Consider the following 51,437-nt stretch of genomic DNA (forward strand, 5'->3'; position numbering starts at 1 on the left):
ATTTTGATTTTTACAAGCAAGATCAAAAGATCGCAGCCTGCGGCAGCTCCTACAGGGGGAGCGTGTCAGGCGGTTTTGTTGAGCAGGGCCATGAAGCGGTCGATTTCGTTTTCGCTGTTGAGCAGGCCGGGAGCGATACGGATCACAGGGCCGGCGTCGCGGTCGACCGAGTCACAGACCACGCGGTTCTGCATCAACCCGCTGGCGATTTTTTCGCAGTCCATATCCTTGATCCGGAAGAAGGTGAAACCGGCGGACAGCTGCGGACTTTGCGGCGTGACCAGTTCGATCCGTGGCTGTTCCAGCAGACGATTTTTCGCATAGGTGTTGAGCGAGTGGATGCGTGCCTGGACCTCGGCCTTGCCCAGGTCGAGGTGCAACTTGAACGCTTCGTCCGCCGCCCAGCGATGCTCGAAACTGTGATAGCCGCCGGGGGTCATGATGGTCGCGAAGTCGGTGGATTCGCTGAAGGTCGGAATGATCGGCGTGACGTCCTTGACCTCGGCGGAGCGGGCGCAAATGATCCCGGTGCCGCGAGGACCGAACATCCATTTGTGGGTGCCGGCGATGAAAAAATCGCAGTGCATGTCGGGAAAATCCAGATCCTCGACACCAAAACCGTGCACGCCGTCGACCACGTACAGGATGCGATCCTTCTCGTCGCGCTGACGGTTCAGCTCTTCGACCAATTTCCCGATTTCACCGATCGGCAGTTTCACGCCGCTGCCCGATTGCACCCAGGTCATGCCCAGTACGCGGGTTTCGGCGCGGATGCCTTTGCTGATCGAGTCCAGCACTTCGTCCACGGAAATGTCGCGACTGTTCTCGAACAACTTGAGTTTGCGCACCTTGGTGCCCTGGCGTTGCTGACGGAATTCCAGGGTGTAGTTGGTGGAGTAATGCTCGTGTTCGCTGACCAGTATTTCCTGATCCGGGCGCACATGGATGCCGCCGTAAATCATCGCCAGGCCTTCGGTGGTGCTGCCGGTGAGGGCGATCTGCTCAGGCTTGGCGTTGAGGTAACGGCCGGCCCAGACCCGCACGTTGTGCTCGCGTTTCTCGGTTTCCTGCAGGTCCCAGTCCATGGCGCGGCCGGGGTTGCGGTCGATGTTGGCGCGGTGCATGTCGATCGCGTTGCGCACCGGTGTCGGGTGCGAGGTCACCAGAAAGTTGGCGAAGTGCAGGTAGTCCGGGTCCTGATTGAACAACTGGCGCAATTGCGCCCATTTGCCCTTGGGCAACGGTTGCGGCTGCTGTTGTAGATTGCCGGCCAGCGCCGGCAGACCCACACCGGCAGTCAACGGCAGGCCGGCGGCCAGAATACCGGCCTGCTTGAGGAATGAACGACGGTTGGTCATGGCTTTGGCTTCGCTTGGCAAAAATGGCATCAGTTTTTGGCGACGGGTTTGGAGGATTTCTCGACCTGATCCCAGACCCGCAGGAAATTCCCGCCCCAGAGCTTGCCGATGTCGGCCTCGCTGTAACCACGACTGATCAGTTCGGCGGTCACGTTGCGCGCCTCGCTGACGTCCTTCCAGCCATCGAGGCCGCCGCCGTCGTTGAAGTCGGAGCTGATGCCGACGTGATCGATGCCGATTTTCTTCACCGCGTAGTCAATCGCGTCGCCGTAATCCTTGAGGGTGGCCTTGGGTTCTTCGTCGACGATGGCGTAGAGCTGGCTGGCGTACTCGCCGAAACGTTGCTCGGACCACACGGTGATGATCGGGTCGCCCGGCATCAGCGCCATTTCGAGGCCTTGCAGCGGTTGCAGGTCGAAGCGCGCACGCAGGGCGTTGAGTTTGTCCTGGGTGGCCTGGCTCAGCGGGCGGATGTAGGTCGGGAAACCGACAATCTGTACCACGCCGCCGCTGTCCTTGATCAACTGCATTTCGTGGTCGCTCAAATTGCGCGGAATGTCCACCAGTCCTCGCGGCGCCGAGTGCGATGCAACCATCGGCGTGCGGCTCAAACGCGCGACTTGCTCCAGGGCCTTGGTCGACATCTGCGACACATCAATGATCACGCCCAGATCATTGAGGCGGTGCACGGCTTGTTTGCCGATGTCCGAAAGCCCGCCGAGGGCGTCGCGCGAATCATTGAAGAACGGCAGCGGCCGCGATGAGTCGGCCCAGGCGTTGTTGCCCACATAACTGAAGCCGAACATGCGCATGCCGCGTGCGGCCCACTTGTCCAGGGCGTTGAGGTCGTTGCCCAGCGGGTAGGCGTTGAGCATGCTCATGAAAATCGCAAACTTGCCTTCGCCGTGCAGGCGGCGGAAGTCGTCGGGGGTGTAGGCGATGGCGACCTGATTGGGATAGTCGCGCACCATCGTGCTGATGATTTTGTAGCGGGTTTCCTGCTCGAAGCGGGCTTCTTCGATGAAGCCGGCGGTAGGGCGGTGCGGCGCGTTGGGGCCGTTCCAGATTTCCGGCCAGCCGAAGATGGTCAGCGCCGCACCGGACAGGCGACCGCGCCCGGTTTTCACCAGGTCGAACTGGCCGCTGCCGTCCTTGTCGGCTTCGTTGCCGGCGGTGCCGAAATCCATCGGCACGGTGATGTGACTATCGAACGAAAGAAGGCGCTCATGCAGTTCATCGGCCTGTTTCATCACCTTGACCGGGTAGCCGGGATTGTCCTTGAACCAGTAATCCCAGGCCGCGAAGCCGGCACCGGCGCTGATCGCCAGGGCCAGCGGCAGGCCGATGAAAAGAGCCTTTTTCGAACGTGGTTTTGTCATTGCCGTCTCAGTCAGGTTCGCCGCAGGGGGCTTTGCTATCTGGGAGGAACGAGTAAGTGGGGGAGGAATTTAGTGTTGGTGCTGACGTCATCGCGAGCAAGCTTTGCTCCTACAGGGTTTTGTGGTTGTCGCGCGATTGGGGTACGACACAAGACCTGTAGGAGCAAGGCTTGCCCGCGATGCTTTTAAATTTATGGGGGCAACAAACGTTCTAGCTTGGATAAAGCCTGCTTCATGGCTGACACAGGTAGGGCAATGACGATTTCTCGACGATGGTTCATGGCGGGCCTGGCGCTGACCAGCGCTGCCGTGCCTGCGGCTTTTTATGGGCATCGCGAATGGACGAAACCGGATCCGACGATCACGCCGGGCGAAGCTTCATTCGATGTGGCGGATGTCGCCGGCCAACGCCTGGCGGATACGCTGCGCGGTGTCTGGCAGATTCGTTTCGAAGGCCGTGACGCGGGGCTTGAAGGCTTGCCGCGGGACGGTCTGGAAGTGTTTCTCGACATCGGGCACAAAGGTCGTGGCCTGATCGGTTTTCTCGACACCGCCGAACGTTTGCGTTCCGGCGAACAGCCTCGTTACCGGGTGCTCGGCGATCTGGCTGGCGTCAAACCGGCACAATTGAGTTGGCGACTGGTCAGTGCCAATGGTAGCTGTGACTACGAATTCAGCATGGCGCTGGACGAAGTCTGGGCTGGTTTCGGTAATGCCGGCAGCGGCTCTTTGAGCGGCCGTGTGCTGGATCTGGATCGGCCCTTGATGCTGACGGCGCAGGACAATCGTTTCGTCGCCGTGAAGAAAGTCTTCCCCGAAGCCCGCGAGCGCACCGGCCTGAATCCGCCGCTGTTGGCGTGGCTGACGTCCCAGGAACATCGCCTGTTCCATCAGCTCTGGCATGCGTCCCGGGACAAGTGGCACACCTTGCCCGAAGAAAAGCGCAATGCCTTGCGCGGTATCGGCTGGCAGCCGGGCCCACGGGACCAGGAGCGTGATGCTCGCGGCAAGCGCAAGGATCGCAACGGCTCGGGCGTGGACTTTTTCTTCATGCACCGGCACATGCTCGGCACGGCGCGCTCGCTACAGGATTTGCCATCGTGGACGCATTTTCCGCTGCCCCAGCCTGAACTGGCCCGGGACCGCATCGGCTTCGCCAACTATTTCGACAACCACGACGGCACCGCGCTGCCGCCGACCTGGCTGGCCGAGGACGATGACGAGTACTCGCAGTGGGTTAGCGACATCAAGACCAATGAGACGTATCACAGCAATTTCCAGGTCTGGGAATCGCAATACCGCGATCCGCGTTATCTGTCGAAGCTGACGTTGGGGCAGTTTGGTTCCGAGGTGGAGCTGGGGTTGCATGACTGGCTGCACATGCGCTGGGCTTCGGTGCCGCGTGATCCGTCCAATGGTCAGCCGGTGCCGTTCGCTCGCGATCCGGCGGATTTTTCCGCGCGTTGGTATGCGCCGGAGAACGACTTCCTTGGCGATCCGTTTTCTTCCCATGTGAACCCGGTGTTCTGGCATTTCCATGGCTGGATCGATGATCGCCTGGAAGACTGGTTCCGCGCCCATGAGCGCTTTCATCCGGGGGAGGTCAGTCGGTTGCAGGTCAATGGCGTGCCGTGGTTTGCACCGGGGCGCTGGGTCGAGATCGCCGACCCGTGGCTCGGCCCGAGCACTCATGGTTGCAGCACCACGCCGGGGTTACAGGCCGGCAAGTCGGTGGAGATGGACCCGGAAACCATGAAGCTGGCGCTGCGGATTACCTTTGGCGAGGACGAAAAGAAACTCGCGGATCTGTTCCGCAAGGTGCCGCAACGGCCGTGGTATGCGCGGCATTTGAAGGCCAAGCAGAGTCAGGCCTGAGCACCGCGTTATCGTTCAATCGCTGGCAAGCCAGCTCCCACAGGTATGGCGTCATGCCAAAATTTTGCGGTAGACATCATTCCCTGTGGGAGCTGGCTTGCCAGCGATGGCGGCCCGACAGACGCCGCCAATTATAAAACCTGCCACCCCCCACCCAAAGCCTTGTACAACGCAATGCTCGCCTGCATCCGCGACAACCGCAGCTGTACATTCAAATCCTGCGCCGCATACAGCGTGCGCTGGGTCTCCAGCACCGTGAGCAAATCCTCGGCGCCGGCTTCATAGCGGCTTTGCGCAATGTTGAACGCGGTTTGCGCCTGGTTCAGTTCTTCGCTTTGCCACTGCCGTTGCTCGTCCAGCCCGCGAATGCTGTTCAGCGCTTTTTCCACATCGGCGAAACCATTGATGATCGCCCCACGATAGGTTTCCAGCAGTTCTTCCTGACGGGCCGTGGCCTTGTCGCGTTCGGCGCCCAGGCGTCCGTTGTTGAACACGGGCGCAAGCAATCCTGCGCTGAGGTTGTAGAAGGGACTGCGCAGAATGTCGCCCGCGCGGTCGGCGCCGGAGCCGATTTCCGCGCTGAGGGTGACGGTCGGCAACATCGCGGCGCGGGCCACGGTGACGTCGGCCTGGGCCGCGGCCAGTTGCGCTTCGGCCCGGGCGATGTCCGGGCGACGGCTGAGCAATTGGCTGGGCACGCCGGCATCGATGGCTGGCCATGACAATTGATCAAAGCGTTCCTGGCCGAGGGACAACTCCTGCACCGGGCGACCGAGCAAGGCGGCGAGGCTGATCTGCGCGTCCGTGGCCTGTTGCTGCACCAGCGGCAATTGCCGTTGCTGCGCCGCCACCAGGCTTTTTTGCTGGGCCAGTTCCAGCGCCGTCGCCGAGCCTGAATCGAAGCGGGTCTGCACCAGTTTCAAAACGTTCTGCGCGTTGGCCAGATTCAATTCGGCAATGCGGCTCTGTTCCTGCAACGACAGGGTTTGTGCGTAGCCGTTAGCCACGCCGCTGAGCAACGTCAGCTCAACCGTCGCCTGATCGAACTCGCTGGCGCGCAGGGCGAATTGCGCGCTGTCGCGGGAGGCGCGCTGCCCGCCCCAGAAATCGATCTCGTAGCTGGCCGTCAGATTGGCGTTGAAGTAATCCACGGCGCTGTTGTCGCTGTCGGCATCCAGTTGGCTGTAGCCGTTGCCGCGCAGCAGTTTCTGGCGGTTGGCGTTGGCGCCGGCCTTGATCTCGGGCAACTGTGAACCGCCGGCGACCACCGTTTCGGCCTGCGCCTGACGCACGCGGGCGATGGCGGCGGCCAGGTCGTAACTGCCGACCCGGGCCTGTTCGATCAGGCGCCCCAGCTGCGGGCTGCCGAAGCGGTTCCACCATTGCTGGTTGTCGCGGGTGGCGCCGGCGGTGTGCGGTGATTGCCAGGCGGCGGGCGGCGCAATGCCGCTGTCCGGGCGCTGGGCAGGGCTGCCGCAGGCGCTGAGCAGCAGGCACATGGTCAACAGGCTGAGTGGCGGCTTCATCAATCGATTATTCACTGGTAAGGGCCGTGACCGGGTCGAGTCGGGCAGCTTTGCGGGCCGGCATGAAGCCGAAGACAACACCGGTGACCAGGGCGCAGCCGAAGGCGCCGAGTACCGCTATCAGGGAGAACGCGACGGCGACTTCGCTGAGAATCAGCACGCCGCCGACAATCAATGCCAGGGCAATCCCGGCGAGCCCGCCGACCACCGAGAGCATCACCGCTTCAGTGAGGAACTGGCGCAGGATGTCGCGCTGCCGGGCGCCGGTGGCCATGCGGATACCGATCTCGCGGGTACGCTCGCGCACGGTCATCAGCATGATGTTCATCACGCCGATGCCGCCCACCAACAGCGAAATCGCCGCGATTGAACCGAGCATCAGCGACAGGGTATTTTGCGTGCGCGCCTCGGCCTGGATCATCGCCGCGTTGTTGGTCAGCTCGAAATCCTTCTTGCCGTTGTGCAGGCGCAGCATCAGTTGTTCGATGGCGTGTTCCGTCTCCTTGACCTTGCGCGCATCGGCGGCGGCAATCGCGATGTACTCCGGATTGTGCGTGCCGAAAAGGCGCACGCTGGCGGCGGAGTAGGGGATGGCGATGCGGTCGTCGCTGTCGGAGTCGCCGGAGCTGGCGCCTTTTTCCGCCAGCACGCCGACGACTTGAAACGGTACGTTCTCGATCAGGATGTACTGGCCGATGGGGTTGGCCACGTCCTTGAGCAATTTGGTCCGGACCTTGTGGCCGATCACTGCCACCGCAGCCGCATTCTGTTCATCGGCCTCGGTGAAGTAGCTGCCTTCGACCACGGGCCAGTTGAAGATCGCCGGGAAATTGGTGTCGTTACCGCCGACGTAGCTCAAGTGGTCGAGGTTGCCGAAACGCACCCCGGCTTCCTGGCCGTTGACCGGCATGATCCGCATCACTTGCGGCAGGCTCGCCACGGCCCTGACCTCGTCGAGAGTGATGATGCCCAGCGGTGTGCGCGGGTTGGGCGCCGAGCCGCTGAGGTAAATGATGTTGGAGCCGAATGCGCCCATCTGCGCCATGACCTGGCGTTTGCTGCCTTCGCCAACGGCCAGCATCACCACCACCGAAGCCACGCCGATGATGATCCCGAGGAGGGTCAGCGCGGTGCGGAACTTGTTGATCCACATCACCCGCCACGCCGCTTGCACGGCATCCACCAGTTCGCCTTTCCAGGCACCGGTGGCTTCCGCGCCTTCGCTCAGGCGTTTGCGTAAATCGACGGCTTGCAAGGCCCCGGGGGTGGCCGAGTGTTGCGCGGCCGGATTGTCCCGGGCGCTGTCGCTGATGATCAGGCCGTCGCTGATTTCGATGATGCGTTTGGCCCGCGCCGCGACTTCGCGGTCGTGGGTGATCAGGATGACCACGTGGCCCTGGCTCGCCAGCTCGTCAAGCAGCGCCATGACCTCTTTGCCGCTATGGCTGTCGAGAGCGCCGGTGGGTTCGTCGGCGAGGATGATGTGGCCGCCGTTCATCAAGGCGCGAGCGATGGACACCCGTTGTTGCTGGCCGCCGGAAAGTTGGTGCGGACGGTTGCCGGTACGCGTGGCCAGGCCGAGGCGGTCGAGCAGGGCGGCGGCGCGGGCGTGGCGCTCGGCGGCCGGGGTGCCGGCATAGATCGCCGGCATCTCGACGTTTTCCTGGGCCGAGCCGGATGGAATCAGGTGGTAACCCTGGAACACGAAACCGAACGCTTCGCGGCGCAACCAGGCCAGTTCGTCACTGTCCAGCGCCGCGACGTTTTCCCCGGCGAAGCGGTACTCGCCAGAGGTTGGACGGTCGAGGCAGCCGAGGATGTTCATCAGCGTCGACTTGCCGGAACCGGAGGCGCCGACGATCGCCACGAACTCCCCGGCATGGATCGACAGGTCGATCCCGCGCAACACGTGAACTTCAGGCGCGTCGCCACCGCCGTAGGCTTTGCGGATGTCCTGCAGTTCGATCAGGGGCGTTTGCATTCAACCGCCGCTCCCGTCAGCCGGGCCGATCAGCAGGTGATCGCCTTCCTGCAAGCCGTCGAGGATCTGCACCCGCAGGCGATCGCTGATGCCGGTGCGCACGTTGCGCTGTTCGATGCTGCCATTCTTGGCAACCACTTGCGCGATCTGGGTATCGGCTTGTGTTCCGGCTTGCAAGGCGGCAATCGGCGCGGTCAACACGTTCTGCGCCTGATCGGCGACGAAAAATACCTGAGTGGTCATTTCCGCCATCAGCGCGTTGTCGGCGTTGTCGACGTCGAGCAACACGGTGTACAGCACCACGCGAGCGCTGCCGCTTTTACTCGAACTGGCGGGGCTGCCGCCGCCCTGGCTGGTCTGGTCCAGAGGTTTTGGCGGCACGGGCAAAATCTGCCGCACGGTGCTTTTCCAGCGTCGGGTGCCGCCGCTGAGGGTGGTGAACCAGGCGGTCATGCCGGGTTTGACGTGGCCGATGTCGGCTTCCGAGACTTCGGCCCAAACGGTCATCGGCGACAGTTTGGCGATGCGCAGAATCAGTGGTGTCTGCTGCTGGGCATTGAGGGTCTGGCCTTCACGGGCATCGAGTGCGACCACGGTGCCGGACATCGGCGCGTAAATTCGTGTGTAGCCGAGTTCGGCCTGATCGCTGCGCAGGCTGGCCTGAGCCTGGCGAATCTGCGCCTGGAACATGTCGATCCGCGCCTGGGTGGCGCGCAGTTCCGCCTGGGCGGTTTGCACGTCTTCTTCGCGGGTGGCGCCGCCGGCCTTGAGGTTCTGCTGACGCTGGAATTTCTGCCGGGCCAGTTCATGCAGTGCCTTTTGCTCTTGCAGCTGCGCCTGGAGGTTTTCGATGGAGAAACGCCCGGCGTCGAGTTTGGCCTGTTGCGTGGACGGATCGATTTCCACCAGCAACTGGCCTTCCTTGACCACATCGCCGACTTCCACATGAATCTTGTGGATTTGCCCGGACGCCTGGGCGCCGACGTCGACATAGCGACGCGGTTGCAGGGTGCCCAATGCCGTGACACTGCTTTCGATGTCGGCGCGGGTGACCTGCACGGTGGCGAACTGATCACGGCCGGGCGGGATGATTTTCCAGGCGGCGACGGCGATGACGGGGATCAGGCAGAGTGCGACAAGCAGGGCGCGTCGGGTGTGACGGGGACGTTTCATGCAGTGTTCCGGCCAAAGGATTTCGGCCCGTCGTTCAGCGGCGGGAAGACGGGGAGCTGTCCTTTATACGTTGAAAGACCCGGGGAATTTAGCCCCGGACATATGGGGTTACACGTGTAGACCATGACTATTTGTCGGGCAACACAAAGCAGTACTTTAAATCTATATGAGAATTACTATAAATTACGCAGCTCAAACTGCCACTATCGTGCCATTGCCTGTTTTTTGGTCGATTAGCTGGTTCAAGGACAGAAACCGCATCCGTGCCGGAGTCATGTTGGAAAACTACTATCGAGAGCTGGTGTGTTTCCTGAACGCCAAGCTCGGCAACCGTCAGGTCGCCGAAGATGTGGTGCATGACGCTTATCTGCGAGTGCTGGAGCGTTCCAGCGAGACGCCGATCGAGCAGCCCCGGGCATTCCTTTATCGCACGGCTCTGAACCTGGTGATCGACGATCACCGGCGCAATGCCTTGCGTCAGGTCGAGTCGCTGGACGTGCTCGATAATGAAGAGCGCTATTTCTGCCCATCGCCTTTCAGCACTCTCGATCATGGTCAGCGCCTGGAGATGCTCCAGCGAGCGTTAGCGGAATTGCCACGGCTGTGCCGCGAGAGTTTTCTGCTGCGCAAGATCGAAGGCCTGTCGCACCCGGAGATCGCTGAACGCCTGGGCATTTCCAAGGCGCTGGTCGAGAAACACATCGTCAACGCGATGAAGCATTGCCGGGTGCGCGTGCGGCAATGGGATGCGCATTGATCCTCCTTTGATCCCTTCTTGTTAAATTTTATTTCACTGTCCTCGTTCCTACTCAACAGACGACCTACTGTCCTGCTCAAGGCCGGTCAGGTCACTTAGGCTCTCCTTGCCCCATTGTTGAGGGGTTCATCCAGAGGACACTGGAAATGACACAGGCAATTGCATCGCCCATCGTTCACGACCTGATCGGCGTCGGTTTCGGCCCTTCGAATCTGGCGCTGGCCATCGCTCTGCAAGAGCGCGGGCCGATCCAGGGCGAACTGGATGTACTGTTTCTCGACAAGCAGGCCAACTACAGCTGGCACGGCAACACCCTGTCGACCCAGAGCGAGTTGCAGATTTCCTTCCTCAAGGACCTGGTGACCCTGCGCAACCCGACCAGCCCGTATTCGTTCGTCAATTACCTCAAGGCCCACGGCCGTCTGGTGGACTTCATCAACCTGGGCACTTTCTATCCGTGCCGCATGGAGTACAACGACTACCTGCGCTGGGTCGCCGCGCAGTTCGAACGGCAGAGCCGCTACGGCGAAGAAGTGCTGACCATTGAGCCGGTGCTGCATAACCACCAAGTCGAAGCGCTGCGCGTGATTTCCCGTGATGCGACCGGCCATCAACACGTGCGCACCGCGCGTTCCGTGGTGGTCAGCGCCGGCGGCACGCCGCGTATTCCCGAAGCGTTCAAGGCGCTGAAGGATGACGGTCGCGTGTTCCACCATTCGCAGTATCTGGCGCAGATGGCCAAGCAGCCGTGCGTGAACCACCAACCGATGAGCATCGCGATCATCGGCGGCGGGCAGAGCGCGGCGGAAGCCTTCATCGACCTCAACGACAGCTTCCCGTCGGTACAGGTCGACATGATCCTGCGCGGCTCGGCGCTGAAGCCTGCGGACGACAGCCCGTTCGTCAACGAAGTGTTCTCGCCGGAGTTCACCGACCTGGTGTTCCAGCAGGAGAGCAGCGAGCGTGAGCGTCTGGTCAACGAGTACCACAACACCAACTACTCGGTCGTGGACATCGACCTGATCGAACGCATCTACGGGATCTTCTACCGTCAGAAAGTCTCGGGCATCGCCCGTCACGCGTTCCGTACCCTGACCACTATCGAAAAAGCCACCGCCAGCGAGCGCGGCATTGAACTGGCGGTGCGCAACAACGCCACCGGCGAAGTCACGGTTCGTCACTACGACGCCGTGGTGTTGGCCACCGGTTACGAGCGGCAGATGCACCGCAAACTGCTGGCGCCACTGGAGCAGTACCTGGGTGATTTCGAGGTCGATCGCAATTACAAACTGATCACCGACGAGCGCTGCAAGGCCGGCATCTACATGCAGGGCTTCTGCCAGGCCAGCCACGGCTTGAGCGATACGCTGCTGTCGATCCTGCCGATCCGCGCCGATGAAATTGCCGGGTCGCTGTATGACCATGGCAAGAACCGCGGGCACAGTCATTCGGTGGTGGATTTGTTGTTGGCGACTGCCAGCTAAGCTTTTCGGCGTCTGCAAGGCCGCCATCGCTGGCAAGCCAGCTCCCACAGGGATCTTCAGTGGACACGGATTTTTGTGTCATACAAAGATCATTGTGGGAGCTGGCTTGCAAGCGATGGCGGCCTCACGGGCACCACAAAATCCTGAATTCTGAACCCTCCCTGAAGAACCCCGCATTTCCCCAGCCATTCCCAGCCACAGCGTTTACTCTGCAAAAACCGGGGCGTAAGCTTCGCGCGTTTTCAATCAATAGCGGAGACCCACAGTGGGTACTTGTTCGAGTGACAGTAGTCGGCCGGTTTCGATAACCGGCACATCCTCGGCCAGATAACGCGCAGACTTTTTGTGCCGTTGTCTCGCCGTAAAAGCGAGCAGCGGCATCCCGATCACGGCCGGTTCCGGTCCGTGTCCCGACGTCCTTCTCATCGACGCTGAACCGTGCGTGATGTTCGACCCTGTGTCGTCATCGCGGCGCACCGACACGCCTGCTCGACGGTTTCCCGGCTGATCCTGGGGGAACTGCCATGAACCTGACCCTGCTCAAAGAATTCTTCGCCGGATTCCTGCGCACCCGCCACATCGCCCGACACTTCCGTCGCCTGGCGCTGCTGGAAAACTTCACCGACACCACGGTCAGCCGTGAGGTGCCGCCGACCCTGGCGCAAACCCTGGTCAGTGCTGCCGGCAGTGACACCGGCCTGTTGCTGGACACGCTGGGCAGTCACACCGACGGCCTGAGCGAACTGGAAGCCCAAGCTCTGCGCGGGCAATTCGGCCTCAATGAAGTCGAGCACGAACAACCGCTGCCGTGGTGGACCCATCTATGGCATTGCTACAAGAACCCGTTCAACCTGCTGCTGACCTTGCTGGCGGTCATCTCCTGGCTGACCGAAGACATGAAAGCCGCCATCGTGATTTTTTCCATGGTGGTGCTCTCGACCCTGCTGCGCTTCTGGCAGGAAAGCAAATCCAACCAGGCCGCCGATGCGCTCAAGGCGATGGTCAGCAACACCGCGACGGTGCTGCGTCGCGACGAAGGCCGTCGTGAGTTGCCGATCAAGCAACTGGTGCCGGGCGACCTGATCGTGTTGTCGGCTGGCGACATGATTCCCGCCGATTGCCGGGTGCTCAGTGCCAAGGACCTGTTCGTCAGTCAGGCGGCCATGACCGGCGAATCGATGCCGGTGGAAAAATTCCCGCGTCAGCAGGACAGCAACACGCTCAATCCTCTGGACCTGGAAAACATCCTGTTCATGGGCACCAACGTGGTGTCCGGCACCGCGATGGCGGTGATCCTCACCACCGGCAACAGCACCTATTTCGGCGCCCTGGCCCAGCGCGTCGGCGCCACCGATCGTGCTCCGACTTCGTTCCAGACCGGGGTCAACAAAGTCAGTTGGCTGCTGATCCGCTTCATGTTCGTCATGGCGCCGCTGGTGCTGTTCATCAACGGCTTCACCAAGGGCGACTGGACCGAGGCACTGCTGTTCGCGCTGTCGATTGCCGTGGGCCTGACCCCGGAAATGCTGCCGATGATCGTCACCTCGACCCTGGCCAAGGGCGCGGTGTTCCTGTCGCGCAAGAAGGTCATCGTCAAGCGCCTCGACGCCATCCAGAACTTCGGCGCCATGGACGTGCTGTGCACCGACAAGACCGGCACGCTGACTCAGGACAGGATTTTCCTGGCGCGCAACGTCGACGTATGGGGCAACGATTCCGATGACGTGCTGGAAATGGCCTACCTCAACAGCTACTACCAGACCGGCCTGAAAAACCTGCTGGATGTGGCGGTGCTCGAACACGTGGAAATCCATCGTGAACTGAAAGTCGGCACGGCGTTTCGCAAGGTCGACGAAATCCCGTTCGACTTCACCCGCCGGCGCATGTCGGTGGTGGTCGCCGAGCGCGATCAGCCGCATCTGCTGATTTGCAAAGGTGCCGTGGAAGAAGTATTGGCGGTGTGCACGCGTGTACGACACGGCGTGGTGGATGAAGTGTTGAGCGAAGCACTGCTGGCGCGGATTCGTCAGGTCACTGCGGCGTTCAATGCCGAAGGCCTGCGGGTGGTCGCCGTGGCTGCGCGGCCGATGATCGAGGGACGCGACACCTACAGTCTCGCCGATGAACAGGCACTGACGCTGATCGGTTACGTGGCATTCCTTGATCCACCCAAAGAAAGCACCGCGCCGGCGCTCAAGGCGCTGGCTGCCCACGGCGTGGCAGTGAAAGTGCTGACCGGCGACAACGAACTGGTGACCGCGAAGATCTGCCGCGAAGTCGGGCTGGAGCAACAAGGCCTGCTGATGGGCAACGACATCGAACGCATGAGCGACGCCGAACTGGCGGTGGCGGTGGAGACCACAAACGTTTTCGCCAAACTCACCCCGTCGCACAAGGAACGCATCGTGCGCCTGCTCAAGGGCAACGGCCATGTGGTTGGCTTCATGGGCGACGGCATCAACGACGCGCCGGCCCTGCGCACCGCCGACATCGGGATTTCCGTGGACAGCGCCGTGGACATCGCCAAGGAAGCGGCCGACATCATCCTCCTGGAAAAGAGCCTGATGGTGCTGGAGGAGGGCGTGCTGGAAGGGCGGCGGACCTTCGCCAACATGCTCAAGTACATCAAGATGACCGCCAGTTCCAACTTCGGCAACGTGTTCTCGGTGCTGGTGGCCAGCGCGTTCATCCCGTTCCTGCCGATGCTGCCGATGCACCTGCTGGTGCAGAACCTGCTCTACGACATTTCCCAGATCGCCATCCCGTTCGATAACGTCGATGACGAAATGCTCAAGCAACCTCAGCGCTGGCAGCCGGGCGACGTCGGGCGGTTCATGCTGTTTTTCGGACCGATCAGCTCGATCTTTGACATCACCACGTTTGCCTTGATGTGGTACGTGTTCGACGCCAATACCCCGGATCACCAGACGCTGTTCCAGTCCGGCTGGTTCGTGGTCGGGCTGCTGACCCAGACGCTGATCGTGCACATGATCCGCACGCCGAAGGTGCCGTTCCTGCAAAGCCGCGCGGCGATGCCGTTGATGGTGATGACCGGGATCATCATGGCCGTGGGGATTTTCCTGCCGATGGGACCGCTGGCGCACTACTTCAAATTGCAGGCGCTGCCGTCGCTGTACTTCGTGTTCCTGCCGGTGATTCTGCTGGCGTACATGGGGCTGACTCAGGCGGTAAAGGGTTTCTACATCCGACGGTTTGGCTGGCAATGATTGTAGGCAGTTGTGTGAGGCATTTAGGAAAAGTCCTACAGAAAGCACTGCGGGTCTTCCGTAGCCTTGCACCCTCGTTAATCTGACCCGGGGGCCACGTTGTCCGACAAGTCCTTACGTATCCTGATTGCTGATGAACAGCATTTTAACCGGATGAAAATCGAGCGATTGTTCAACCAGCTCGATTACTTCCGGGTAGCGCCGGTGCAAAGCCTGGAAGAGCTGCTCACTCTGGTGGAGTACGCTTGCGAACCTTTCGATCTGTTGGTCGTCAATGCCGCGCTGGCAGGTGGAAAGCTGGATTTGCTGGATTTCTGCCTGGATAACCGGCAACTGGACCGCGTGTTGATCTATGACGGCCAGCAGACCGATCTGCCACCGATCCCGGCCTGCGGGCAGCAGAAGGTTCAGGTGAGCCATGCCCTGTTGCCGGACTTCGCGTCGATCCAGCGTTTGATGGCGCTGGTTGATCCTCGTCTACCGTTCGTCGGCACTGTCATTTCTGTCAGGTAGTGCGACGCGGTTTTCCGTGCAAGAGTCTATGCGCAGCTACTGCGTTTGGTTCGGGCCTTGCCCACGGGCAGTCGCTGCCCGGTCGTCGTGTGTTTGCCCAGGGAGTTGCCATGAAGTCAGTGCTGATTGTGGACGATCATCCGGTGATTCGCGGCGCGGTCAAAATCGTCCTCAAGCTTGAGGGCTACAAACGAATTTACGAAGCCTCCAGCGGTAATGAAGTCTTGCCGATGATCCGTGAGCACCAACCGGAACTGGTGGTGCTGGATTTGAACATACCGTCCCTTGACGGGCTGGACGTGCTGGCCCGGATCAAGGGAGGTGAAGTGCCGTGTCGCGTCGTGGTATTCACCTCCCAGGAGCCGATGTTTTATCAGGAACGCTGCATGCGCGCCGGTGCTTCGGCCTACGTCGCCAAGACCAACGATCTGCAGCATCTGCACAAGGCGGTACATGCCGTGATGGGTGGCTACACGTATTTCACCCGTCTCCCCTCGAGTTCGGTGTCGATGAGCTCGTTGCAGCGCAGCGAGAAGCAGATGATCGACAATCTGTCGGACCGCGAATTGACGATCTTCCAGCACCTGGCCCGAGGCATCAGCAACAAGGCCATTGCTGAAATCATGCATTTGAGCCACAAGACCGTCAGCACCTACAAAACCCGTTTGACCGAAAAACTCAACGTGGAGTCGTCGGTGCACCTGCGCGATCTTGCCCGACGCAATAATTTGATCTGAATGAAAACCCTGCGCTGTCTGCACTTCTTGTTGGTGCTGGGGCTTGGCCTGTGGGGGGCGAGTGCCAGCGCCGAGCCGCAAACCCTGACTTTGCTCGGACGCTCCTATGTGGAAGGGGTGACGGTCAAACTGTCGAAGGCGGACGCTCGCTGGCTGCGGCAAAAAGGTCGGTTGGTGCTGGCCGTCTCTGCCCCGGACTATCCTCCCTTCGATATCACCACCACAGGTTATGCGCTTGAAGGGATGACCGCGGACTACGCCGGGCTGCTCAAGCAACTGTTGCGGGTGGAGGTCGAGGTTCGGCGCTATGCGTCGCGAGACGAGGCGGTTCGGGCGCTCAAGCAAGGGGCGGCGGACCTGCTGGGAACGGCCAACAGTTATGAGGCGCAAGATCCGCAGCTACAGATGTCCGGCGCCTATGCGGTCGATCAACCGGTACTGGTGACCCGCACCGACTCCTCGCAAACGCTGGACCCGACGCTGGCCGGCAAGCGCCTGGCAATGTTGTATCACTACTTGCCTGAGCAAAACGTGCAGCAATTCTACCCACGGGCGCAGGTCGAACTGTTTCCGTCGACGCTGGGGGCCGTGGGCGCCGTGGCTTTCGGGCAGGCGGATGTCTATCTGGGCGATGCAATCAGCGCTCATTACCTGATCAGCAAAAACTACCTGAACAACGTACAACTGGCGGACTTCTCGCCTCTGGAGTCCGGTCGCTTCGCCTTTGCCATGGCCCGTGACAACCCGGCGTTGCTGCGCATCGTCAACAAGGCCCTGTCGGCGATAACGGCCAATGAGCAGATGAACATTCTGCGGCGATGGGGGGCGAGCGGGGTGTCGATGCCGGGCACGCAGTCATTGCAATTGAGTGTCGCCGAACAGCGTTGGCTCGACCGGCACCCGCGCGTCAGTGTGGCGATCAACGAGAATATCCCGCCGATAACCTTCATCGACAGTGAAGGCAAGTTTCGCGGCATCGGTGTCGATGTGCTGGCGAAAATCAGTCTGCGCACCGGCCTGCAATTCGACATCCGGTCGATGCAGTCAGTGGCCGAGATGATGAAGGCGATCAAGAGCGGTGAGGTGGACGTGTTGGCCGGTATCGGCCTCAGTTCCAGGCGCGAAGAGGACTTGCTGTTTACCCGGTCGATGCTGACCAGTCCGACTGTGCTGGTGACGCGCGTGGGACCGGACAGCCCCAAGACCCTGGATGACCTGGCCGGTAAAATCCTGGCGCTGACCCAAGGCAATGTCGGCGGCGAGTTCATTCGCCAACACTACCCGTTGATCCGCTGCGTGGATGCGCCATTGTCGGCGGATGCCATGGAAATGGTCGCCCAAGGCAAGGCACAAGGCAGCATCAATTCATTGATCAGCGCCCGTTACCTGATTTCCCGGCAATACCGTGATCGCCTCCAGGTCACCAGCACCGTGGGCACCGATCCCGCGCGCAGTACTCTGGCGACCAGCCTCGATGCCACCGAGCTGCATTCGATTCTGGACAAGGCATTGCTGAGTATTCCTCCGGAAGAAATCGACGCGTTGATATTGCCTTGGCGCAATGACCTGATGGTGGAACAGAGTTATTGGCTGCGCCATCGACAGAGCATTTTCCAGGCGTTCGCGGTTGCTGGCGCCTTGCTCTTGCTCGCCGTGGCGTGGATCGCCTGGCAACGTCGGCAGATCCGTCAACGTCAGCAATTGCTTGCTCAATTGCAGGAAGCCAAGGACATCGCCGACGACGCCAACCGGGCGAAGACTACGTTTTTGGCGACCATGAGCCATGAGATCCGCACGCCGATGAATGCCCTGATCGGCATGCTTGAGCTGGCGCTGAAACGGGCAGATGAAGGCGTTACCGACCGTGCGGCGATCGAGGTGGCATCAAATGCCGGGCAACAGTTGCTGGCCTTGATCGGCGACATTCTGGACATCGCGCGTATCGAGTCCGGGCATTTGTCGCTGTCGCCGGAGCGGGCCAACCTACACGGGGTAGTGGAGTCGGTGTGCCGGGTTTTTGAAGGCCTGGCCCGGCAGAAAAACTTGCAGTGGCGGGTTGAAATGGATGCGCACAGTGACCGCGACGTACTGATCGACCCCACTCGCTTCAAGCAGGTGCTGTCCAATCTGTTGAGCAATGCCATCAAGTTCACCGACAAGGGAGAGGTCAGTCTGAGGCTGCGGGTCGAGCCGGTGTCGCCCGAACGCCTCGCGGTCAGCGTGCGTATCGAGGACAGCGGCATCGGCATCAGCGCCTTTGACCAGCGGCGACTGTTCAGCCCGTTCGAGCAGGCCGGGAACAACCCGCAATCGGGCCGTCAGGGTTCCGGGCTGGGACTGGTGATCAGCCGCACGCTGTGCGAAATGATGGGCGGGCAGTTGCAGCTCGACAGCGATCTGGGGCGTGGTACCCGGTTGGACATCACCCTTGAACTGGTGGCGTTGCACCCATTGCCCGCCACTGAAGTATTGCCGAGCAATTCACAGGAAAAAACCCGGCCGCTGACGATTCTGGTGGTGGACGATTATCCGGCCAACCGGTTGTTGCTTTCCCGGCAGCTGAGTTATCTGGGGCACCGCGTACTGCTCGCCGAGGATGGACGGCAGGGGCTGGAACAATGGCGTGAACAGGCCTTCGACCTGGTCATCACCGACTGCAACATGCCGGTGGTCAGCGGTTATGAACTGGCGGGTGCGATACGCGATGAGGAACGGTTTGGCGTGGAGCAACCGACGGTGATTCTGGGTTTCACCGCCAACGCACAACCCGAAGAAAAAATCCGCTGCATTGAAGCGGGCATGGACGATTGCCTGTTCAAACCGATTCGCCTGATTGACCTGAGCGGATGGTTGGCCGCGAGATTTTCCAGCGAAGCGCCTTCCAGCGCCGAAATCGATTTAAGCGGGCTGCAGCAGCTCGCGGGTGCCGACAGCGAGCTGATCCTGCAACTGTTGCGTGATGTAGCGGCGACCAATCGCGACGATCGCGAACGCCTGCTGCACGAGCATGCCAGCGGCAATAGCCACGGCTTGCAGGATCTGGCGCACCGGATCAAGGGCGGGGCGCAGATGATCCGGGCGCGTGCGCTGGTGGATTGTTGCGAACAACTGGAACGTGCCTGCGGCGAGGGCGATGCGGCACTGATCGACGCCGCCGTCGATCAGTTGCATCAGGCCATGACGCGCCTGGACCAACGTCTTGAGCAGGGCTGAAGATCAGTCCCAGGCCGGTGCGATGCCTTTCGGGCTGGTCAGGCGATGGCCGCGATCCAGGCTGGCGATCAGCGCCATGTCGGCGTCGCTCAACTTCATGGCGCAGGCCTTGAGGTTGCTGGCGAGGTTGGCGCGTTTGGTCGACGACGGAATCACCGCGTAACCCAGTTGCATGGCCCAGGCCAGGGTGACTTGCGCCGGGGTTGATTGCAGGCGGTCGGCGATCTTCGCGATGACCGGGTCCTTGAGCACTTCGCCGTAGGCCAGGGTCATGTAGGACGTGATCCGGATGCCTTGGCTTTGTGCGAACTCGACCACCTTGCGGTTTTGCAGGTACGGGTGCAGTTCGATCTGGTTGGTGGCGATGTTCTCGGCACCGACGGCGGCGATCGCTTGTTTCATCAGGTCGACGGTGAAGTTCGACACGCCGATCTGCCGGGTCAGGCCCAGGCGCTTGGCTTCGAGCAGGGCACCCATGAATTCCTCGACCGGCACCTGGTCTTCCGGCGACGGCCAGTGAATCAGGGTCAGGTCCAGGTAGTCGGTCTGCAGTTTTTGCAGACTCTCCCTGAGGCTTTCGATCAGGCGATCTTTTGCGAAGTTGGCGACCCAGATCTTGCTGGTGATGAACAGGTTTTCACGGGCAACGCCACTGGCGGCGATGGCTTCACCGACTTCGGCTTCGTTTTCGTAGATTTGCGCGGTGTCGATGGCGCTGTAGCCCAGTTCCAGGCCGGTGCTGACCGAATCAATGACTACTTGGCCTTGCAAGCGAAACGTACCCAGGCCGAATGCGGGAATAGACATGAATGACTCCAGAGGTTGCAGTGGGAATGGGCGTGAGTATCCGCGCCTGCATTCGTGGGAAAAACCGCTGGATTGGCAAAGCAATGTTTACCGCAAGTCAAGAATCGGGGATGGCCGCGACTCGGTTTAAAGCCTACCCCCGCGCCTCAAGAATCATGCAAGTCGTCGACCCGGTCGCATACAACCGCCCATCCACATCATAAATCCGCCCCTCGGCCAACGCCGTCGAGCGCCCCAGATGCACAATCTTGCCCTCGGCCCGCACCGGTCCGCTGGCGCTGTTCAAGGCGCGGACATAACTGATGCGCAGATCCAGCGTGGTGTAGCCCTGGCCTTTTTTCAGCTGCGTATGAATCGCGCAGCCCATGCACGAATCCAGCAACGTCGCGGCGTAGCCACCGTGCACCGTGCCCAGCGGGTTGTAATGACGTGAATCCGGTGTGCCCTGGAAAATGAACACGCCGGCCGACCATTCGATTGGAATGAAGTCCATCAGTGTGCCAATTGGCGGGGAGGGCAGCGTGCCGTCGCCGATACCTTCGAAAAACTCTGCGGGCGTCAGGGCGCTGACTTCGGCCATGGACAAACTCCCGGGCCCGGCGAGACGGGCGCGCATGGCCTGCTCCTGAGCGATCCATTGGGCGAGCGTGGCGTCGCGGGTTGGGCTTTGCATGAGATCAAGTCCTCGGCGGGAGCGGATATTATGGTTGTAATCCTCGTCGATATTATGTCCGAAATAAAAACTCCGCCAGTCCCATGTGTCGCCCGTCTCAGGCGATATCGCTGTGACTGAATTCCTCTCCGAGAAAGTCGATCAAGCTGCGCACCGACGGCAGCAACCCTCGGCGCGACGGGAAAATCGCGTGGATGATGCCGCTTTTCGGTGCCCAGCCCGGCACCAGTTCAACCAATTGCCCGGTAGCGATTTCATCGCGTACCACCACGCTGGGCAGGTGCACGATGCCGACCCCGGCGACCGCTGCATGGCGCAAGGCCAACAGGTCATCGGTAACCATCCTCGGCGCGTGCCGGATCAACGCGGTGCTGCCCTCGGCGCCGAACAGTTCCCACTGATACTCACGTTGCGCCGCGCCCCAATGCAGGCTCGGCATGCCGCTCAGGTCTGCCGGCGACGGCGGTGTCGACAGGCGTTGGGCGAACGCCGGACTGCCGACGACACTCTGGGTGCTGTTGCCCAATACCTTCATCACCATGTCGGTGTTTTCCAGTGGCGGAAAACGTACCCGCAGGGCGATATCAAAACCTTCGTGAATCAGGTCGACCCGGCGGTTGGTGCTCTCGATGAACAACTCCACCAACGGGTACTTGAGCATGTAGCGGGTCAGCATCGGCCCGACCCAGGTGTGGAGCAGCGCCGTCGGGCAACTGATGCGCACCAGGCCTTGGGGTTCGGAGCGGTTGCGTTCGATCAGTTCAGCGGCACTTTCCGCTTCCACGCGCATGGCCAGGCAACGCTGGTAATACGCCTGGCCTATTTCGGTCAGCGAGCAATGGCGGCTGGTGCGATTGAGCAGGCGTACGCCCAGGCGCTCTTCGAGCTCGGCGATGCGTCGGCTGAGCTTGGACTTGGGCATGTCCAGCGCGCGCCCGGCCGCTGCGAAACCGTGATGTTCCACCACTTGAGTGAAGTAATAGAGGGTGTTGAGGTCTTCCACCATCGTTCTCCAGATAGAACGCTAAGGCTGATTTTTGCAGTCTAGCGCAGCAAAGGCCACGGTTTTAAGCTTTGTCCATGGCTTCACTCACTTCATCAGGAGACACCATGAAAAACATCATCGGTATCTACACCAGTCCTCGTGGTCATTGGGTTGGCGACGGTTTTCCGGTTCGCACGCTGTTTTCCTACGACAACCTGGGTAAACACATCAGCCCGTTCCTGCTGCTCGATCACGCCGGGCCTGCTGAATTCACCCCGACCACCGAACGGCGTGGCGTTGGTCAGCATCCGCACCGCGGCTTCGAAACCGTGACTATCGTTTACAAGGGCGAACTGGAACACCGCGACTCCACCGGCAGTGGCGGCAAGATCGGTCCCGGCGACGTGCAATGGATGACCGCCGCCTCGGGAATTCTCCACGAAGAGTTCCACTCCGAAGGTTTCGCCAAGATCGGCGGCACTCTGGAAATGGTCCAGTTGTGGGTCAACTTGCCGGCCAAAGACAAAATGGCCGACGCCGGTTACCAGACGATTCTTGATGGCGACATTCCGGACATTGCCCTGCAAGACAACGCCGGCAGCCTGCGCCTGATCGCCGGTGAGTTCGACGGCCGCAAAGGACCGGCGCGGACCTTCACGCCGATTGACGTCTGGGACCTGCGCCTGAATGCCGGCAAGTTGCTCACCCTGGATCTGCATGAAGGACGCAATACCGCACTGGTGGTCTTGCGCGGTGCGGTTCAGGTCAATGGTCTGGAATCGGTGCGTGAAGGGCAGTTGGCCCTGCTCGATCGCAAGGGCGATCAGTTGACCCTTGAAGCCAGCAAGGACGCGGTGGTGCTTTTGCTCAGCGGCGAACCGATCGACGAACCGATCGTCGGCCACGGCCCGTTCGTGATGAACACCGAGCAAGAAATCCACCAGGCGTTCGCCGACTTCCAGTCCGGCCGCTTCGGCCAGATGCACGGTTAAACCGTTTCGCTTCAACAACCCGCTCTACACAGGACGCGTAGGCCGGTTTTCGGGCCAGGGATGGCTGTTGCCTGTCAAAAAGAGGAAACGCTCATGAACACCGTCAATGCTGCCAACTTCAATGGTCAGAAACCGACCATCGACCCCAACGACGCCGCGATGCTGTTGATCGACCATCAGAGCGGACTGTTCCAGATCGTCAAGGATATGGACGTGCCGCAACTGCGCGCCAATGCCATCGCGCTGGCCAAGGCCGCGGCCCTGCTGAAGATGCCGGTGATCACCACCGCTTCCGTACCGCAAGGGCCGAACGGGCCGCTGATTCCAGAGATTCATGAGGCCGCACCGCATGCGCAGTACGTGGCGCGCAAAGGTGAAATCAACGCCTGGGACAACCCGGAGTTTCACGCGGCGGTCAAAGCGACCGGCAAGAAAACCCTGGTGATCGCCGGCACCCTGACCAGCGTTTGCCTGGCGTTCCCGTCCATCGCGGCGGTGCATGAAGGCTACAAAGTGTTTGCCGTGGTCGACGCTTCCGGCAACCACTCGAAACTGGCCACCGATCTGACAGTTGCCCGTTTGGCCCAGGCCGGCGTGGTGCCGATCGACATCATGGCTACGCTCTCTGAGCTGCAAGGCTCGTGGAACCGTCCGGACGCCGAGCAGTGGGCCGCTGTCTACGCCCAGGCCATGCCGCATTATCAATTGCTGATCGAGAGCTATCTCAAGGCTCAGCAAGTGGCCAACGAGCACGAAAAGCTGGATTCCGAACGTTAAGCGGGTACTTCACGCCGATTTTCAATCGGCACCGATAACTAATCAGGACTACTGCAATGACTACTTCTTACAAACGACTCGACAAGGATAACGCCGCCGTTCTGTTGGTGGATCATCAGACCGGCCTGTTGTCGCTGGTGCGCGACATCGACCCCGACCGTTTCAAGAATAACGTGCTGGCCCTGGCCGACCTGGCCAAGTACTTCAAGCTGCCGACCATCCTCACCACCAGTTTCGAAACCGGCCCCAACGGCCCGCTGGTGCCCGAGCTCAAGACGCAATTCCCAGACGCGCCGTACATCGCCCGTCCAGGCCAGATCAATGCCTGGGACAACGAAGATTTCGTCAAGGCGATCAAGGCCACCGGCAAGAAGCAATTGATCATCGCCGGTGTGGTGACTGAAGTATGCGTGGCGTTCCCGGCACTCTCGGCGCTGGCCGAAGGTTTTGATGTATTCGTGGTGACCGACGCTTCCGGCACGTTCAACGAGCTGACCCGCGAATCGGCCTGGAGCCGCATGACCGCGCAAGGTGCGCAATTGATGACCTGGTTCGGCCTGGCCTGCGAACTGCACCGCGACTGGCGCAACGACGTGGAAGGCTTGGGCACGCTGTTCTCCAACCACATCCCGGATTACCGCAACCTGATGACCAGCTATAGCACGCTGACCGACAGCAAATAACTCCGGCAATACGCATACCCTGTGGGAGCGAGCTTGCTCGCGATGGCGGAAGAACAGACACCTTTGTGTTGACTGTAAGACCGCTATCGCGAGCAAGCTCGCTCCCACAGTGTTTTGTGTTGTTGTGACGACATCAATTGCTCCTACACTGTGCTCAATCTGTGAGATCTTTTGCTCATCGTCCTGTGCTGGAGCTGCTTGATGCTGTCGTTGCTCGCTGAACACCCGCTGATCTGCGCCTTGATCCTGATCCTGATCGATCTGGTGTTGTGGCGCTTGATCGATGCCAGCCACCACAACTGGAAACTGCTTGCACGGCTGGTGATTTTTTCGCTGTACAGCGTTCTGTTGTTCAACGAAGGCATGAACCCGATGGTGCCGGCACCCTGGGTGGACAACGTGCCGCTGCACCTGGCAGCCACCGGTTTGCAGATCACCTGGTGGCTGTTCGCCGCGCGCACCCTGACGGTGACGATCGGTGCCGTGATGATGCAACGGGTCGGGCACACCGGGCGATTGCTGCAAGACTTGCTCGGGGCGGTGATATTCCTGATCGCCGTTATTGCGGCGCTGGCCTATGTGCTCGATCTGCCGGTCAAAGGCGTGCTGGCCACGTCCGGCGCCTTGGCGATCATCGTCGGCCTCGCGTTGCAAAGCACTCTCAGCGACGTGTTTTCCGGGATCGTCCTCAATACCACCAAGCCCTATCAACTGGATGACTGGATCGCCATCGACGGCACCGAAGGCCGAGTCATCGACATCGATTGGCGTGCCACGCGGCTGCAGACTTCCCAGGGCAGCATGATCGTGATCCCCAACTCGCTGGCGGCCAAGGCCAAGATCACCAACTTCAGCCGCCCCAGCGACATGTTCGGCCTTTCCATCAGTTTGCAGGTCAGCCCCCATGTCCGTCCGCAAACCGTGATCGATGCACTTGAGCGGGCGATGCAGGGCTGCCGCATTCTGTTGAGTGTGCCCGGCCCGAAAGTGGCACTGAAAAGCTCCAGCGCCGCTGGCGCGGAGTATGAAATCAGCGGGTTTGTCGCTTCGATGAGCGAGAAGCGCACGGTGCGCAATCAACTGTTCGACCTGGCGTATCGGCACTTGCATGCATCGGGGATCAATTTGCTGTCGAGCGTGGAACCCAATCCGGAGAGCGATTCTTCAAAACCACGGGCGTTGCTCGACAGTTCGCCGATTTTCTCGACCTTGCGCCAGGAAGAGAAAGAAACCTTCAGCCAGAACATGAACCTGCAAACCTTCCGCGCCGGGGAGACGATCCTGGCGGCGGGGGAGGTCAGCCATCACTTGTTCATCATCGAGTCCGGGGTGGTTTCGGTGACGCTGAACATCCACGGTGCACTCATCGAAACCGGGCGCATGGGACCAGGAGAAGTGATCGGCGAGGCCGGTATCCTGACCGACACCTCATCGGCCGCCGAATTTGCCGCGAAGACCTTTTGTACGCTTTACCGCATCGAAAAGGACTACCTGAAACCGTGCCTGGATGCCCGTCACGACATCAACGACGCGATGAAAACCTTGCTGGATTTCCGCTTGCACAAGGTGCAGGCGCTGATCCAGGAAGAGCCGGTGGTGGTGCGCAAGAAAGGGTTTTTGCAGTGGTTGCTCAAGCGGGCTTAGCGGTGAATGGCCGCTGCGCGGATCGCTAGCAAGCTAGCTCCTACAAGGGATTTGTGAACGACACAGATTCAATGTGGGAGCGAGCCTGCTCGCGATGACGGCATTAGCCGCGCCGCAAATTTCGGGCTGAATCAAAAATCCACCGACACCGAAACCTTCAACGTCCGCGGCGTCCCCTGGGTCAGATACCCGCCATTGGCCGACGCCCAATAGGCCTCATTGGCGACATTCTCAAGATTGGCGCGCAGCGTGACGTCCCGGTCATCGAACCCGAAGGCATACCGCGCCCCCAGATCGAAGCGACTCCACGCCGGAATGCTTTGGGTGTTGGCGGCATTGAGATATTGCCCGCCCGTGCGCAGCATTCTTGCACTGAGTGCCGCACCTTCAAGCCCCGGCACGTCCCAGTCCGCCCCCAGGTTGAACTGGAAACGCGGCACGCCGACGGCGCGGTTGCCGTCGTTGATGCCGTTGGCACTGCCTTCGATTTCAGTCTTCATCACGGTTGCGCCGCTGAGCAGGCGCAGGCCGTCGAGCGGTTCGCCGTAGAGGTTGAGCTCGATGCCTTTGTTCAGTTGCTGGCCGTCGAACCGGAAGATCCCGTCCTGGGTGAAGCTCGACGGTTGCTCGATGCGGTACACCCCAAGGCTCGCGCCGTAGCTGCCCATGTCCAGGCGTACGCCGGCTTCGATTTGCTTGCTGCGCACCGGGGCGAAGGTGTCGTCGCGGTTGAGTGAAGTGGTCGGTGGCGTTGGACCTTTGGCCAGGCCTTCGATGCGGTTGGCGTAGAACGACACATGCTCCCAGGGCTTGATCACCAGACCGAAAACCGGGGTGGTGATCGACGCGTCATAACTGGACGTTCGGGCGCCGGAAGTGCTGCTCCAGCCATCGACCTTCAACGACTGACGGCGCGCACCGAGGGTCAGCAAGACGCGGTCGTCGAAGAATCCGAGGGTGTCGGCGATGGCGCCGCTGCGCAGGGTATTCTTGCCAACGATGCGCGGGTCGTGAATATCGCTGCCGAACGAAGTGGCCGCAGGTCGCGGTTGTTCAGTGACGTTGTAGAGGTTGGTGTTGTAGCGCCCGGCACTGCCGATGGACTCGAAGGCCGAACGCTGCTCGCCCCAGATGCCGGCCAGCCCGAGGCTCAGTTGATGACTGATCGGGCCGGTTTGAAGGCGACCGTTCAGGCCGGTCATCAGGCTTTGATTGTCCTCATCGTGGGGCGGGTAGAGCATGCCGCCACGGGCGTTGCCATCGAGATCGGTGACGGTCAGCGATGAGTACACACCGTTTTCGCGGGTGTGTTTGGCACCGCCCGCGACATAGGCTGTCCAGGTTTCGCTCAGGTCATATTCGGCGCGGGCCATGCCGAACGTGTCCTCCAGTTGCGAGTAGCTCCAGCTCTGCGAATAGGCGGCATTGGCGTCCGGCACCTTGGGTACCTTGTTCAAGGTGGAATCGACATAAACCACCGCGCGCCCCTGATTGATCACCTGCTTCTGGTAGCCCAGATCGGTGGAGAGGCGCAGACGCTCGCCGCGATAATCCAGGCCCAGGCTGATCAGCGAAGAACGCTGGTCTTCATCATCGACGGCGGTATCGCCCTCGCGCTGCAGCAGGTTGAGCCGCGCACCCAACCGGTTGTTTTCGCCGAAACGCTGGCCGAGGTCGAGGTGGCCGCCGATGCGGGCGTCGCTGCTGTAATCGAGGGTGATGCTGCGGGTCGGCGTGTCGCCGGCGCGTTTGGGTTGCACGTTGACGCCGCCACCGATGCCGCTGCCGCTCGGCGTCACCCCGTTGATAAAGGCGTTCGGCCCTTTGAACAACTCGACCCGTTCCAAGGCTTCGGTGGCGATGATCTGGCGTGGCAGGACGCCATACAGGCCGTTGAAGGAAATATCATCGGAGGCCAGCGACAGGCCGCGAATGATGAACACCTGGGAAAAATTGCCGAAACCGGCGGACTGCCGCACTGAGGCGTCATTGAGCAGCACGTCGCCGACGGTCCGGGCCTGTTGGTCGGCGATGGTTTTGGCGGTGTAGCTGGTGACGCTGAAGGGCAGGTCGTTCAGCGCCTGATGACCGAGCATGCCGATCTGCGCGTCGCGGGCGACTTGCCCGCCGCCGTAGGTGTCCGGGCTGTCGTCGCCCAAGGCACTGACGTTGGTCGTGTCCAGTTCCAGCGCAGGGCTGGCGGCCTCTTCAGGCTTCAAGGTGTAGCCGTTGTCGCGGGTACTGATCAGGACGAAGCCGCTACCATCGAGCAAGTGCTGAAAACCTGATTGCACACTGAAATTGCCGTGCAGCCCCGGGCTCTGGCGGTTGCCCAGTAATGCCGGGTCGAACGACAGCGGCACGCCTGCCTGAACGGCAAATTGCGCCAGTACCTGACTGAGCAAGCCCGGATCAATTGAAATGTTGCGACTGGCGCTAACAATGTCTGCCGCATGGCTGTGGATCGGCAGCAGCGCCGCGCAGCTCAGGGCAATGCGCAAAAAAGAATGCTTGAACATCAACGACTGACCGCGTCAGACCCTCGGTTCGACCGACAACCAGTAGCGCGTCATGCGGCTGATGTTCAGCGGAAGGGTATCGCTGAGCAGGCGCAGACTGGCGTCGGTGTCACGCAAGGAAAACGCACCCGACACCCGCAACGCCGCGACGTCCGGGTGGCAACGCAATACGCCCGACCGGTAGCGGCTCAGTTCGCCCAGCAGTTCATCCAGGCGCATGTTGTTGGCCAGCAGCATGCCCTTGTCCCAGGACACGGCCTCGATGTCGAAGCGTTCCGGTGCATCGAGCCTGTTCAACTTGAAGCTCTGGCGCTCGCCGGCATTGAGGGTCGTGCTTTCATGCAGCAGTTGCGGCGTGACCACCACTTGCCCTTCGAGAACTGAAACATGGCTGCGCGAGCCCTTGGTCCGTACGCAAAACCGCGTGCCCAGCGCACGTGCAGTGCCGTGGGGCGTTTCGACGATAAAAGGCCGGGCAGCGAGGTCTTTCGCGGTGCTGATCAGCACCTCACCATCGAGCAACATGACGCGCCGCTCACGGGGGTTGAAAGCAATATTCACCGCACTGTCGGTGTTAAGCAGCAACTGACTGCCATCGGGCAATTGCAGATTTTTCTGTTCGCCCACGGCGGTGCGTTGATCGGCGGACCATTGCTCCCAGGGCAGGTGTTGCGAAGCGATGCCCAACGGACCGGCCATCAACAGCAAGCCCAGACGGGTGAGGGTCTGACGACGGCTCAGGCCTTCTTTGCGCGAAGCCCGTTGCAGAGTCTGGATCGCGAGGTTGGCCGGCACACCACGAAAATCCCCAAGCAGCACTTCGGCCCGTTGCCAGGCTTGGGCATGCTCGGCGCTGCGGCTGCGCCACTGGGCGATAGCGTGGTGATCGGCCGGTGTTGCGGTGCCGGAATGCAATTGCACCAGCCAATCGGCGGCTTCGCCGAGAATTTGCGGGTTGATCATCGACGAGTTCATCAGGCGACACTCAGGCAGGCAATGAACGCCGCGCGCATGTGGCGCTTGACGGTGATCAGCGAGACATTCAGCCGCGTGGCGATCTGCGCATAAGTCAGGCCTTCGATCTGCGACAGGAGGAACGTGTCGCGGGTCGCGGCCGGCAGTTCCCGTAGCAGCGCTTCGATGCGCCACAGGGTTTCGAGGATCAGCAGACGGGTTTCCGGCGACGGCACTTCAGCCACCGGCAGGTACGCGATGGTTTCCAGATACGCGCGCTCGATGTCCTGGCGCCGCCAGCGGTCAATCACCAGACCCTTGGCAATGTGCGTCAGCAACGCCCGCGGTTCGCTGCCCAGCGGTTTGACCACCTGGCGCGTCAACAGGCGCAGGAACGTATCGTGGGCCAGGTCGGCCGCATCACAGCGGTTACCCAGTTTGCGGTGCAGCCAACCTTGCAGCCAACCGTAATGTTCGCTGTAAAGGGTGTGGACTTGCTGGTTCAGAGGCTGATCGGCGGACGACATGGCGGGCAGATACTCGACTCGGGCATCCTGCGTGAGTGCAATTAAGAATTGATCGCATTCTAGTGGCCCGGACCGAGTGATGGCAATTCTCATTTGGAACTTTTTTCAGGGAAGATGTCGGTGGCCTCCTCGACTTCTGAGGAATTGGCTATTTGTGCAATCCGCCTGGGGGACTAACGTAGTGACACACCCACTTGCCCTGGAGCACGTAATGCAACCGCGCATCGATTTCTACACCGCTAGCCCTGACGCCCTGAAAGCCATGATTGCCCTGGAAACCGCTGTTTCCAAGCTGCCACTGGAAAAGAACCTGATCGAACTGGTCAAGCTGCGTGCTTCGCAAATCAACGGCTGCGCGTTCTGCATCGACATGCACACCGCCGACGCGATCAAGGGTGGCGAAACTCCGCGTCGCCTGTTCGCCGTGACGGCCTGGCGCGAGGCGCCGTTCTTCACCGAACGTGAACGTGCTGCGCTGCTGTGGACCGAATCCCTGACCCAACTGAGCCTGACTCACGCCCCGGACGAAGACTACGAAGTGGTCGCCGCCCAGTTCTCGCCCAAGGAAATGGTCGACCTGTCCGTGGCCATCAGCACCATCAACAGCTGGAACCGACTGGCCGTCGGCTTCCGCAAAACGCCTCAAGCCTGAGTATTCAGCAAGCGTGCCGAGCCTCAATGCGCATCGGCACTTGGCGCGGCCGGTGGTTGCACCTTGCGCATCAAGGGCACCATCGCCGTGGCGATGACGAAGCACATCCCGATCATCAGGAACGCGTCGCCGTAGGTTTGCGTCTGCGCTTCGCGGTAGGTCAACAGCCAGAGCTGATGCAGGCTGGCCGTCACGCCGACATCGCCGCTCTGGCCCAGGGCGGCGAAGTTGTTGCCGACCTGGGACAGCCATTGGTTGAGCGCCTCGTTGGTGCTGTTGAGATTTTCCGCCAACCGGGTGAAGTGCAGGTTGGTGCGATCGTTGAGAATGGTCGCGCACGCGGCGATGCCGATGGCGCCGCCCAGGTTTCGCATCAGATTGAATAAGCCTGAAGCATGTTTGAGCCGCGACGGTGCGAGGCCGCCGAGGGTCAATGTCACGGCCGGCGGCACCGCCAGTTGCTGGGCAATCCCGCGCAGGGCTTGCGGCAGCATCAATTCCTTGGCCCCCCAGTCATGGGTGATCGGGCTGAAATCCCACATCGATAAAGCGAACAGGCCAAGGCCGGTCATCATGATCCAGCGCAGGTCGACGCGGTTGGCCAAAAAGGCGTACAGCGGAATCGCCATGATCTGGAACACACCGGTGGAGAAAACCGCCAGACCAATGTCCAGCGCGCCGTAACCGCGAACCCGGCCGAGAAACAGTGGCGTCAGGTAAATGGTGGCGAACAGGCCGATGCCGGTGACGAACGAGAAGAAGCAGCCGAGGGCGAAGTTGCGGTCCTTCAGGGCGCGCAAATCGACGATCGGGTTGGCCACGTGCAGCGTCCGACCAATAAACGCCAGACCCGACAGGCCACTGATCCACGCGGTGGTCAGAATCGTGCTGTCGCTGAACCAGTTCCAGCGTGGGCCTTCTTCGAGGGTGTATTCCAGGCAGCCGAGGAACAGCGCCAGGAACACCATGCTTATATAGTCGGCGCCTTTGAGCAGCGACAGTTCCGGTTGATCGATCTTCACCAGCATCGGCACGGCCACCGCGACGAAAATGCCGGGGACGAGGTTGATATAGAACAGCCAGTGCCAGGACGAAATATCGGTGATCCAGCCACCGATCACCGGCCCGAGAGTCGGCGCCAATGAGGCTACAGCGCCGATGGTCGCGGCGGCGATCACCCGTTGTTTGCCGGTGAAGAAGACGAACGCGGTGGTGAACACCATCGGGATCATCGAGCCGCCAAGAAACCCTTGCAGCGCGCGGAAAGCGATCATGCTCTGGATGTTCCAGGCCGCGCCGCAGAGCAGGCTGGTCAGGGTGAAACCCACGGCTGAGGCGCAAAACAGCCAGCGCGTCGAAAATACTCGCGAGAGCCAGCCGGACAGCGGAATCACGATGATCTCGGCGATCAGGTAACTGGTTTGCACCCATGCGGTCTCGTCGGTGCCGGCGGACAGCCCGCCGCCAATGTCACGCAGCGACGCCGAGACGATCTGGATATCCAGCAGCGCGATGAACATGCCGATGCACATGCTGGCGAAGGCGAAGACTTTGGTCGCCGTCGCCATGTTCGCGGCATTGAACGGTTGCGCCGGGGCGGCGAGGGCGCGGCTCATGGCGCGCTGGCCACGGCTGTGGTTTCAGGCTCCTTGCGCGTGTCGACTTCAGCGGTCACCGACAGACCGGGGCGCAGGTGACCGAGCACGCTGTCGGCCGGGTCGAGGTGAATTCGTACCGGCACCCGCTGCACGATCTTGGTGAAGTTACCGGTGGCGTTTTCCGGTGGCAGCACGCTGAATTGCGAACCGCTGGCCGGCGCGAGGCTGTCGAGGTGACCGTGGAATTCCTGGCCAGAGAGCACGTCGGCGTGAATCACCACCCGTTGCCCCGGCACCATGCGCGCCAGTTGGTCTTCCTTGAAATTGGCATCGACCCACAAACCGCTGGATGGCACCACCGACAGCAGTTGCGATCCGGCCTGAGCGTAGGCGCCGACCCGCGCCCGGCGATTGCCGATCACGCCGTCCACCGGGGCTTTCAATTCGGTATAGCCGACGTTCAATTGCGCCAGATCACGCTCGGCCTTGGCTTGGATCAACGCGGCGCGGGCCTGCTGTTTCTGCGTGGCGATCACGTTCAACTGCCGTTGTGCGGCAAGCAGTTCGGCCTGGGCACGGTTGCTTTGGGCCTGGGCGGTCTTGAACGTGGCGTTCGCTCGCTGGGCGCTTTCCACCGACACGGCGCTGGTGGTAACCAGGCGTTTGTAGCGCGCATCGTCATCCCGCGAACGGGCGGTTTCGGCCCCGGCGGCATCGATACCGGCGCGGGCCTGGCCGATCACCGCCTGTTGCAGTTGCTCGGTGGCGTCGAGATTGGCGAGCAAGGCTTCTTCAGCCGCCACCGCGCCTTCGGCCTTGGCCAGGTTGGCGCGGTAATCGCGCGAATCCAGACGAATCAACACGTCGCCAGCCTTGACCTTCTGGTTGTCGGTCACCAGCACTTCGTCGATGTAACCGGCGACTTTCGACCCGATCACCGTCACGTCGCCGCCGATGTAGGCGTCGTCGGTTTCCTCGATGAAACGGCCAGTCGTCCACCAGTGCGTGGCGTATACGCCAACCAGCACCAGAGCCGCGATGCCTAATGTCGACAGGAGCAGGCGTTTGAGCAGGGGAGGTTTGGTGGTGGTCAGCGGGGCAGCCAGGGCAGGTTCAACGGAAGACATGCTGGTCATGGAGGAATACCTGTCGGAGCGGCGTTATTTATGATGAATGTAATATGACGCAGGTAATATATTGTTGCAATTGGTTTGTGCTGCCGGTCGTCAGGTCCTATTTCAGCCAGTCACCGGGGGTGATGCCAGTCATGTCCTTGAAGAACGCGATGAAGGCACTGTCGCTGGAAAATCCCAGCTCGAAAGCGCTGAAACCGATGTTTCGCCCGGTCGTGAGCAGTTCAATGGCGCGCATCAGGCGCCATTGTTGGCGCCATTGCTGATAACTCATGCCGGTTTCACGTTGGAAGATTCGGCCGATGGTGCGGCCGCTGGCACCTATCTGCTCTTGCAGTGACTGAAGTTTCGGCGGCAGCTTTTCGATGGTCGCGAGAAGTGGTGCCAGGCGTTTGTCCGACGGCAGCGGGAGCAGCATGGGTTGTCGGGCTGCGTCACGAATTTCGCTCAGGCACAGCGCCAACAAATGCACGTACTTTCCCTGCTGCCAAGCCGTGTCGAAATCTGCGTGGGCGATCGACTCCAGCACCGCCCTCAGCAACGGGTTGACTTCAATCACGCAGACCTGCTGCGGCAGGTCTGCGCACAACGCGGGGCTCAGGTAAATGGAACGGTAATCGACGCTCTGTTGCATCACGGCGCGATGGGCCACACCGCAAGGAATCCAGGCCGCGCGCGAGGGTGGCAGCAGGCACAATTGCTGGGCAAGGGTGATACGCGTACAGCCCTGACGGGTAAACAGCAGTTGCCCGCGTTGATGATGATGCATGCCCGAATCGTGATCACCGAGGGCGGCGGCGATGCCGACAACCGGTGCATTGAAGCTGTCAGGATCAAAAGACGCGTGGGCGTCGAGCCAAGCCATGGTTTGTCCGATTTCAGAGATAAGTTGGCAGGATCCTGATACTACGACAGTTACGACTTCTTAAGCTGCACGGCAGTTTCTTTCGAGAGTGAAGTCGTGATGAATGATAAAAAAATCGTCGTATTGGCGGTCGCGCTGTTGATGTTTCCACAGTTGGCGCAATCCATTTACAGCCCGGCGCTGGTAGACATTGGCCGAGTCTTCGGCGTTGGGCAGCAAGCATCGGCGCAAATGCTTTCTGTGTATTTCCTGGCGTTCGCGTTCGGCGTGGTGGTATGGGGCCGGATGTGCGACCTGATCGGGCGTCGTCCAACGATGCTTGCGGGGTTGGCCCTGTACGCTGCAGCTTCGTTGATGGCGCTCAGCGCAAGCACGTTCAATGCTCTGTTGGCCGCCCAGGGCGTGGCCGCATTCGGCGCTGCGGTAGGCTCGGTCGTTACGCAAACCGTGTTGCGCGACCGCTTCAAGGGGGCGGCACTCGCTCAGGTGTTTTCGATTATGGGCATCGCGCTAGCCGCCAGCCCGGCCATTGGATTGTTCACCGGAGCAAGCCTGGTGCATGGCTTCGGATATCCAGGCGTGCCGGGAGGGCTTTTGCTGCTATCCGTTGGACTGTGGTTCTGGTGCCTGCGGGTTTTACCGGAAACCCGACCACAGCATGTGGCGTCGCCCGCGCTGTTCGAGACGTCGTGGCAAATGCTGCGGGATCGAGACATTTGGCGTTCGACGTTGTTGGTAGCGGTCTTCAACATTGGCTTGTTCAGCTACTACAGCCTGGCTCCGTTCATGTTTGAGCGGCTGGGGCTGAGTGCGAAAATGTTCGGCTACAGTGGCGTCATTCTCGCCCTGGGTTCCGGTCTGGGAGCCGGGCTCAATAAACGGCTGCTGCAGCGCGGGTTGAGTAGTGCGCAACTCATACAGGTGGCGGGATCACTGACATTGGTTGGCGCCAGTTTTGTCTGGCTGATGGAAGACACTGCGCTGTTCGTGCTGGCGATGGTGTTGGTGGTTCTGGCCTTCGGCATGGCAATCCCGAACATCCTCGGTTCGGCGCTGGTCAACTATGGTGATCGATTGGGTACGGCCGGCGCGCTGTTCGGTTTGCTGTATTACCTGTTGATAGGTGGCGGATTGATGCTGGCAGCCTGGGGGCAGACGCTGGGTGGGACCCTGATGATCTGTGCGGTGGTGGCCTGGTTGTTGGCGTGCATCAAGCCACCGAAGGACCAGGCGTGATCAACCCATCAGTGAAACGGTCGCCTGACAATCTGCTCGCTACCCTGTCAGGCGACAGACTTCAAATGATCATTGGCTGGTCAGACTGGCGCCGGCTACCGCCAATCCATCTTTCCCGTCGCGACTGCTGACCCCAACCAGCCAAGCCTCCAACACCGCAGGATTAGCCTTCAACCACGCCTTCGCCGCCGCCCGTGGCTTCTGGTTCTGGTTCAGCACCGCGTCCATCAGCTGGTTCTCCATCACCAAACTGAATTCCATGTTCTGCAGCAATTTGCCGACGTTGCTGCACTCCTTGAGGTAGTCCTTGCGCACGTTGGTGTAGACCGTGGCCTGGCCGAAGTTGGGGCCGAAGTATTCGTCGCCGCCGCTGAGGTACTTCATCTTGTTGCGGGTGTTCATCGGGTGCGGTTCCCAGCCGAGGAACACCATCCATTCGTTCTTGCGCGTGGCGCGTTTGAGTTGCGAGAGCATCGCCGCTTCGCTGGATTCGACGATCTTGAAGTCCTTCAGGCCGAAGGCGTTCTTGTCGATCATGCTCTGGATCAGCCGATTGCCGTCGTTGCCCGGTTCAATGCCGTAGAGCTGGCCGTTGAGCTTGTCCTTGAATTTGGCGATGTCGGCAAAATCATGCAACCCGGCGTCGTACACGTAGTCGGGCACCGCTAGGGTGTATTTGGCGCCGTGCAGGTTGGCGCGCACGGTTTCCACGGTGCCGGCGTCGCGGTAGGGCTTGATGTCGTTTTCGGTGGTGGGCATCCAGTTGCCGAGGAACACGTCCAGCTCCTTGCCCGAGGACAAGGCGCGGTAGGTCACCGGGATCGACAGCAGTGTGGTCTTGGTTTTGTAGCCCAGTGATTCCAGCACTTCGCTGGCGACGGCCGTGGTGACGGTGATGTCGGTCCAGCCGACATCGGAGAAACGCACCGTGGCGCAGGATTCCGGTTCCGCTGCCTGGGCCAGCAGCGGCAGACTCAGAGATGCAAGCAAGAGCAAGGCTTTCATGGATCAACTCCTCGAAGGTAAACGTCGGCAGCGGTTTGGGGGGTTCGGTTTTCTTGTTGTTGTGGGTGTGGCGAAACCTGCCTGTGGCGAGGGAGCTTGCTCCCGCTCGGCTGCGCAGCAGTCGTAAGTCTCAGGCTTGATCGACACCAAACCAGTTCAACGCCGCCGGTTCGGTATTGAGGTAGATGTGCTTTAGCTCAGTGAACTCATCGAGCCCGGCCCGCGAAAGTTCGCGACCAATACCGCTGGATTTGTAGCCGCCCCAAGGCGCCTGCGGGAAAGCGGCGTTGTAGTCGTTTATCCACAGGGTGCCGACCCGCAGGCGCTTGGCCATGCGATACGCCTTGCCAATGTCCCGGGTCCAGACGCCCGCCGCCAGGCCGTAAGGCGTGTCGTTGGCCAATTGCAGCGCTTGGGCTTCGCCGCTGAAACGCTCGACGGTGATCACCGGGCCGAAGATTTCTTCGCGGGCAATACGCATGTCGGCGGTGACATTGCCGAGCAACGTCGGGCGCAGCCAGAACCCGCGTTCGAACTGTTCGGGAATCGTCCCGCCCGCCAGCAACGTCGCGCCTTGTTCGACGGCGCCGGCAATCATCGTCAGGATCAGATCGCGTTGCCCGGCGGAAATCAGCGGGCCCATTTGCGTCGATTGATCGAGGCCATTGCCCAGGCGAATCTTCCCGATCCGCTGCTGCAACGCCTCGACAAACCGGTCGTGAATCCCGTCCTCGACCAACAGTCGCGAGCCGGCCGAGCAGATTTGCCCGGCATTGAAAAACACCGCGTTCAGCGCCTGATCCAGTGCCACATCGAAATCGGCATCGGCGAACACAATGTTCGGATTCTTGCCGCCCAGTTCCAGCGCCACACGCTTGAAGTTGCCGGTGGCCGCACGCATCACTTTGCCGCCGGCTCCGGCGCCACCGGTCAGCGACACCAGGTCCACGTCATGGCTGGCGGCAAGCAATTCACCGACATCGCCCGGGCCGCACAGCAGGTTGAAAACACCGTCGGGCAAACCGGCTTGTTTCAGCAATTCGGTCAAGCGTTGGGCCGTCATCGGGGTCAGGCTGCTGGGCTTGAACACCACGGTGTTGCCGGCGGCGAGGGCCGGGGCGATTTTCCACACCGCTTGCAGCAGCGGGTAGTTCCACGGCGCGATCAAGGCACACACGCCCACCGGTTCGCGTTGGTTGAAACTGATGACATGGGTCGGCGCATGGCTGTTGACGCTGGCGCTTTCGCTTTCCAGCAGCGCGGCGTAGTAGCGAAAAGTCGAGACCACGCTGCCGATGTCAGCCAGGCTTTCGCCCAAAGTTTTACCGGCGTTGAGGGTTTCCAGGCGGGCGAGGTGCTCGGCGTCCTGTTCGATCAAACGGGCGATTTGCTGCAACAGTTGAGCGCGTTCGGTGACCGGCATGGTCGGCCACGATCCTTGATCGAAAGCCTGGCGCGCAGCCTCGATTGCCCGTTGTGCATCCTCCGGGCCAGCGACGGCTACTTGGGCCAGGACTTCTTCGTTCGCGGGGTTGATCACGTCGCGGTAGCGCGGAGTTTGTGGTGCTTGCCAACTGCCCGCAATGAACAAACGAATCTGCAACATGTGCCTCTCCAGTCAAGGGTTCGTGCTGTTCACTATGGCGGTGGGCGCAACGCGGCTCTTGATCAAACGCGGCATAACCACGCCGTTTTCCCACGGTTGCGAAGTCGCGCAATAGCGGCAGCCAATGTCGTTTCCCGTCAAGTGCGCGCAAGGCGTCTCTCTACACTGCCAGGCAACCGATCAACATCTGTGGAGCACGGGATGAATCAACCTGTCGAGCAACTGAGAGTCCGCCTGGCCTGCGCGTTTCGCTGGGCCGCGCGGCTGAACCTGCACGAGTCCATCGCCAATCACTTCAGCGTGGCGGTCTCGGGGGACGGTCGGGAGTTTCTGATCAATCCGTACGGCAAGCATTTCTCGCGGATCAAGGCCAGCGACTTGCTGTTGGTCAACGCCGATGAGCCCGCCAGCCTCGACCGCCCCGACGCGCCGGACATCACCGCGTGGGCCTTGCACAGCGCCTTGCACCGCAACCAGCCTCACACCCGTTGCATCCTGCACACCCATTCGAAATACGCGACAGCGCTGGCGTGTCTGGCGGATTCGCGGCTGCAACCGATCGAGCAGAACTGCATGCGCTTTTTCGAGCGAGTGGTCATCGACGATGGTTTTGACGGCATGGGCCTGGGTGATGAGGCGGAGCGGGTCAGCCGCCTGCTCGGGGACAAGCCAATTTTGTTGATGGGCAACCATGGTTTGCTGGTGGCGGCGCCGAGCATCGCCCAGGCGTTCGATGATCTGTACTACTTCGAACGCGCCTGCGAGACCTACATCACCGCGCTTTCAACCGGCCGCGAGTTGCGCGTCGCCAGTGATGAAATCGCGCGCAAGACCTGCCGGCAATGGCTCGATTATCCGGGCTTTGCCGACAAGCATTTCAACGCGCTGATGGGAATTCTCGACGAGGAAGAACCGGGCTATCGCCTGTGAGTTCAGTCCGCCTCGACTGGCCGCTGCTCCTTGCGCAGCGGCTGGCGCATCACCGGGGCGGTCCAGATTTGACTGCGGTCTTCGCTGGGCGGGCAGCCGAAGCGGGCACGGTAGGTGCGCGAGAAATGCTCCAGTGAACCGAACCCTGAACAGGCCGCCACTTGCGCCACGCTCAGGCGCGTCTGTTGCAGCAAACTGTGGGCCTTGGCCAGCCGCAGAGTGATGTAGTACTTGAGCGGCGACAGGCCGGTTTGATGCTTGAACTGGCGCTCCAGTTGTCGCCGCGACAGCCCGACCTTGTCGGCAATCGCTTCGCAATCGAGCGGTTCTTCCAGCGCCTGTTCCATCAACTGCACGGCACGGCGAATCTTGCTGCCGTACAGCCCGGTGTTGGTCAGGCCGCCGTCGAGTTGATTGTCGGCCGGCGCGCGCACCTGACCCATCAACAGATGCATGCCGATTTCCCGTGCCAGTTCGCTGTCGACGCTCTGGCCGATCCAGCCAAGCAGCATGTCCAGTGTCGTTGTCGCGCCGGCGCAAGTCATGCGCTGACGCTCCAGCGTATAGAGCTGCGGCTTGGCGTGGACCCGTGGATAACTTTCCTGAAAACCCTGCAGATTGTCCCAGTGCACGGCGGCCTCGTAGCCGTCGAGTACGCCGGCGGCGGCGAGCAGTTCGGTGCCGGTTTCCACGCCCATCAACACCGCGCCGAACAGCGCCTGCTTGCGCAGCCAGCTCTTGAGCGCGAGATTGCGACTGTGTTTGTGCACATCGAAACTGGCGATCACCAGGCACACATCAAAACCCTGATCGGCCTTCAAACCGTCATTGGCGACGGTGACCAAACCGTTGCTGGCCTGCACCGGTTCGCCGTCCAGCGACAACAGCGACCACTGGAACAACTGGCGCTGAGTCAGCCAATTGGCGATGGCCAAGGGTTCCAGCACGGCCGCCAAACCGAAGTTGGAAAACGACGGCAATAGCAACACCGCAACTCGCAATGGCGCGACATCGCCGCGCCGCCAGGTGAAGGTGGATTGCGAAGGCATTGCGCTGTCAGGTGCGTGGTTGCTCATACGTCGCCTCTATCGTTGCTGCGTCTGCCATTGCGGGTGAATCCAGACCGGCGCTTCAGATCCCGCCAGCGGTGGCAGGCCACGAATCATGTCGCTGGCCTTTTCCGCGATCATCACCGTTGGCGCGTTGGTATTGCCGCTGACAATCACCGGCATGATCGACGCGTCCACCACGCGCAAACCATCCAGGCCATGCACGCGCAGTTGCGGATCGACCACCGCTTCCAGGTCGCCCGCCGGGCCCATCTTGCAGGTGCCGCTGGCATGGTAGCCGGTTTCCGTGACTTGCCTTGCCCACGCATCCAGCGCTTCATCGCTTTTTACGTGCCGGCCGGGCACCAGCTCTTCACCCTTGAATGCGGCCATGCTCGGTTGCTCGATGATCTCGCGCACCAGTCGCGCACCGGCACGCATGTCGGCTCGATCCTGCGCGGTTTTCAGGTAATTGAACAGGATGCGCGGTGGCTGTCGAGGGTCGGCGCTGTTGAGCGTCACGCTGCCCAGACTGGTGGGGCGCATTAGGTCGATGTGGATCTGAAAGGCGTGATCCGGCACCAGGTCGACGCTGCCGGGTTTCACCGCCAGCGGCATGAAGGTCAGTTGCAGGTCGGGATGCTCGACCCCGGCCCGCGAACGAATAAATGCCCCGGCCTCAAAATGATTGCTCGCCGCCAAGCCGTCGTGGGTGGCGAACCAGCGGGCGCCGATCCACCATTTGCCCGGCGCGATGGTCCACGGATACAGCGACACCGGTTTTTTGCACAGGTACTGCACGACCGTGTCCGGGTGATCGTTGAGCCGCCGGCCGACGCCGGGCAGATTGTGTTTGACGCTGATCCCCAGGTCGCGCAGTTCCGCCGCCGGGCCGACGCCCGAGAGCAGCAGCAACTGCGGGGAATTGATCGCGCCGGCGGTCAGCAGCACTTCACGTCGGGCAAACGCTTGATGCGTCTCACCGCTTTGTTCGTACTCGATGCCCACCGCGCGCGAACCCTCAAACAGGATGCGCAACGCCAACGCATCGGTGGTCACGCGCACGTTGCCCCGGCCCAGCGCTTCGCGCAGATAGCCACGTGACGTGCTCCAGCGCCGGCCGTTGCGGGTGGTGCGATCCACCGGTCCGAAGGCTTCCTGGCGATAACCGTTGAGGTCGCTGCTCAAGCCATATCCGGCCTCGGCACCGGCCGCCAGAAACGCCGCGCACAACGGCGTTTGCGTATCGCCGGGCGTGACATGCAGATGCCCGGTCGCGCCGCGATAATCGTCCGCACCATCGGCATGGGTTTGCGCACGTTTGAAGTACGGCAGCACGTCCTGATAACGCCAGCCTTCGCAGCCTTGTTCGGCCCAGCCGTCGTAATCCCTGGCATGGCCGCGTATGTAGACCATGCCGTTGATCGACGACGAACCGCCGAGCGTGCGGCCTCGCGGCGTGCCGATCCGGCGCCCGCCCAGATACGGTTCCGGTTCGGAGCTATAGCTCCAGTTGTAGCGCGTGCCGCCCACCACCAGACCCACGGCGGACGGCATGTCGATGGTCCAGCTCTGGTCAGCCGGCCCGGCCTCCAGCAGCAAAATCCGCACGGTGGGGTCTTCGCTCAAGCGATTGGCCAACACACAGCCTGCGGACCCGGCGCCCACAATCAGGTAATCAAACGCATGGTTGGCCATGGTTCGGGGTGCTCCATCAATAGAAAGTCATGACACACCCTCTGTAGGAGCAAAGCTTGCTCGCGATGGCGGTGTGTCAGGTGACATAGATGTCGGGTATTACTCCGTCATCGCGAGCAAGCTTTGCTCCTACAGGATCAGGCTATGGAAGCCCCATGAATCCCGTTAAACACCAACCGATGAAAGTGATGCACCAAATGCTCGCTTTCATTGCTGCGCTGGGCGTCGATCATATAGCGGCCCTGGTTGTAACCCAGCGAGTGCAGGCCTTTCTGCACCGAGATGTTCAGCGCGATGTCTTCGGGCCCGAGGTCTTCGTTCATCCACTTCATGCACGACTGGCTGACCGCCGCGGTCTCGGCGTTGTTGGAGTAGTAACCAAAGCGCAGCAGCGAGCGCTCGGCGTCCAGCGGAATCATGATGAACGAGCCCAGGAACTCCGAGAACGGGAAGGTGTAGAAGGTGTTATTCGGCCACATGCCGATGTTGAAAAAGCACTCATCGGGGTTGAGGTCTTTGCGCAACGGCACGCCGTAGGCTTCAGTCACCGAGAGATTGGCCGGGGCAATGTAGGTCCACCAGTTGTCGCGTTTGGTCAACTGATAGCCCTTGAAGTCGATGAGCTTGGCCAGGTCGATATGGCACGGGCCCGACAACTTGAAGTGATAGCCCTCGATGGAGTTGTCCATGATCACCTTCCAGTTGGCCGGCACGATCACGTCCTGTTCCTCGATCAGGCGCATGTTGGCCAAGTCGGGGAACACCCGATGCATTTCCTCGTCGGCGCCGGGGAACAAGTCGCGCAGCGACGGTGCATTCGGGTCGAGGTTGAAATAGATGAAACCGCCCAGTTCCTCGGTGCGAACCTGCGGAATGTTGAACTGCTGCAACTCGAAGTTTTTCATCTTCTCGCAACGCGGCGCGCTGCGCAGGCTGCCGTCCATTTCGTAGCACCACGAATGATAGGCGCAACGCACCACGCCACCGGTGGTGCCGCGACGTTCTTCGAGCAGGCGATTGCCGCGATGCTGGCAAACGTTGTGGAACGCATGGATCTGCCCCTGACGATTCTTCGCCACCACCACGCTCTGGTCGAACAGATCCGTCACCACGTACTGCCCCGGCTCGGCGAACTCGCTGACGTGCCCGGCTACATGCCAGGCGTGCATGAAAATGTTGTCGCGCTCAGCCTTGAACAGGGTCTCGTCGTAGAAATAACGCGAGGGCAGGGTGAACGCCTCTTCGGGGTCCTGATGATCCCAGCCGTCGATCGAACTTTGGGTTTTGAGGTTCTGGATATTGTGCATCGGGATGATCTCCTCGGTGACTGGCGCCGCACGGTACGGCTTCGTTCTGGGACCTAATCTAGGGCGCGAGGAGGGAGGCAGATTGATGGAAAGCGACCAGTTGGCGGGTGAAAACATCAAGGACAAAGTCAAAAGATCGCAGCCTGCGGCAGCTCTTACAGATACCGCGGACGCTGCAAATTTCAGGTCTGCATTGGCCAATGTAGGAGCTGCCGGAGGCTGCGATCTTTTGATCTTGAAATGAGTCTATTTGACTGCTATGTAGTCGTATTAACTATTTTTGCATGTGGTCGTAATGACTTGTTAGTGTTTCAAGCTACTGAAAATAAACCATTTAAAAATTGGCACGCTTCGTGATGTATCCAAAGCATCGCAACCGAAGCAGGAAATCGCCATGCCCCGTTCAATCCCCCTCAGCTTTACCCTCTGCCTGTTGCTTTCCCCCTTGTGCATGGCCGATCAAGTGGTCCGCGAGGTTCCCGACACCACCGCCGGCAAAGGCTTCGGTGCACTCACCGGGTTGATGGTGGGCGCGGTGGGCGGGCCGGTCGGGGCGCTGGTTGGTGCTGGCGCCGGATTCTTTGCCGGTAGCTCGGTGCAGGAAGCGGCCGGCCTTACCGAAACCGCTTACGAAGTCAAAGACACCCAAGGTGAAATCAGCACTGTGCGCTCGCCTAATGCCCGCTTCGAACCGGGCCAGCAAGTAACACGTAAAGGCGCGCGCCTGGAGCCTCAGGACAGCTGAGCCCGCCGTCGATTCAAAGCACACCACGAACTCCTTTTTAGGATCCGGTCATGGGTCGGATCCTCTTTTTTCTCAGCGCCCATCGTCAGTTCGTTGAACGGTACTGATCGATTTATAACGAATCACGTGCACGAAGAACTGTATTGAAGGTTTCCCGTTTTGGCGGGCGGACGAGCCGCAACTCGTCTGCCCGTCTTTTTTTTATGGGGACAGCAGCAGTGTCGACGGATACAGGCAGTTGCGGATATCCATGACAATTTCCGGCGGCCTTGCGCCATGGGCCGGGGTCAGGACATGCAGAAGCAACACGATCACCGCCATCGGACTTCTCAGATGTGCCGCCGCGTGATCAGTCGTTCGCGTTGCCACAATCGGTGCCCGCCACCAAATACTTCAGGCTTTTCACATTGCCGTGGGAGTCCCGGTAAATCATGGTCACCGGCGATGGATGGCATTTGTCTTGCGGTTCCGAGATGGAAATAACCTGCGCAACGTCCAGGTGCATGCCGTAGTGGTATTGCTCGGCGTCGGAAGGGGATTGCGCGAGCGCCGAACCTGAGCACACCAGCGCAAACAACATCAGTAGCTTTTTCATGACGATCACCTTTTTTCAGGTAATAGCCTCCTGGGCAGCGGCTTTCGGCGCCGACGCGCAACGGGGCGGATTATCTAACGGTCGTGGGCGGTTGAGCCCTGTAGTGACGGGGGCTTACAGGCCGATCAGGTCGCGGTGCACTTCCAGCGCATTGCGTTCGACCCAGTTGTGCTGCAACAAACCATCGGCGCGCACTTGCCACACGGCCGTGCCGAGCATTTCGAACGGCGTGCCGCAGGAGCGTCCACCGATGAAACCGCGGTTTTTACCGCAGAGTTTCCAGCGTGACGCCACGCGCGTGCCGTCGGCGTTCTGAAAGGTTTCGATGGCGCCGAACTGGAAGTCGTCGATCTTCGCCAGGAACGCGCCGATCCACTGGATGAACTGATCGCGGCCCCTTATTTCAACGCCACCGGAGGTGATGACAAAGTCTTCGGCGACGAACCTGGCTGCGGCTTGCGGATCGCGTGCCTGCCAGACCTCGCGCCAAAAGCTTTCGACGATCTCTACAGCTGTGTTGGATGACATGGTGTTGCACCTCTTGGATAAGGACATGGTTGCCCGGGTGTTTGAAACCGGGCCTTGGACCAAAGTATTCGGTCTTTGCCATCTAGAAGTCGAACGCATAATATTTATGGCATCCAGTAGCGTGGCGAATACATCATGCAATCCAGCGACCTTGAAATCGACTTGCTGCGCGCGTTTATCGCGGTGGCGGAAACCGGCAGTTTCACGGCAGCGGCCGAGGTGGTGGCGCGTTCCCAATCGGCGGTGAGCCAGAAAATCATCCGTCTGGAAGAGATCCTCGGCATGCGCGTGTTCGAGCGCACCAGTCGTACGCTGACGTTGACGGCGGAGGGTGAGCGACTGTTGGTCGGGACGCGAAAAATGATGCTGCACTTCGACAGTTTCATGCGTGAGATGCGCGCGCCGGTAACGGTCAACACCCTGCGTCTGGGCATCTCCGAGAACCTGGTGCCCACGCAGTTGCCGCGTTTGCTGTCGCGCTTCAGCAAGTTATATCCCGACCTGGAACTGGAGCTGACCACCGGGCTGAGTAACGACCTGCTGGCCGATCATGAAGCGGGGCGGCTGGATGTGGTGATTTCCAAGCGCAAGATGGGCGCCGCTCAACGCGGCCGCATCATCTGGCGTGAGCCGTTGGTGTGGATTGCTGCGAAGGACTACGAAATCGAAGCGGCGCGACCGTTACGCCTGGTGATGATGCGACCGCCCTGCGCGTATCGCGCGATCATGGTCGAGGCGCTGGCCTCGGTGCAGCGGGAATGGTCGTCGGCGTGTCTGGCGAGCAATCTCGGCGGGGTTCAGGCCGCCGTGGCTGCCGGGCTCGGAGTTACCGCCCTGGGCACGTCGTTTTTGCAGGAAGGCATGCGGATTATCGAGCCGTCGGAAAAGCTGCCGACGCTACCGTCCACGGAAGTCGCGGTGATCGGCGACGAGCCCCGCACCCAACATCTGCTGCAACCTCTGGTCGCGTTGCTGACCGAAGGTCTGATGTCGGGTACGAGTCTCACCGGATAGCTAGCGCGATCAGACGCGTTCAAAAATCGCCGCAATCCCCTGACCACCACCAATGCACATGGTCACCAGCGCGTAACGGCCGCCGGTGCGATGCAGTTCGTGAATGGCTTTGGTGGCGATGATCGCGCCGGTCGCGCCGACCGGGTGACCGAGGGCGATGCCCGAGCCGTTCGGGTTGACCTTGGCCGGGTCGAGGTCCAGTTCCTGGCTGACTGCGCAGGCCTGAGCGGCGAAAGCGATGTTGGCTTCGATCACGTCGAGGTCGGCGACGGTCAGGCCGGCACGCTTGAGCGCCAGGCGCGTAGCGGGGATCGGGCCCAGGCCCATCAGCTCCGGCTCGACGCCGGCGTGGGCGTAGCTGACCAGACGGGCCAGCGGTTTCAAGTTGTTGACTTGCACCGCGGTGCCGGTGGCCATGACCAGCGCAGCGGCACCGTCGTTCAGCCCGGAAGCATTGCCGGCGGTGACCGAGCCGTCCTTCTTGAACGCAGGCTTCATGGCGGCCAGTTGTTCCAGGGAGGTGGCGCGCGGGTGCTCATCGACGCTGAACAGTTTGGTGCCCTTGCGATCCTGGATTTCCACGGTCGCGATCTGCTCGCTGAAGTAGCCGTTGGCGATCGCATGGGCCGCACGCTTCTGGTCTTCAAAGGCCAGAGCGTCCTGCATTTCGCGGGTGATGCCGTTGCGCGCGGCGACGTTCTCGGCGGTGATGCCCATGTGGATGCTCTGGAACGGGTCGTGCAGGATGCCGAGCATGTAATCGACGGCTTGCACGTTGCCCATGCGCGAACCCCAGCGGGCGGACGGCAGCAGATACGGGCCACGGCTCATGGATTCGGCACCGGCACCGACGACGATGTCGGCATCGCCGAGCAGCAGGGTCTGTGCGGCGTTGATGATCGCTTGCAGGCCCGAACCGCACAGGCGGTTGACGTTGTAGGCCGGGGTTTCCTTCGGGATGCCGGCGTTCATCGCGGCGACGCGGGAGATGTAGGCGTCGCGGGTTTCGGTCGGGATCACGTTGCCCATCACCAGATGACCGACCAGCGCCGGGTCTACGGCGGCGCGTTGCAGCGCGGCTTTCACGGCTGTGGTCGCCAGATCGGCCAGTGGCACGTCCTTGAGCGAGCCGCCGAACGTGCCGATGGCGGTACGGGCGGCGCTGACGACGTAGATTTCTGGAGTGTTCATGGCTGGTTTCCTTTCGGTGGATTCTTATCTGTACTGCGATTGAGCAGGGCGTTCAAGGCTGTTTTCGCCTCATCGCTATTGAGGCGCTGAATGAACAGCGTGTTTTCTTCGCGCAGGGTGGCTTGCAGTTCTTCCATGCCGGGCTGCTTCATCAGTTGCCGGGATTGGTTCAAGGCCTGCTGAGGCATTGCCAACAAGCGTTGGGCGATTTTCTTTGCCGCCGCCAGGCATTGCTCGCCGTCATCGAAGGCTTCATTGGCCAAACCCCATTCAACCGCTTGAGCACCGTCGAGGCTGTCACCCAGCAGCAAAAGGCGTGTGGCCCGGGCCTGGCCGAGCAGGCGCGGCAACAGCAGGCTGGCGCCGAACTCCGGGCACAGGCCGAGGTTGACGAACGGCGTGCGCAGCTTGGCGTTGCGGGTCACCAGCACCTGATCGCAATGCAGCAGCAGGGTGGTGCCGATGCCGATGGCGGCCCCGCACACGGCTGCGATCAGCGGCTTTTGCAGATGCGTCACGGCGCGCATAAAGCGAAATGCCGGGCTGTCCAGGTGGGTCGGCGGTGCTTGCAGGAAGTCCACCAGGTCGTTGCCGCTGGTGAAGCAGTTCGGGCCACCGGTCACGATGATCACCCGGACTTCATCGTTTTCCTCAGCGGCAAACAACAGGTCGGCCAGCCGCATGTACATGGCGTTGGTCAGCGCGTTGAGCTTGTCCGGGCGGTCGATGGTCAGCGTCAGCACGCCATCGTTCAGTTCTTGTTTGATCAGGTCGGTCATGGAAGGCGCCTGCGGGTTCGGTTTGGCGGCCACTTTAAGCGTCAGGCAAACCCCGCAGCTATGACAAAACGGGTCAACCGGGCTGATGCTTTTTGCCATGTGCGCGGTGGACACACCCATTCGGGGTATGGTGCCACCGGTTGAATCGCCCAATAGTAGGTGCATCCGCTCATCCAGAGCCGAACTCGCTTGATAAGGTGCATTTGCTATGGGCAAGACACTGCTTAAGGTGATTTCCAGTCTGTTTGTTGTACCGCTGACCCTGAATGCCTACGCCGCCGAGGTAAACGACAGCAACACGCTACGGCTCTATAACTGGGCGGATTACATCGGCGAAAAGACCCTGGCCGATTTCGAAAAGGCCAGCGGCATCAAGGTCATCTACGACACATTCGACGCCTACGAAACGGTGCAGGCCAAGTTGCTCACCGGTCATTCCGGTTATGACCTGATCGTGCTGAACGCGTCCCTCGCGCCACCGCTGATCCAGGCCAAGGTGTTCCAGCCGCTGGACAAAAAACTGCTGCCGAGCTGGACCAACCTTGATCCGAAAATCTTGCAGGACCTGCAAGGCTTCGATCCGGGCACCACGTATTCGGCGCCCTACACCTGGGGCAGCAACGGCATCACCTATAACGTCGACAAGATCAAGGAGCGCATGCCGGACGCACCGATCGGTTCGCTGGCGATGATTTTCGATCCGAAGATCGTCGCCAAGTTTGCCGACTGCGGCGTGACCCTGCTCGACGCACCCACCGAAGTCATTCCCATGGCTTTGACGTACCTGGGGCGCGACCCGCGAAGCGCCGCGCCGGAAGACCTGAAAGCTGCCCAGGCGTTGCTGTTGTCGGTGCGTCCGTACATCCGCAAGTTCGACTCGGTCAATTACCTGACCAGCCTGCCCAATGGCGATGTGTGCATGGCCATGACCTGGTCCGGCGATTACGCGACCGCCATGGCCCGCGCCGCAGAAGCCAAGAAAGAGATCAACCTGGCCTACTTCATTCCCAAGGAAGGCTCGCTGATCTGGTTCGACAACATGTACATCCCGGCCGACGCCCCGCACGTGGCCAACGCCCACAAGTTTCTCGAGTACCTGATGCAACCGCAGGTGATGGCCGATGTGAGCGATTACATCAACTACGCCAACAGCAACGCCGCCGCCACCCCGTTGCTCAACGCCGCGGTGCGCGACAACCCGGCGATTTACCCCGATGCACAAACCCGTGAGCGGCTGTTTCCGCAGAAGACCCAGAACGCCAAGGACATGCGGGCCATGACCCGGGTCTGGAGCACGGTGAAAAGCGGGATCTGATTTGTTCGAACGTTAGTCAATTCGGTTAGAGGTTTATTTATGGCGACGCCAACACGCACCGTTTTTTCCCCAGCGGACGAGTCCCGGCTGGTCAAGGCCGACAAGGCCCACCATATGCACGGCTATCACGTGTTCGACGAACACGCCGAACAAGGTTCGCTGAACATCGTTGCCGGCGACGGCGCCTACATCTACGACACCCAGGGCAACCGCTTTCTCGATGCCGTGGGCGGCATGTGGTGCACCAACATTGGCCTGGGCCGCGAGGAAATGGCCGAGGCCATCGCCGATCAAGTGCGGCAACTGGCTTATTCGAATCCGTTTTCCGACATGTCGAACAACGTGGCGATCCAGCTCTGCGAGAAGCTCGCCAGCCTGGCGCCGGGCGACCTCGACCATGTGTTCCTGACCACCGGCGGCTCCACCGCCGTGGACACCGCGTACCGGCTGATCCAGTACTACCAGAACTGCCGTGGCAAACCGGAAAAGAAACACGTCATCGCGCGCTTCAACGCGTATCACGGCTCCACCACGCTGACCATGTCGATCGGCAACAAGGCTGCCGACCGGGTGCCGGAGTTCGATTACGCCAATCCTTTGATTCACCACGTCTCCAACCCCAACCCGTACCGCGCACCGGACGGCATGGACGAGGCGCAGTTCCTTGAGTTTCTGGTCAAGGAATTCGAAGACAAGATCCAGTCGATTGGCGCGGACAAGGTCGCCGGTTTCTTTGCCGAGCCGGTAATGGGCTCGGGCGGGGTGATCATTCCGCCCAAGGGCTACCTCAAGCGTATGTGGGAAGTCTGCCAGCGCTACGACATCCTGTTTGTCGCTGACGAAGTGGTGACTTCGTTCGGACGGTTGGGCAAGTTCTTCGCCTCCCTCGACGTGTTCGACGTGCAACCCGACATCATCACCACCGCCAAGGGCCTGACCTCGGCGTATCTGCCGCTGGGTGCGTGCATCTTTTCCGACCGCATCTGGAAAGTCATCGCCGAGCCTGGCAAGGGCCGCTGCTTCACCCACGGCTTCACCTACAGCGGCCATCCGGTGTGCTGCACGGCGGCATTGAAGAACATCGAAATCATCGAGCGGGAAAACCTGCTGGCCCATGTCGACGATGTCGGCGGTTATCTGGAACAACGACTGGCCACGCTGCGGGATTTGCCGTTGGTGGGCGATGTGCGCTGCCTGAAACTGATGGCCTGCGTGGAGTTCGTTGCGGACAAACGCACCAAGGCGCTGTTCGCCGACGAGATCAACATCGGCGAGAAAATCCACTCGCGCGCCCAGGCCCGGGGCTTGCTGGTGCGGCCGATCATGCACCTCAACGTGATGTCGCCACCGCTGATTCTCACCTATGAGCAGGTGGATGAAATCGTCGAGATCCTGCGGGTGTGCATTCTGGAAGTGGCGGCCGAGCTTGAGGCGAGCGGACAGTACGCCGTCCAATGATTTCGTCAGTGCGGCTGTTACCAAGGGCTTGCTCAGCCGCTAGACTGCGGGGCATGAGCAAACCAAACGACGATACGCTGATCGCGATGCCCTTCGGGGCATTGCATAAATGGCATGGGGGAATGCGCGAGGCATTCGCCCATGTCGATGAGCCTGACGCCCTGCAGTACCTGGCGTCAGCGTTGGGACAACTGGTGTCCATCGAGTCGGTGATGATCAGCCTGGAACGCAAGGACCGCGCACCGCAGTTGCTGCATCAGCGCGGCATCGCGCAGGAGTTTCAGGTCTCGATTCTTGAGCGCTATTTTGCCGGGGGGTATTTGCTCGACCCGTTCTGCCTGGCGGTGGAGCAAGGGCTGGCGCAGGGGTTCTATCACCTGGAGGAAATTGCGCCGGACAACTTCTTCGACAGCGACTACTACAAGACCTATTACCTGAAGGCGAACTGTTCGGAAGACAGTTACTACATCGTCGATACCGGCAATGACACGAAAATTTCCGTCAGCCTGTTTCAAGGTTTCGGCGGTGAATGCCTGGGTGTCGAACAGCTGAATCTGTTGCGCGCCGTCGAACCGCTGGTGCGCGAGTTCATCAGCGAATTCAGTCAGCGTGGCCTGCAACGTAGCAGCGAGATCCAGGGCAATAACGATCAAGGCCTGCGCGATGACCTCAAGCAACGGGTGCAATCGGCCTTCGAGCAATTCGGTTGCGACGTGCTCACCGAACGCGAGCGGGAAGTGGCGCACATGGTGCTCAGGGGCCACTCGGTGAAATCCACGGCGAGCCAGATGAACATCTCACCGGAAACCGTGCGCATGCACCGCAAGAACCTGTACCTGAAACTGGAGGTGGGTTCGCAATCGGAATTGTTTGCGTTGTTTATTGAGTGGTTGCGCAGGCATTAACAAGCAAAAGATCGCAGCCTGCGGCAGCTCCTACAGATGAACAC

General features: G+C 60.9%; 43 protein-coding genes. 20 read left to right on the plus strand and 23 right to left on the minus strand.

Annotation, left to right across the window (positions count from 1 at the left end; genetic code table 11):
• Positions 1-65: 65 nt before the first annotated feature.
• The gene (pvdN, locus tag ACW9JC_RS07235; protein ID WP_457454376.1) at positions 66-1,358 is read right to left on the minus strand and encodes a pyoverdine-tailoring periplasmic protein PvdN; all 1,293 of its coding nucleotides are present in this window, start codon (positions 1,356-1,358) and stop codon (positions 66-68) included.
• Between the two features lie 29 nt (positions 1,359-1,387).
• Complete coding sequence (pvdM, locus tag ACW9JC_RS07240; protein ID WP_457454377.1) at positions 1,388-2,737, minus strand: pyoverdine-tailoring dipeptidase-like protein PvdM; 1,350 nt, start codon at positions 2,735-2,737, stop codon at positions 1,388-1,390.
• A 255-nt stretch (positions 2,738-2,992) separates the two neighbouring features.
• Here pvdM and pvdP point away from each other — a divergent pair, with 255 nt between their 5' ends.
• Positions 2,993-4,612, plus strand: a complete 1,620-nt coding sequence (gene pvdP / locus ACW9JC_RS07245; RefSeq protein WP_457454378.1) for a pyoverdine maturation tyrosinase PvdP — start codon at positions 2,993-2,995, stop codon at positions 4,610-4,612.
• Positions 4,613-4,743: 131 nt separating this feature from the next.
• Here the strand turns inward: pvdP and ACW9JC_RS07250 are convergent, their stop codons facing one another.
• Genes ACW9JC_RS07250 through ACW9JC_RS07260 form a run of 3 tightly spaced genes read right to left on the minus strand, consistent with a single transcriptional unit; the run spans position 4,744 to position 9,292 of the window.
• The gene (locus tag ACW9JC_RS07250) at positions 4,744-6,138 is read right to left on the minus strand and encodes an efflux transporter outer membrane subunit (protein ID WP_457454379.1); all 1,395 of its coding nucleotides are present in this window, start codon (positions 6,136-6,138) and stop codon (positions 4,744-4,746) included.
• A gap of 7 nt (positions 6,139-6,145) precedes the next feature.
• A complete protein-coding gene (locus tag ACW9JC_RS07255) occupies positions 6,146-8,119 on the minus strand; it encodes a MacB family efflux pump subunit (protein ID WP_457454380.1) in 1,974 nt (657 codons plus the stop codon).
• A complete protein-coding gene (locus tag ACW9JC_RS07260) occupies positions 8,120-9,292 on the minus strand; it encodes an efflux RND transporter periplasmic adaptor subunit (protein WP_457454381.1) in 1,173 nt (390 codons plus the stop codon).
• Between the two features lie 232 nt (positions 9,293-9,524).
• Between ACW9JC_RS07260 and ACW9JC_RS07265 the strand changes: the two genes are divergently transcribed.
• From ACW9JC_RS07265 to ACW9JC_RS07290, 6 genes are all read left to right on the plus strand, one after another.
• Positions 9,525-10,049 carry a sigma-70 family RNA polymerase sigma factor gene (locus tag ACW9JC_RS07265; RefSeq protein ID WP_457454421.1) on the plus strand — a complete coding sequence of 175 codons (525 nt, stop codon included), beginning with the start codon at positions 9,525-9,527 and terminating at the stop codon, positions 10,047-10,049.
• A 146-nt stretch (positions 10,050-10,195) separates the two neighbouring features.
• Positions 10,196-11,533 carry a lysine N(6)-hydroxylase/L-ornithine N(5)-oxygenase family protein gene (locus ACW9JC_RS07270; protein WP_457454382.1) on the plus strand — a complete coding sequence of 446 codons (1,338 nt, stop codon included), beginning with the start codon at positions 10,196-10,198 and terminating at the stop codon, positions 11,531-11,533.
• Between the two features lie 524 nt (positions 11,534-12,057).
• A complete protein-coding gene (gene mgtA / locus ACW9JC_RS07275) occupies positions 12,058-14,760 on the plus strand; it encodes a magnesium-translocating P-type ATPase (RefSeq protein WP_457454383.1) in 2,703 nt (900 codons plus the stop codon).
• Between the two features lie 99 nt (positions 14,761-14,859).
• Positions 14,860-15,273 carry a response regulator gene (locus tag ACW9JC_RS07280; RefSeq protein WP_457454385.1) on the plus strand — a complete coding sequence of 138 codons (414 nt, stop codon included), beginning with the start codon at positions 14,860-14,862 and terminating at the stop codon, positions 15,271-15,273.
• Positions 15,274-15,383: 110 nt separating this feature from the next.
• The gene (locus ACW9JC_RS07285) at positions 15,384-16,010 is read left to right on the plus strand and encodes a response regulator (RefSeq protein WP_457454386.1); all 627 of its coding nucleotides are present in this window, start codon (positions 15,384-15,386) and stop codon (positions 16,008-16,010) included.
• Positions 16,011-19,223, plus strand: a complete 3,213-nt coding sequence (locus tag ACW9JC_RS07290; protein WP_457454387.1) for a transporter substrate-binding domain-containing protein — start codon at positions 16,011-16,013, stop codon at positions 19,221-19,223.
• Between the two features lie 3 nt (positions 19,224-19,226).
• Here ACW9JC_RS07290 and dkgB read toward each other — a convergent pair whose 3' ends face one another.
• The 3 genes from dkgB to ACW9JC_RS07305 form a co-directional block, all read right to left on the minus strand.
• On the minus strand, positions 19,227-20,030 hold the full coding sequence (gene dkgB, locus ACW9JC_RS07295) for a 2,5-didehydrogluconate reductase DkgB (RefSeq protein WP_457454388.1): 804 nt from the start codon (positions 20,028-20,030) through the stop codon (positions 19,227-19,229).
• Positions 20,031-20,163: 133 nt separating this feature from the next.
• Positions 20,164-20,703, minus strand: a complete 540-nt coding sequence (locus ACW9JC_RS07300) for a PaaI family thioesterase (protein WP_338582099.1) — start codon at positions 20,701-20,703, stop codon at positions 20,164-20,166.
• 97 nt (positions 20,704-20,800) lie between these two features.
• Positions 20,801-21,709 (minus strand): LysR family transcriptional regulator, encoded by a 909-nt coding sequence (locus tag ACW9JC_RS07305; RefSeq protein ID WP_338582098.1) that lies wholly within the window; start codon positions 21,707-21,709, stop codon positions 20,801-20,803.
• 104 nt (positions 21,710-21,813) lie between these two features.
• On the opposite strand from ACW9JC_RS07305, the gene ACW9JC_RS07310 reads away from it, so the two are divergent.
• The 4 genes from ACW9JC_RS07310 to ACW9JC_RS07325 all read left to right on the plus strand — a co-directional run bounded on the left by ACW9JC_RS07310 (position 21,814) and on the right by ACW9JC_RS07325 (position 25,784).
• On the plus strand, positions 21,814-22,680 hold the full coding sequence (locus tag ACW9JC_RS07310; RefSeq protein WP_457454389.1) for a pirin family protein: 867 nt from the start codon (positions 21,814-21,816) through the stop codon (positions 22,678-22,680).
• A 93-nt stretch (positions 22,681-22,773) separates the two neighbouring features.
• Positions 22,774-23,457, plus strand: a complete 684-nt coding sequence (locus tag ACW9JC_RS07315; protein WP_457454390.1) for an isochorismatase family protein — start codon at positions 22,774-22,776, stop codon at positions 23,455-23,457.
• 56 nt (positions 23,458-23,513) lie between these two features.
• Positions 23,514-24,140, plus strand: coding sequence for an isochorismate family cysteine hydrolase YcaC (ycaC, locus tag ACW9JC_RS07320; protein WP_457454391.1), 627 nt, complete (start codon positions 23,514-23,516; stop codon positions 24,138-24,140).
• A 201-nt stretch (positions 24,141-24,341) separates the two neighbouring features.
• On the plus strand, positions 24,342-25,784 hold the full coding sequence (locus ACW9JC_RS07325; protein WP_338582094.1) for a mechanosensitive ion channel domain-containing protein: 1,443 nt from the start codon (positions 24,342-24,344) through the stop codon (positions 25,782-25,784).
• A gap of 131 nt (positions 25,785-25,915) precedes the next feature.
• Here the strand turns inward: ACW9JC_RS07325 and ACW9JC_RS07330 are convergent, their stop codons facing one another.
• Genes ACW9JC_RS07330 through ACW9JC_RS07340 form a run of 3 tightly spaced genes read right to left on the minus strand, consistent with a single transcriptional unit; the run spans position 25,916 to position 29,784 of the window.
• Positions 25,916-28,303 (minus strand): TonB-dependent siderophore receptor, encoded by a 2,388-nt coding sequence (locus ACW9JC_RS07330; protein WP_457454393.1) that lies wholly within the window; start codon positions 28,301-28,303, stop codon positions 25,916-25,918.
• A 15-nt stretch (positions 28,304-28,318) separates the two neighbouring features.
• Complete coding sequence (locus tag ACW9JC_RS07335) at positions 28,319-29,278, minus strand: FecR domain-containing protein (RefSeq protein WP_457454394.1); 960 nt, start codon at positions 29,276-29,278, stop codon at positions 28,319-28,321.
• Positions 29,278-29,784: a sigma-70 family RNA polymerase sigma factor gene (locus tag ACW9JC_RS07340; protein WP_457454396.1), complete on the minus strand. Its 507-nt coding sequence runs from the start codon at positions 29,782-29,784 to the stop codon at positions 29,278-29,280. The genes ACW9JC_RS07335 and ACW9JC_RS07340 overlap by 1 nt, the downstream gene beginning before the upstream one ends.
• A gap of 211 nt (positions 29,785-29,995) precedes the next feature.
• Between ACW9JC_RS07340 and ACW9JC_RS07345 the strand changes: the two genes are divergently transcribed.
• Positions 29,996-30,436, plus strand: coding sequence for a carboxymuconolactone decarboxylase family protein (locus tag ACW9JC_RS07345; RefSeq protein WP_457454397.1), 441 nt, complete (start codon positions 29,996-29,998; stop codon positions 30,434-30,436).
• Positions 30,437-30,459: 23 nt separating this feature from the next.
• Here ACW9JC_RS07345 and ACW9JC_RS07350 read toward each other — a convergent pair whose 3' ends face one another.
• From ACW9JC_RS07350 to ACW9JC_RS07360, 3 genes are all read right to left on the minus strand, one after another.
• Complete coding sequence (locus ACW9JC_RS07350) at positions 30,460-32,052, minus strand: DHA2 family efflux MFS transporter permease subunit (protein ID WP_457454398.1); 1,593 nt, start codon at positions 32,050-32,052, stop codon at positions 30,460-30,462.
• On the minus strand, positions 32,049-33,170 hold the full coding sequence (locus ACW9JC_RS07355) for an HlyD family secretion protein (RefSeq protein WP_457454399.1): 1,122 nt from the start codon (positions 33,168-33,170) through the stop codon (positions 32,049-32,051). The genes ACW9JC_RS07350 and ACW9JC_RS07355 overlap by 4 nt, the downstream gene beginning before the upstream one ends.
• A 97-nt stretch (positions 33,171-33,267) precedes the next feature.
• Positions 33,268-34,032: an AraC family transcriptional regulator gene (locus ACW9JC_RS07360; protein ID WP_338582087.1), complete on the minus strand. Its 765-nt coding sequence runs from the start codon at positions 34,030-34,032 to the stop codon at positions 33,268-33,270.
• Between the two features lie 99 nt (positions 34,033-34,131).
• Between ACW9JC_RS07360 and ACW9JC_RS07365 the strand changes: the two genes are divergently transcribed.
• Positions 34,132-35,268 carry an MFS transporter gene (locus tag ACW9JC_RS07365; protein WP_338582086.1) on the plus strand — a complete coding sequence of 379 codons (1,137 nt, stop codon included), beginning with the start codon at positions 34,132-34,134 and terminating at the stop codon, positions 35,266-35,268.
• Positions 35,269-35,337: 69 nt separating this feature from the next.
• Here ACW9JC_RS07365 and ACW9JC_RS07370 read toward each other — a convergent pair whose 3' ends face one another.
• Both ACW9JC_RS07370 and ACW9JC_RS07375 read right to left on the minus strand, forming a co-directional pair.
• Positions 35,338-36,273 (minus strand): choline ABC transporter substrate-binding protein, encoded by a 936-nt coding sequence (locus ACW9JC_RS07370; protein ID WP_457454401.1) that lies wholly within the window; start codon positions 36,271-36,273, stop codon positions 35,338-35,340.
• A 130-nt stretch (positions 36,274-36,403) separates the two neighbouring features.
• The gene (locus ACW9JC_RS07375; protein WP_457454402.1) at positions 36,404-37,879 is read right to left on the minus strand and encodes an aldehyde dehydrogenase family protein; all 1,476 of its coding nucleotides are present in this window, start codon (positions 37,877-37,879) and stop codon (positions 36,404-36,406) included.
• 201 nt (positions 37,880-38,080) lie between these two features.
• Between ACW9JC_RS07375 and ACW9JC_RS07380 the strand changes: the two genes are divergently transcribed.
• Entirely contained in the window at positions 38,081-38,809 is a 729-nt protein-coding gene (locus ACW9JC_RS07380) for a class II aldolase and adducin N-terminal domain-containing protein (RefSeq protein ID WP_457454404.1), read from the plus strand.
• 2 nt (positions 38,810-38,811) lie between these two features.
• Here the strand turns inward: ACW9JC_RS07380 and ACW9JC_RS07385 are convergent, their stop codons facing one another.
• The 3 genes from ACW9JC_RS07385 to ACW9JC_RS07395 all read right to left on the minus strand — a co-directional run bounded on the left by ACW9JC_RS07385 (position 38,812) and on the right by ACW9JC_RS07395 (position 42,863).
• Complete coding sequence (locus tag ACW9JC_RS07385) at positions 38,812-39,885, minus strand: GlxA family transcriptional regulator (RefSeq protein ID WP_416129160.1); 1,074 nt, start codon at positions 39,883-39,885, stop codon at positions 38,812-38,814.
• 9 nt (positions 39,886-39,894) lie between these two features.
• The gene (locus ACW9JC_RS07390) at positions 39,895-41,556 is read right to left on the minus strand and encodes a choline dehydrogenase (protein ID WP_457454405.1); all 1,662 of its coding nucleotides are present in this window, start codon (positions 41,554-41,556) and stop codon (positions 39,895-39,897) included.
• Between the two features lie 137 nt (positions 41,557-41,693).
• Positions 41,694-42,863, minus strand: a complete 1,170-nt coding sequence (locus ACW9JC_RS07395) for an aromatic ring-hydroxylating oxygenase subunit alpha (protein WP_457454407.1) — start codon at positions 42,861-42,863, stop codon at positions 41,694-41,696.
• A gap of 85 nt (positions 42,864-42,948) precedes the next feature.
• Between ACW9JC_RS07395 and ACW9JC_RS07400 the strand changes: the two genes are divergently transcribed.
• Together ACW9JC_RS07400 and ACW9JC_RS07405 are read left to right on the plus strand one after the other, a co-directional pair.
• Positions 42,949-43,107: a hypothetical protein gene (locus ACW9JC_RS07400; RefSeq protein ID WP_457454408.1), complete on the plus strand. Its 159-nt coding sequence runs from the start codon at positions 42,949-42,951 to the stop codon at positions 43,105-43,107.
• A 150-nt stretch (positions 43,108-43,257) separates the two neighbouring features.
• The gene (locus tag ACW9JC_RS07405; RefSeq protein WP_416129163.1) at positions 43,258-43,608 is read left to right on the plus strand and encodes a hypothetical protein; all 351 of its coding nucleotides are present in this window, start codon (positions 43,258-43,260) and stop codon (positions 43,606-43,608) included.
• Positions 43,609-43,957: 349 nt separating this feature from the next.
• Here ACW9JC_RS07405 and ACW9JC_RS07410 read toward each other — a convergent pair whose 3' ends face one another.
• Positions 43,958-44,203: a DUF2790 domain-containing protein gene (locus ACW9JC_RS07410; protein ID WP_457454410.1), complete on the minus strand. Its 246-nt coding sequence runs from the start codon at positions 44,201-44,203 to the stop codon at positions 43,958-43,960.
• 114 nt (positions 44,204-44,317) lie between these two features.
• Positions 44,318-44,731 carry an ester cyclase gene (locus ACW9JC_RS07415; protein WP_457454412.1) on the minus strand — a complete coding sequence of 138 codons (414 nt, stop codon included), beginning with the start codon at positions 44,729-44,731 and terminating at the stop codon, positions 44,318-44,320.
• A gap of 135 nt (positions 44,732-44,866) precedes the next feature.
• Between ACW9JC_RS07415 and ACW9JC_RS07420 the strand changes: the two genes are divergently transcribed.
• Positions 44,867-45,745, plus strand: a complete 879-nt coding sequence (locus ACW9JC_RS07420; RefSeq protein ID WP_457454413.1) for a LysR substrate-binding domain-containing protein — start codon at positions 44,867-44,869, stop codon at positions 45,743-45,745.
• A gap of 9 nt (positions 45,746-45,754) precedes the next feature.
• Here ACW9JC_RS07420 and ACW9JC_RS07425 read toward each other — a convergent pair whose 3' ends face one another.
• Together ACW9JC_RS07425 and ACW9JC_RS07430 are read right to left on the minus strand one after the other, a co-directional pair.
• Positions 45,755-46,936, minus strand: a complete 1,182-nt coding sequence (locus tag ACW9JC_RS07425) for an acetyl-CoA C-acyltransferase family protein (protein WP_448108689.1) — start codon at positions 46,934-46,936, stop codon at positions 45,755-45,757.
• The gene (locus ACW9JC_RS07430; protein ID WP_457454423.1) at positions 46,933-47,715 is read right to left on the minus strand and encodes an enoyl-CoA hydratase-related protein; all 783 of its coding nucleotides are present in this window, start codon (positions 47,713-47,715) and stop codon (positions 46,933-46,935) included. Before ACW9JC_RS07430 ends, ACW9JC_RS07425 begins: the two co-directional genes overlap by 4 nt.
• 208 nt (positions 47,716-47,923) lie before the next feature.
• Between ACW9JC_RS07430 and ACW9JC_RS07435 the strand changes: the two genes are divergently transcribed.
• From ACW9JC_RS07435 to ACW9JC_RS07445, 3 genes are read left to right on the plus strand one after another with little or no spacing between them, the layout of a single operon-like run.
• Positions 47,924-49,030: a polyamine ABC transporter substrate-binding protein gene (locus ACW9JC_RS07435; RefSeq protein WP_457454415.1), complete on the plus strand. Its 1,107-nt coding sequence runs from the start codon at positions 47,924-47,926 to the stop codon at positions 49,028-49,030.
• A 39-nt stretch (positions 49,031-49,069) separates the two neighbouring features.
• A complete protein-coding gene (locus ACW9JC_RS07440) occupies positions 49,070-50,488 on the plus strand; it encodes an aminotransferase (protein ID WP_457454417.1) in 1,419 nt (472 codons plus the stop codon).
• On the plus strand, positions 50,485-51,393 hold the full coding sequence (locus ACW9JC_RS07445) for a LuxR C-terminal-related transcriptional regulator (RefSeq protein ID WP_457454419.1): 909 nt from the start codon (positions 50,485-50,487) through the stop codon (positions 51,391-51,393). Before ACW9JC_RS07440 ends, ACW9JC_RS07445 begins: the two co-directional genes overlap by 4 nt.
• Positions 51,394-51,437 lie beyond the last annotated feature (44 nt).

It is taken from the genome of Pseudomonas sp. SDO5591_S426 (genome assembly GCF_054070755.1).

Excerpts from the sequence above, each read along its gene's own strand:
- ACW9JC_RS07425 (WP_448108689.1), bottom strand. The coding sequence starts at position 46,936 with ATGAACACTCCAGAAATCTACGTCGTCAGCGCCGCCCGTACCGCCATC.
- ACW9JC_RS07430 (WP_457454423.1), bottom strand. The coding sequence starts at position 47,715 with ATGACCGACCTGATCAAACAAGAACTGAACGATGGCGTGCTGACGCTG.
- ACW9JC_RS07270 (WP_457454382.1), top strand. The coding sequence starts at position 10,196 with ATGACACAGGCAATTGCATCGCCCATCGTTCACGACCTGATCGGCGTC.
- ACW9JC_RS07250 (WP_457454379.1), bottom strand. The coding sequence starts at position 6,138 with ATGAAGCCGCCACTCAGCCTGTTGACCATGTGCCTGCTGCTCAGCGCC.
- ACW9JC_RS07345 (WP_457454397.1), top strand. The coding sequence starts at position 29,996 with ATGCAACCGCGCATCGATTTCTACACCGCTAGCCCTGACGCCCTGAAA.
- dkgB (WP_457454388.1), bottom strand. The coding sequence starts at position 20,030 with ATGTCTATTCCCGCATTCGGCCTGGGTACGTTTCGCTTGCAAGGCCAA.
- ACW9JC_RS07410 (WP_457454410.1), bottom strand. The coding sequence starts at position 44,203 with ATGAAAAAGCTACTGATGTTGTTTGCGCTGGTGTGCTCAGGTTCGGCG.
- ACW9JC_RS07390 (WP_457454405.1), bottom strand. The coding sequence starts at position 41,556 with ATGGCCAACCATGCGTTTGATTACCTGATTGTGGGCGCCGGGTCCGCA.
- ACW9JC_RS07310 (WP_457454389.1), top strand. The coding sequence starts at position 21,814 with ATGAAAAACATCATCGGTATCTACACCAGTCCTCGTGGTCATTGGGTT.
- ACW9JC_RS07355 (WP_457454399.1), bottom strand. The coding sequence starts at position 33,170 with ATGACCAGCATGTCTTCCGTTGAACCTGCCCTGGCTGCCCCGCTGACC.
- pvdM (WP_457454377.1), bottom strand. The coding sequence starts at position 2,737 with ATGACAAAACCACGTTCGAAAAAGGCTCTTTTCATCGGCCTGCCGCTG.
- ACW9JC_RS07350 (WP_457454398.1), bottom strand. The coding sequence starts at position 32,052 with ATGAGCCGCGCCCTCGCCGCCCCGGCGCAACCGTTCAATGCCGCGAAC.
- ACW9JC_RS07405 (WP_416129163.1), top strand. The coding sequence starts at position 43,258 with ATGCCCCGTTCAATCCCCCTCAGCTTTACCCTCTGCCTGTTGCTTTCC.
- ACW9JC_RS07315 (WP_457454390.1), top strand. The coding sequence starts at position 22,774 with ATGAACACCGTCAATGCTGCCAACTTCAATGGTCAGAAACCGACCATC.
- ACW9JC_RS07260 (WP_457454381.1), bottom strand. The coding sequence starts at position 9,292 with ATGAAACGTCCCCGTCACACCCGACGCGCCCTGCTTGTCGCACTCTGC.
- ACW9JC_RS07300 (WP_338582099.1), bottom strand. The coding sequence starts at position 20,703 with ATGCAAAGCCCAACCCGCGACGCCACGCTCGCCCAATGGATCGCTCAG.
- ACW9JC_RS07290 (WP_457454387.1), top strand. The coding sequence starts at position 16,011 with ATGAAAACCCTGCGCTGTCTGCACTTCTTGTTGGTGCTGGGGCTTGGC.
- ACW9JC_RS07375 (WP_457454402.1), bottom strand. The coding sequence starts at position 37,879 with ATGTTGCAGATTCGTTTGTTCATTGCGGGCAGTTGGCAAGCACCACAA.
- mgtA (WP_457454383.1), top strand. The coding sequence starts at position 12,058 with ATGAACCTGACCCTGCTCAAAGAATTCTTCGCCGGATTCCTGCGCACC.
- ACW9JC_RS07420 (WP_457454413.1), top strand. The coding sequence starts at position 44,867 with ATGCAATCCAGCGACCTTGAAATCGACTTGCTGCGCGCGTTTATCGCG.
- ACW9JC_RS07330 (WP_457454393.1), bottom strand. The coding sequence starts at position 28,303 with ATGTTCAAGCATTCTTTTTTGCGCATTGCCCTGAGCTGCGCGGCGCTG.
- ACW9JC_RS07445 (WP_457454419.1), top strand. The coding sequence starts at position 50,485 with ATGATTTCGTCAGTGCGGCTGTTACCAAGGGCTTGCTCAGCCGCTAGA.
- ACW9JC_RS07255 (WP_457454380.1), bottom strand. The coding sequence starts at position 8,119 with ATGCAAACGCCCCTGATCGAACTGCAGGACATCCGCAAAGCCTACGGC.
- ACW9JC_RS07380 (WP_457454404.1), top strand. The coding sequence starts at position 38,081 with ATGAATCAACCTGTCGAGCAACTGAGAGTCCGCCTGGCCTGCGCGTTT.
- ACW9JC_RS07370 (WP_457454401.1), bottom strand. The coding sequence starts at position 36,273 with ATGAAAGCCTTGCTCTTGCTTGCATCTCTGAGTCTGCCGCTGCTGGCC.
- ycaC (WP_457454391.1), top strand. The coding sequence starts at position 23,514 with ATGACTACTTCTTACAAACGACTCGACAAGGATAACGCCGCCGTTCTG.
- ACW9JC_RS07395 (WP_457454407.1), bottom strand. The coding sequence starts at position 42,863 with ATGCACAATATCCAGAACCTCAAAACCCAAAGTTCGATCGACGGCTGG.
- ACW9JC_RS07440 (WP_457454417.1), top strand. The coding sequence starts at position 49,070 with ATGGCGACGCCAACACGCACCGTTTTTTCCCCAGCGGACGAGTCCCGG.
- pvdP (WP_457454378.1), top strand. The coding sequence starts at position 2,993 with ATGACGATTTCTCGACGATGGTTCATGGCGGGCCTGGCGCTGACCAGC.
- ACW9JC_RS07385 (WP_416129160.1), bottom strand. The coding sequence starts at position 39,885 with ATGAGCAACCACGCACCTGACAGCGCAATGCCTTCGCAATCCACCTTC.
- ACW9JC_RS07400 (WP_457454408.1), top strand. The coding sequence starts at position 42,949 with ATGGAAAGCGACCAGTTGGCGGGTGAAAACATCAAGGACAAAGTCAAA.
- ACW9JC_RS07305 (WP_338582098.1), bottom strand. The coding sequence starts at position 21,709 with ATGGTGGAAGACCTCAACACCCTCTATTACTTCACTCAAGTGGTGGAA.
- ACW9JC_RS07365 (WP_338582086.1), top strand. The coding sequence starts at position 34,132 with ATGAATGATAAAAAAATCGTCGTATTGGCGGTCGCGCTGTTGATGTTT.
- ACW9JC_RS07435 (WP_457454415.1), top strand. The coding sequence starts at position 47,924 with ATGGGCAAGACACTGCTTAAGGTGATTTCCAGTCTGTTTGTTGTACCG.
- ACW9JC_RS07325 (WP_338582094.1), top strand. The coding sequence starts at position 24,342 with ATGCTGTCGTTGCTCGCTGAACACCCGCTGATCTGCGCCTTGATCCTG.
- ACW9JC_RS07340 (WP_457454396.1), bottom strand. The coding sequence starts at position 29,784 with ATGTCGTCCGCCGATCAGCCTCTGAACCAGCAAGTCCACACCCTTTAC.
- pvdN (WP_457454376.1), bottom strand. The coding sequence starts at position 1,358 with ATGACCAACCGTCGTTCATTCCTCAAGCAGGCCGGTATTCTGGCCGCC.
- ACW9JC_RS07285 (WP_457454386.1), top strand. The coding sequence starts at position 15,384 with ATGAAGTCAGTGCTGATTGTGGACGATCATCCGGTGATTCGCGGCGCG.
- ACW9JC_RS07360 (WP_338582087.1), bottom strand. The coding sequence starts at position 34,032 with ATGGCTTGGCTCGACGCCCACGCGTCTTTTGATCCTGACAGCTTCAAT.
- ACW9JC_RS07415 (WP_457454412.1), bottom strand. The coding sequence starts at position 44,731 with ATGTCATCCAACACAGCTGTAGAGATCGTCGAAAGCTTTTGGCGCGAG.
- ACW9JC_RS07335 (WP_457454394.1), bottom strand. The coding sequence starts at position 29,278 with ATGAACTCGTCGATGATCAACCCGCAAATTCTCGGCGAAGCCGCCGAT.